The 57,671-nt window shown below is 28.1% G+C and carries 49 protein-coding genes and 1 pseudogene (1 of these 50 running past the window's edge); 39 read left to right on the top strand and 11 right to left on the bottom strand.

Annotated elements, in window-relative coordinates; genetic code table 11:
- The 10 genes from ACH5BF_RS13410 to ACH5BF_RS13365 form a co-directional block, all read left to right on the top strand.
- Positions 1-88, top strand: the 3' end of a protein-coding gene (locus ACH5BF_RS13410) for a hypothetical protein (protein ID WP_423274764.1). 404 nt of this gene lie to the left of the window's left edge; the window shows 88 of its 492 coding nt (coding positions 405-492); the start codon falls outside the window, past its left edge; the stop codon is at positions 86-88.
- An 18-nt stretch (positions 89-106) separates the two neighbouring features.
- Positions 107-1,663, top strand: coding sequence for a TolC family protein (locus ACH5BF_RS13405; protein ID WP_423274763.1), 1,557 nt, complete (start codon positions 107-109; stop codon positions 1,661-1,663).
- A complete protein-coding gene (locus ACH5BF_RS13400) occupies positions 1,664-2,467 on the top strand; it encodes an efflux RND transporter periplasmic adaptor subunit (protein WP_423274762.1) in 804 nt (267 codons plus the stop codon).
- 6 nt (positions 2,468-2,473) lie between these two features.
- Entirely contained in the window at positions 2,474-4,354 is a 1,881-nt protein-coding gene (locus ACH5BF_RS13395) for an efflux RND transporter periplasmic adaptor subunit (protein WP_423274761.1), read from the top strand.
- Between the two features lie 5 nt (positions 4,355-4,359).
- Positions 4,360-6,510, top strand: a complete 2,151-nt coding sequence (locus ACH5BF_RS13390; protein WP_423274760.1) for a site-2 protease family protein — start codon at positions 4,360-4,362, stop codon at positions 6,508-6,510.
- Positions 6,511-6,517: 7 nt separating this feature from the next.
- The gene (locus ACH5BF_RS13385) at positions 6,518-8,473 is read left to right on the top strand and encodes a preprotein translocase subunit SecA (RefSeq protein ID WP_423274759.1); all 1,956 of its coding nucleotides are present in this window, start codon (positions 6,518-6,520) and stop codon (positions 8,471-8,473) included.
- 110 nt (positions 8,474-8,583) lie between these two features.
- A complete protein-coding gene (locus tag ACH5BF_RS13380; RefSeq protein WP_423274758.1) occupies positions 8,584-9,951 on the top strand; it encodes an HD domain-containing phosphohydrolase in 1,368 nt (455 codons plus the stop codon).
- A 130-nt stretch (positions 9,952-10,081) separates the two neighbouring features.
- Complete coding sequence (locus ACH5BF_RS13375; RefSeq protein ID WP_423274757.1) at positions 10,082-10,816, top strand: endonuclease; 735 nt, start codon at positions 10,082-10,084, stop codon at positions 10,814-10,816.
- 82 nt (positions 10,817-10,898) lie between these two features.
- Positions 10,899-12,077, top strand: coding sequence for a class I SAM-dependent methyltransferase (locus ACH5BF_RS13370; RefSeq protein WP_423274756.1), 1,179 nt, complete (start codon positions 10,899-10,901; stop codon positions 12,075-12,077).
- Between the two features lie 15 nt (positions 12,078-12,092).
- Complete coding sequence (locus tag ACH5BF_RS13365) at positions 12,093-12,494, top strand: DUF695 domain-containing protein (protein WP_423274755.1); 402 nt, start codon at positions 12,093-12,095, stop codon at positions 12,492-12,494.
- A gap of 10 nt (positions 12,495-12,504) precedes the next feature.
- On the opposite strand, the gene selD is transcribed toward ACH5BF_RS13365, so the two are convergent.
- Positions 12,505-13,542: a selenide, water dikinase SelD gene (selD, locus tag ACH5BF_RS13360; protein ID WP_423274754.1), complete on the bottom strand. Its 1,038-nt coding sequence runs from the start codon at positions 13,540-13,542 to the stop codon at positions 12,505-12,507.
- A gap of 199 nt (positions 13,543-13,741) precedes the next feature.
- Between selD and ACH5BF_RS13355 the strand changes: the two genes are divergently transcribed.
- From ACH5BF_RS13355 to ACH5BF_RS13335, 5 genes are all read left to right on the top strand, one after another.
- Positions 13,742-19,033, top strand: coding sequence for a transporter substrate-binding domain-containing protein (locus ACH5BF_RS13355; protein ID WP_423274753.1), 5,292 nt, complete (start codon positions 13,742-13,744; stop codon positions 19,031-19,033).
- Positions 19,034-19,054: 21 nt separating this feature from the next.
- Entirely contained in the window at positions 19,055-20,551 is a 1,497-nt protein-coding gene (locus ACH5BF_RS13350; protein ID WP_423274752.1) for an HD domain-containing phosphohydrolase, read from the top strand.
- A 165-nt stretch (positions 20,552-20,716) separates the two neighbouring features.
- A complete protein-coding gene (locus tag ACH5BF_RS13345) occupies positions 20,717-21,562 on the top strand; it encodes a putative selenate ABC transporter substrate-binding protein (RefSeq protein ID WP_423274751.1) in 846 nt (281 codons plus the stop codon).
- Positions 21,562-22,221, top strand: coding sequence for an ATP-binding cassette domain-containing protein (locus tag ACH5BF_RS13340; protein ID WP_423274750.1), 660 nt, complete (start codon positions 21,562-21,564; stop codon positions 22,219-22,221). Before ACH5BF_RS13345 ends, ACH5BF_RS13340 begins: the two co-directional genes overlap by 1 nt.
- The gene (locus ACH5BF_RS13335; protein ID WP_423274749.1) at positions 22,208-23,704 is read left to right on the top strand and encodes a PhnE/PtxC family ABC transporter permease; all 1,497 of its coding nucleotides are present in this window, start codon (positions 22,208-22,210) and stop codon (positions 23,702-23,704) included. The genes ACH5BF_RS13340 and ACH5BF_RS13335 overlap by 14 nt, the downstream gene beginning before the upstream one ends.
- Here ACH5BF_RS13335 and ACH5BF_RS13330 read toward each other — a convergent pair.
- The 4 genes from ACH5BF_RS13330 to ACH5BF_RS13315 are packed head-to-tail and all read right to left on the bottom strand — an operon-like array spanning position 23,696 to position 27,774.
- Positions 23,696-24,379 carry a metallophosphoesterase gene (locus ACH5BF_RS13330; protein WP_423274748.1) on the bottom strand — a complete coding sequence of 228 codons (684 nt, stop codon included), beginning with the start codon at positions 24,377-24,379 and terminating at the stop codon, positions 23,696-23,698. The two genes, ACH5BF_RS13335 and ACH5BF_RS13330, sit on opposite strands and share 9 nt — an antisense overlap.
- Positions 24,379-25,041 (bottom strand): response regulator, encoded by a 663-nt coding sequence (locus ACH5BF_RS13325; RefSeq protein ID WP_423274747.1) that lies wholly within the window; start codon positions 25,039-25,041, stop codon positions 24,379-24,381. The genes ACH5BF_RS13330 and ACH5BF_RS13325 overlap by 1 nt, the downstream gene beginning before the upstream one ends.
- A complete protein-coding gene (locus ACH5BF_RS13320; RefSeq protein ID WP_423274745.1) occupies positions 25,034-26,632 on the bottom strand; it encodes a sensor histidine kinase in 1,599 nt (532 codons plus the stop codon). Before ACH5BF_RS13320 ends, ACH5BF_RS13325 begins: the two co-directional genes overlap by 8 nt.
- Positions 26,626-27,774 carry an ABC transporter substrate-binding protein gene (locus ACH5BF_RS13315; RefSeq protein ID WP_423274744.1) on the bottom strand — a complete coding sequence of 383 codons (1,149 nt, stop codon included), beginning with the start codon at positions 27,772-27,774 and terminating at the stop codon, positions 26,626-26,628. The genes ACH5BF_RS13320 and ACH5BF_RS13315 overlap by 7 nt, the downstream gene beginning before the upstream one ends.
- Positions 27,775-27,978: 204 nt before the next feature.
- Between ACH5BF_RS13315 and ACH5BF_RS13310 the strand changes: the two genes are divergently transcribed.
- From ACH5BF_RS13310 to ACH5BF_RS13215, 20 genes are all read left to right on the top strand, one after another.
- Complete coding sequence (locus ACH5BF_RS13310) at positions 27,979-29,676, top strand: 4Fe-4S binding protein (protein WP_423274743.1); 1,698 nt, start codon at positions 27,979-27,981, stop codon at positions 29,674-29,676.
- The gene (locus ACH5BF_RS13305; protein WP_423274742.1) at positions 29,666-30,439 is read left to right on the top strand and encodes a TorD/DmsD family molecular chaperone; all 774 of its coding nucleotides are present in this window, start codon (positions 29,666-29,668) and stop codon (positions 30,437-30,439) included. Before ACH5BF_RS13310 ends, ACH5BF_RS13305 begins: the two co-directional genes overlap by 11 nt.
- A 102-nt stretch (positions 30,440-30,541) precedes the next feature.
- Entirely contained in the window at positions 30,542-30,754 is a 213-nt protein-coding gene (locus tag ACH5BF_RS13300) for a Tat pathway signal protein (RefSeq protein ID WP_423274741.1), read from the top strand.
- A gap of 28 nt (positions 30,755-30,782) precedes the next feature.
- A complete protein-coding gene (locus tag ACH5BF_RS13295) occupies positions 30,783-33,614 on the top strand; it encodes a formate dehydrogenase subunit alpha (protein WP_423274740.1) in 2,832 nt (943 codons plus the stop codon).
- A gap of 11 nt (positions 33,615-33,625) precedes the next feature.
- Positions 33,626-34,240 (top strand): formate dehydrogenase FDH3 subunit beta, encoded by a 615-nt coding sequence (fdh3B, locus tag ACH5BF_RS13290; RefSeq protein ID WP_423274739.1) that lies wholly within the window; start codon positions 33,626-33,628, stop codon positions 34,238-34,240.
- Positions 34,230-35,189: a cytochrome b/b6 domain-containing protein gene (locus tag ACH5BF_RS13285; RefSeq protein WP_423274738.1), complete on the top strand. Its 960-nt coding sequence runs from the start codon at positions 34,230-34,232 to the stop codon at positions 35,187-35,189. The genes fdh3B and ACH5BF_RS13285 overlap by 11 nt, the downstream gene beginning before the upstream one ends.
- Positions 35,190-35,317: 128 nt before the next feature.
- The gene (gene fdhD, locus ACH5BF_RS13280; protein ID WP_423274737.1) at positions 35,318-36,106 is read left to right on the top strand and encodes a formate dehydrogenase accessory sulfurtransferase FdhD; all 789 of its coding nucleotides are present in this window, start codon (positions 35,318-35,320) and stop codon (positions 36,104-36,106) included.
- Positions 36,099-36,500: a ModE family transcriptional regulator gene (locus tag ACH5BF_RS13275; RefSeq protein WP_423274736.1), complete on the top strand. Its 402-nt coding sequence runs from the start codon at positions 36,099-36,101 to the stop codon at positions 36,498-36,500. The genes fdhD and ACH5BF_RS13275 overlap by 8 nt, the downstream gene beginning before the upstream one ends.
- Positions 36,484-36,867: a winged helix-turn-helix domain-containing protein gene (locus ACH5BF_RS13270; protein ID WP_423274735.1), complete on the top strand. Its 384-nt coding sequence runs from the start codon at positions 36,484-36,486 to the stop codon at positions 36,865-36,867. Before ACH5BF_RS13275 ends, ACH5BF_RS13270 begins: the two co-directional genes overlap by 17 nt.
- A complete protein-coding gene (locus tag ACH5BF_RS13265; protein ID WP_423274734.1) occupies positions 36,854-37,837 on the top strand; it encodes a cysteine desulfurase in 984 nt (327 codons plus the stop codon). Before ACH5BF_RS13270 ends, ACH5BF_RS13265 begins: the two co-directional genes overlap by 14 nt.
- Positions 37,827-39,074: a molybdopterin molybdotransferase MoeA gene (locus ACH5BF_RS13260; protein WP_423274732.1), complete on the top strand. Its 1,248-nt coding sequence runs from the start codon at positions 37,827-37,829 to the stop codon at positions 39,072-39,074. Before ACH5BF_RS13265 ends, ACH5BF_RS13260 begins: the two co-directional genes overlap by 11 nt.
- A 28-nt stretch (positions 39,075-39,102) precedes the next feature.
- Entirely contained in the window at positions 39,103-39,915 is an 813-nt protein-coding gene (locus tag ACH5BF_RS13255) for an ABC transporter substrate-binding protein (RefSeq protein WP_423274767.1), read from the top strand.
- Between the two features lie 30 nt (positions 39,916-39,945).
- Positions 39,946-40,641, top strand: a complete 696-nt coding sequence (locus tag ACH5BF_RS13250) for an ABC transporter permease (protein WP_423274731.1) — start codon at positions 39,946-39,948, stop codon at positions 40,639-40,641.
- Positions 40,638-41,654, top strand: coding sequence for an energy-coupling factor ABC transporter ATP-binding protein (locus ACH5BF_RS13245; protein ID WP_423274730.1), 1,017 nt, complete (start codon positions 40,638-40,640; stop codon positions 41,652-41,654). The genes ACH5BF_RS13250 and ACH5BF_RS13245 overlap by 4 nt, the downstream gene beginning before the upstream one ends.
- A gap of 92 nt (positions 41,655-41,746) precedes the next feature.
- A complete protein-coding gene (gene wtpA / locus ACH5BF_RS13240) occupies positions 41,747-42,703 on the top strand; it encodes a tungstate ABC transporter substrate-binding protein WtpA (protein ID WP_423274729.1) in 957 nt (318 codons plus the stop codon).
- A 39-nt stretch (positions 42,704-42,742) separates the two neighbouring features.
- A complete protein-coding gene (locus tag ACH5BF_RS13235) occupies positions 42,743-43,753 on the top strand; it encodes a FecCD family ABC transporter permease (RefSeq protein WP_423274728.1) in 1,011 nt (336 codons plus the stop codon).
- Complete coding sequence (locus tag ACH5BF_RS13230; protein WP_423274727.1) at positions 43,753-44,538, top strand: ABC transporter ATP-binding protein; 786 nt, start codon at positions 43,753-43,755, stop codon at positions 44,536-44,538. Before ACH5BF_RS13235 ends, ACH5BF_RS13230 begins: the two co-directional genes overlap by 1 nt.
- The gene (locus ACH5BF_RS13225) at positions 44,531-45,436 is read left to right on the top strand and encodes an ABC transporter substrate-binding protein (RefSeq protein ID WP_423274726.1); all 906 of its coding nucleotides are present in this window, start codon (positions 44,531-44,533) and stop codon (positions 45,434-45,436) included. Before ACH5BF_RS13230 ends, ACH5BF_RS13225 begins: the two co-directional genes overlap by 8 nt.
- The gene (locus tag ACH5BF_RS13220) at positions 45,436-46,170 is read left to right on the top strand and encodes a hypothetical protein (protein ID WP_423274725.1); all 735 of its coding nucleotides are present in this window, start codon (positions 45,436-45,438) and stop codon (positions 46,168-46,170) included. The genes ACH5BF_RS13225 and ACH5BF_RS13220 overlap by 1 nt, the downstream gene beginning before the upstream one ends.
- Position 46,171: 1 nt before the next feature.
- Positions 46,172-46,372 (top strand): molybdopterin biosynthesis protein MoeB, encoded by a 201-nt coding sequence (locus ACH5BF_RS13215; RefSeq protein ID WP_423274724.1) that lies wholly within the window; start codon positions 46,172-46,174, stop codon positions 46,370-46,372.
- Between the two features lie 6 nt (positions 46,373-46,378).
- Here ACH5BF_RS13215 and ACH5BF_RS13210 read toward each other — a convergent pair whose 3' ends face one another.
- The 3 genes and pseudogenes from ACH5BF_RS13210 to ACH5BF_RS13200 form a co-directional block, all read right to left on the bottom strand.
- On the bottom strand, positions 46,379-47,074 hold the full coding sequence (locus ACH5BF_RS13210; RefSeq protein WP_490372052.1) for a methyl-accepting chemotaxis protein: 696 nt from the start codon (positions 47,072-47,074) through the stop codon (positions 46,379-46,381).
- 1,236 nt (positions 47,075-48,310) lie between these two features.
- A pseudogene (locus ACH5BF_RS13205) lies at positions 48,311-48,691 on the bottom strand (MCP four helix bundle domain-containing protein); the annotation flags it as partial.
- A 192-nt stretch (positions 48,692-48,883) separates the two neighbouring features.
- Positions 48,884-50,839: a TonB-dependent receptor plug domain-containing protein gene (locus tag ACH5BF_RS13200; RefSeq protein ID WP_423274722.1), complete on the bottom strand. Its 1,956-nt coding sequence runs from the start codon at positions 50,837-50,839 to the stop codon at positions 48,884-48,886.
- A 289-nt stretch (positions 50,840-51,128) separates the two neighbouring features.
- Between ACH5BF_RS13200 and ACH5BF_RS13195 the strand changes: the two genes are divergently transcribed.
- On the top strand, positions 51,129-51,320 hold the full coding sequence (locus tag ACH5BF_RS13195) for an Rdx family protein (RefSeq protein ID WP_423274721.1): 192 nt from the start codon (positions 51,129-51,131) through the stop codon (positions 51,318-51,320).
- 2 nt (positions 51,321-51,322) lie between these two features.
- Here ACH5BF_RS13195 and pdxR read toward each other — a convergent pair whose 3' ends face one another.
- Positions 51,323-52,696, bottom strand: a complete 1,374-nt coding sequence (gene pdxR / locus ACH5BF_RS13190; RefSeq protein WP_423274720.1) for a MocR-like pyridoxine biosynthesis transcription factor PdxR — start codon at positions 52,694-52,696, stop codon at positions 51,323-51,325.
- Between the two features lie 91 nt (positions 52,697-52,787).
- Here pdxR and ACH5BF_RS13185 point away from each other — a divergent pair, with 91 nt between their 5' ends.
- Positions 52,788-53,384: a pyridoxamine 5'-phosphate oxidase family protein gene (locus tag ACH5BF_RS13185; RefSeq protein ID WP_423274719.1), complete on the top strand. Its 597-nt coding sequence runs from the start codon at positions 52,788-52,790 to the stop codon at positions 53,382-53,384.
- A gap of 39 nt (positions 53,385-53,423) precedes the next feature.
- Here the strand turns inward: ACH5BF_RS13185 and ACH5BF_RS13180 are convergent, their stop codons facing one another.
- Both ACH5BF_RS13180 and ACH5BF_RS13175 read right to left on the bottom strand, forming a co-directional pair.
- Entirely contained in the window at positions 53,424-53,642 is a 219-nt protein-coding gene (locus ACH5BF_RS13180) for a cold-shock protein (protein WP_423274718.1), read from the bottom strand.
- Positions 53,643-54,029: 387 nt separating this feature from the next.
- Entirely contained in the window at positions 54,030-54,998 is a 969-nt protein-coding gene (locus ACH5BF_RS13175; protein ID WP_423274717.1) for an aldolase catalytic domain-containing protein, read from the bottom strand.
- Positions 54,999-55,166: 168 nt separating this feature from the next.
- Between ACH5BF_RS13175 and ACH5BF_RS13170 the strand changes: the two genes are divergently transcribed.
- Complete coding sequence (locus ACH5BF_RS13170) at positions 55,167-56,336, top strand: ATP-binding protein (protein WP_423274716.1); 1,170 nt, start codon at positions 55,167-55,169, stop codon at positions 56,334-56,336.
- 72 nt (positions 56,337-56,408) lie between these two features.
- Positions 56,409-57,671: a serine hydroxymethyltransferase gene (locus ACH5BF_RS13165; protein ID WP_423273498.1), complete on the top strand. Its 1,263-nt coding sequence runs from the start codon at positions 56,409-56,411 to the stop codon at positions 57,669-57,671.

Raw genomic sequence — 57,671 nt, 5'->3', positions numbered from 1 at the left:
AAATGCAGGACAAAACTGTGTAAAAGTTAGCAAGCTAACAGATGGGAACTTTGACTCTTATTATAATTTATGTCAAAAATTTAATTAGGGTTTATTAAGGGGAGTGATGAAAAAAACTATAACAATATGTTGTCTAGGACTTTTATCTTCTGTTTGGGCTTCTAGTGAGCCTAAAACTATAGATGTAGATATAAAAAGTATGATTGTAGAGGTAGTAAAAAGAAATTCAAATATTATCTTTGATAGAATGCAAGACCAAATTATTCAATCTCAAATTAAACTAGAAGAGTCAGGTTTTGATCCTACTTTTTATGTAAATATTACTAAACAAAGAACAGATGTTCCAAATGGTGTTGATGAAAAATCAACAAGAGGTTATTTGAATGATTATGAAGAAAATCTTCAATCTCAAGAAATGGGAATAAAAGGAGTTACTTCTATTGGTTCACAATGGAGTCTATCTCTTACAAGTTCTGCAAAGCAAAGTAACTTAATCAATAAATACCAAAGTGATTATGATACAGAGTTTAGAAAAGGAATAAAATTAAGTGTTGTTCAACCATTACTAAAAGGTTTTGGAGAACATGGAGCTATGGGAAAAGTAAATTTAGCTAAGGCTGAAAGAAAAATTTATTCTAAAAAAGCAGAAAAAAACATCTCTGATATTATGGGTAGTACGATTCAAAGCTACTGGAAATACTATTCAGCAAAAGAGCTTAAAAAGAGTTATGAAAACTCACTAACTTTTAATAAAAAAATCATATCTTTATTAGAAAAAAAGTTTGAAGCAGGTGAGATTCCTTATTCGGAAGTATTAGAAGCTAGAAGTTCAGGACTTATTAGACAAGCTCAACTAAAAAAGATTGATAGTGAAATAAAAAAATACAAAAATGACTTTTTATCTTTATTAAATTTATCTTCATATAATAGTGAAGAAATTAATTTCAATTTACTTGAAAATCCAAGTGTAAGTGAAAATGAAAAAGTTTTAGATTTACAAACTTATTTTGAAAAAGCTTTAGAAATCTGGCCTGATTTTCAGATTGCTAAAAATAAGCTAGAAAAAGAGTTACTTCAAATCAAAATCACAGAAAACTATGTAAAACCACAGTTAGATTTAATAGCTAGTACTTCAAGTGGAACGCTAACAAATACTTTTAAAGATAGAGTTTATGATGATGAGCATATATCTTGGAGTGTAGGATTACAATACTCTGGTTCTTTATATGATAATCAAGCTGTAAATGCTTTACGAATTGCAAAGTTAAAGGCAAATCAAATCAAACTAGAAATCGAGACTTTAAAAAATGGATTATATAATGCAATTGATACAAAACTTGAATCATATAATAATTCAAAAGAAGAAGTTGAGTTTTATAAAAACAGTTTAGAAATCAAAAAAAGATTATTAGCTGATACAAAAAAAGCTTTTAGTTTTGGAGATAAAAGTATAAAAGATGTAATAGTTCAAGAAGACGATATGATTGAGTATCAAAATAAGTTTTTTAATAGATTAATTGATTTTAAACTATCAAAAGCATCACTAGATAAAGCTATTGGGGAACTATTTAATAAATATTTAACTTTAGATGATATTGAAAAAATAAAAGAGTTAAATGTAAGAAATGAATTAACAAAAGAAAATTTTGGAGTTATAAAGTAAATGAAAAAATTAATTTATATTGCTTGTATATGTACAACATTTTTACAAGCTCAGGAGTTACTAGCTCCCTTAACAGGAATTGTAAAGCCTATTTATGAAGGTAAAATAGGTATTTCAACAGAGGGAAAAGTAGATAAAGTATTTTTAAAAGAGGGTGATAGTGTAAAAAAAGGTCAAGTAATCTTATCTTTAGATAGTAACTTACAAAGATTAGAAACACAAAGAAGAAACCTTTTATTAAAAGATAAAACACAATTAGACTCTTTAAAAAAGAACTTAGTTGTTCTTGAAGATATTTTAAATAAAAAAGAAAAACTTTATAATGAAACAAAATCGATTAGTTTAAATGAACTAAATCAATTAAAAATGCAATATACAAATACAAAAGCTGAATTAAGTTCACTAATAATTAATGAGAAAAAAGAGTATATTGAGTATCAAATTTCTAAGAATGTATTAGATTATTATACTCTAAAATCACCTGTAAATGGTGTTATTACAAGAATTGAACCTAAGATTGGTGAGTGGGTTCAAGTTGGAAAAGAGATTGTTCAAATTATTGATATTGATACTTGTTTTGTTGAAGTTGATTTAACTACAAATGATTTACAACAGTTATCTGTAAATTCAAAAGTTGATGTGGAGATTTCAAATGGGAAAGAGACTTTTATAAAAGAGGGAACTGTATCTTTTATCTCTGCTATGGCTGATAGTTCAAGTGGATTAATTAGAGCAAAAATCGACTTTGATAATAAAGATAAAAAAGCTATTCCTGGATTAACTGCAAATGTTATTTTAAAGTAGAGTTTGATGGAAGTTAGCAAGAGTAGAAAAACAGATACAATTGAGATATTAAATAGTCTTACAAGTTTGAGAAACTCTTCTTTAGAAGAGGAAGAGTTTTGGTTTGAGTATTTAGAGTCAATTTCATTACTTACTAAAAGTAATTTAACTTTTATAGTAAAAAAAAATGATGAACTTACACTTTTTCAAGAATATGACGATGATTCAATAGATGAAAATAGTAAAGATAGTGTTTATAATAATATTAGTTCATTAGTTCAAAGATCATCACAAAATGCTTATGCTTATGAAAAATCAACTTTTCAAAGCAGATATATAGTAGCTGTTAAACTAGATAATATTGAAGATGAAAGTGAATATTTCTTATGTTTTTTAATTGAAAACAATAATAAAAATGAGTTTACAAATATAATTCTAAGAGCTATTTTATGTAAAGATGTTCCTTTTTCTTATTTTAGTAATAAAAATAAATCTAAAGCCGTTGAAGTATATCAAGCAAGTGATATGAATGAGATAGATGAAGATGAAGGAAATGATTTAACTTCTGTTGTTGAATTGATAAATTATATTGTAAGTGAAAATAAATTTAAACTTTCAATTATGAAACTTGTAGATGAACTTTGTAATAGATACAATGCAAATAGAGTTTCTATTGGTTGGGAATTTAATCAATATGTTACACCAAAAGCTATAAGTCATGTGGAAGATTTTTTAAAGTCAAGTTATAGTTCAAAAGCTTTAGAAGCTATTTATGAAGAAGCATATGAACAAGATAGCGAAATATTTTATCCAGAGGATAAAGATAGTGACTTAATTACAAATGCACATCAAATATATCTAAAAGATAATAAACTTTCAAATTTATATAGTTTTCCTATTAGATTAGAAGATGAAATAATAGGTGTAGTAAGTTTTGAGATGAAAGAATCAGAGTTGTCTTTTTCTAGTTTAGAAACTATAAGATTAGCTTTAAATTTAATTGCTCCAATTTTAAATAACATTTATACTCATGACCAAAATATTCTAAAGAAATCTTTAGTAAAAGTTGAAAAAACATCAAAGAATTTTTTTGGTCCACAAAAGAGTTTATTAAAACTATCAAGTGTTTTAGTATCAATCCTTCTTTTATGGATAATGTTTGGAAAACTTGAATACAAAGTAGAATCAGTTACAAATCTTCAAACAGATAATATCTCTTATATCTCAGCACCTTTTGATGGAATAGTTCAAGAAGTTTTTATAGATTCTGGTGATAGTGTTGAAACAGGTATGAAATTATTAGCTTTTGATGATAAAGAAATGATATTAAAAAAGCTAGAGATTAATGCTGATATTATTAGATATGATACCGAAGCAGAGAAAGCAAGATCTCAAAGAAAACTTGCAGATATGCAAATAGCTTTAGCAAAAAAAGAGCAATCAGAAGCGAACCTTAAAAAGCTTAATTACTTTTTAGAAAAAGCTGAATTAAAATCACCTTTTGATGGTATTATCATTGAAGGAGATAAGGAAAAATTACTTGGAAGTCCTTTTTCTAAAGGAGATATTTTAGTTCAAATTGCAAAGCCAACTGATTTATATGCAAAATTGAAAGTTCAAGAAGAGTATATAGATGAAATAAAGGTAGGTCAAATAGCTGAACTTAATCTTTTAAGTAGACCCCATGAGTATTTTAATGTAAAAATTGACAAAATCATTCCAATGGCAAATGTAGATGATGAAAATGGAAATGTTTTTACAATTAAAGTAGTATTTTTAGATGAAGTAAAACCTTGGATGAGACCTGGTATGAGTGGTATTGCAAAAATTAAAATTGAGCAAAGACCTGTATATTGGATATTAACTCATAAGATTTCAGACTTCTTACATATGCATGTTTGGTGGTAGAATAGATGCAAGGTAGTGTTTTTAGTGAACAGTGGTTTAAAGTTGCAAAATTAAATGTATCACTTAATAGTTCAAGCTATATAAAAAAACAGTTTTATCGAGGTCAGAAATGGTATGTAATTGAAGATAGTTTTAACAACCAGTTCTTTAGAGTAAGAGAAGAAGCTTATAGATTTTTAGCAAGGCTTGATTCATCTAAAACTGTTGAAGAGATTTGGGAAGAGTCTTTAAAAGATGACTCTTCTCATACTCCTACACAAGATGAAGTAATATCTTTACTTACAAGTTTGCACCATAAAAATCTTCTATATTTTAAAAATAAAGCAAATACTGAACAGCTTTTACATAGAGCCGAATTAAAACATAGTAAGAAAATGAAAAGTAAAGTTTTTTCATTTTTATACTTTAAAGTACCTTTATTTGACCCAGATAGATTTCTTGATAAGACTAGACCTTTTACAGAACTTGTTTTTTCAAAAGCAGGTGCTATTGTATGGTTTATAGTTATTGCACTAGGAATAAAGTTTTCAGTAGAAAACTTTTCATCTTTATATGACCAAACACAAGGGATGTTATCTCCTAATAAACTTTTCTTATTATATATTTCTATCATCATCTTAAAAACTTTGCATGAGTTTGGTCACTCAATGATGGTTAAGAAGTTTGGTGGAAAAGTAAATGAAATGGGTGTAATGATACTTGTATTTACACCAATACCATATATGGATGCAACGCAAAGTTGGCTGTTTAGATCAAAATATCAAAGAGCATTAGTTGGTGCTGCTGGTATGATAGTTGAACTTTTTATAGCAGCAATTGCAGCTATTGTTTGGGCAAATACAGGTGATGGGATAGTTAATAGTATTGCTTTTAATATGATGATTATAGGTTCTATTTCAAGTATATTTTTTAATGGTAATCCATTATTGAGATTTGACTCGTATTTTATTTTATCTGACCTTTTAGAGATACCAAATCTTTATGAGAACTCTAAAAAACAGTGGTACTACTTAGTAGAGAAATATATTTTTAAACTTGAATATGTAGTAAGCCCTAGCCAATCTTTAAGAGAAGCTTTTTGGTTATGTACTTATTCTGTTCTTAGTTTCTTTTATAGACTTTTTGTAGCCTTTTTAATTGCTCTTTTTGTAGCAGACCAATGGTTTTTTCTAGGAGTCTTAGTTGTACTTATATCTTTATATATGTGGATATTAAAACCTTGGTATGAGTTTTTTAAATACTTATTTACAAATAATAAGTTACAAAAAACAAGAATCAAAGCCATATCTATCTCAGCTTCAGTTATAGGTTTTATTTTTATTATAGTAGCTGTTATACCATTTCCTTTTTCATTAAAAGCAAATGGTATTGTAATGACTGATAATTACCAAAATATCTTTTTAAAAACAGATGGTTATTTAAATAAAATTCATGTAAAAGATGGAGAGTTTGTTAATAGGGGTGATGTTTTATTAAGCTTTGAAAATAAAGAGTTAGATTTTGAAATTCAAAGTGTATATGCTTCTATTAAAGAGACTAAGGCTTATATGGTAAAAGCAAGAACTAGTGCAAAAGCTGATATGAATGCAATTAATAATCAGATAAATCTATTAAATGATAAATTAAAATATTTAGAAGAAAAGAAAGACAAGCTTTTTATAAAAGCAGATAAATCAGGATATTTTATACATCAAGAGATTAAAAATAAAGAGAATACTTGGTTTCGAATGGGGCAGAGAATTGGTATGTTATTACCTGATAAACAAGCTCATTTCCAAGCAGTAATTCCCCAAGAAGAGTCTTTTAATATTTTTGCAAACCAAGTTTATAATGGTAGTTTAAAACTACATGGTTTAAATGAACATATAATTAGTGTTGATAATATTAGAGTTATTCCTTATCAAAAGCAAGAGTTGCCATCAGCTGCACTTGGATGGCTTGGTGGTGGAGATATTGCTGTATCTCAAAAAGATAATAGTGGTACAAAAACAAAAGAAAGTTTCTTTGAGGTAAAAGCAAATATTATTGATAAAAAAGAGTTTGTTTTACAACATGGACGTTCTGGTATTTTAAAGATACAATTAGAACCAAAAACTTTAGTTGAAAGAATGATTACTAATGTTAAACAGATTTTACAAAAGCATTATAAGATTTAAGTAGTTTATGAAAAAAGCCAGAAAAAATATAATTAAAATAAAAGAAAAAGAACTTCATGAAGGATTGGATTATTATTATAATCTAATCCTTGGAAAAATAAATAAGTTTAAATATAGACCTACAAACTTACAAAAAGATGCTCAGGTTGTGCATGATAACTCTTTAAAATTAACTCAAATAAGTCAAAATGAATTAGATGAAAAAATAGCTAATATTAAAAGAACTTTTAGATTAAATAAACAAAATGATGAAGAAGTTTTAGAGGCTTTTTCTTTATGTGTTGAGGCTTGTTTTAGAATTACAGGCAAAAGAGCTTATGTTGTACAAATTATGGGAGCAATAGCTTTATATAAGAAGTTTGTTATTGAAATGTCAACAGGTGAGGGGAAAACCCTAACAGCAGCAATCGCAGCAGGAGTTTTAGGCTGGGTTGGTAAACCAATACATGTTTTTACTTCAAATGATTATCTAGCAGCAAGGGATGCTCAACTTTTTGAAGAGTTTTATAATAGCATAGGTCTTACATGTTGTTCTATTACTTCATCTAATTCACCTGAAGAGAGAAAAAAACTTTATGAATCAAATATTGTATATACTACAGGGAAAGAAGTTTTAGCTGATTTTTTAAAAGATAGAATGAAAGAAGACTCTTCTTTTGATTTTAATAGATACCTAATAGATAAGGTAAGTGGAAAATTAAATGAAAATGATTATGTTTTAAGAGGTTTAGAAACAGCTATTATTGATGAAGCTGATAGTGTATTAGCAGATGATGCAGTTACTCCTTTGATAATCTCTGCTACAGCAGAAAATAAAGTATTACAAAAATCTGTTGTAGATGCCTATAAAATTGCAAAGTTACTAAAAAAAGATGAAGATTATAAAATTAGTGAAAAGTTTAATGATATTACACTTACAAAAAAGGGTATTAAACTTGTAGAAGATAATAGTTCATCTTTAAATGAAATTTGGAAAGTAAAACATAGAAGAGAGTATCTTGTAAAACAAGCTTTAACAGCAAGAGAGTTATATCTTTTAAATAAACACTATATTATAAAAGATGGTAAAGTTGTTATTGTAGATGAGAAAACTGGAAGAATTATGGAACATAGGTCATGGGGAAATGGCTTACATCAAGCAATTGAAGTAAAAGAAGGACTTGAAATAACAGACCCTACAACAACATTTGCTAAGATGAGTTTTCAAAGATTTTTTAGGCTTTATACACATTTGTGTGGAATGAGTGGAACTTTGAAAAATCTTGATAATGAACTTTGGCAAATCTATGAAACTTCTATTATTAAAATTCCAACAAGAGTACCTTCTCAAATGCTTATTAAAGAAGATGAATTTTTTATAGATGAAAATGAAAAAAATAAAAGAATTATTGAGTATGTAAGTTCTTTAAATAAAAAAGGAATACCTGTACTAATTGGTGTAACATCTATTAAAGATAGTGAAAATCTAGCTAGCAGACTTAAAGAAATAGGTTTAAAAAGTAAAACTTTAAATGCTTTACATGATGAAGAAGAAGCTCAAATTATCTCACAAGCAGGACAAAAAGGTTCTATTACAATTGCTACAAATATGGCTGGACGTGGAACAGATATTGATATAAGTGATGAAATAAATGCTCTAGGTGGACTTCATGTCGTTACTACGCAAAGAGATAAATCAAGAAGAATAGATTTACAGTTTTTTGGTAGATGTGCAAGACAAGGACAAAATGGTGTGGCAGTTGCATATTTAAGCTTGGATGATTTGATTATAAAACACTATTTGCCTTCTTGGTTAAGAGAATTCTTTATTAAAAATTTTAGTTCAAAGTTTACAAAAAAGATAGCTTGGCTATTTTATGTTTTTTATCAAAAAAAGATAGAAAAAGATATTTCAAATATTAGAAATAAAACACTTCTTCAAGAGTTTAACTTAAAAAACTCTATGTCTTACACTATGGATTAAATAATAAAAAACTAGCCTTTTACTTTTGATTATTTTTATAAAATAAAAAAGATACTTTTTTGATACTTTTTAATGTTAAAATCACGAGACTTAAAAAAGGCTAGCATTTTATGGAAAATAAAAAAATTCTTATTGTTACAAATGAAGAAGAACAAATAACTCTATTATCTAAATATTTTAAAGATACACTTTATGATTTTACTATTGCAAAAAGTGTTGGTATCGTACTTGATATGATAATTATTCAAAGGATATCTTTTGATTTGATACTAATAGATATAAACTTAGCTGAAAAAAATGATTTTGAACTTACTTCTTATTTAAAAAACTCAGAAAAAACAAAAAATATACCTATTATTTATATGTCTGAAAACAATGATAATGACATTATTACTAAAGCTTTTGAATCAGGTGGACAAGATTTAATTATTAAGCCTTTAAATAAAGTCGAACTATTAGCAAGAGTTTCAACTCATATAAAATTATCACATACACTAAATCAAAATATTATTTTGCTAGACCAATACAAAGCTGTAGTTGATGAAGGGGCTATTGTTTCTAAAACTGATAAAAGAGGTATTATTACTTATGTAAATAAGGCTTTTACTGAAATTAGTGGTTATAAAGAGAATGAACTTGTAGGAAAACCACATAATATAGTAAGAGATCCAAATATGCCTAAAGAAGCATTTAAGGACCTTTGGAAAACAGTTAAAAATAAAAAAGTTTGGAAGGGTGAAGTTTCAAATCTAAAGAAAAATGGTGAAGTTTATATAGTAAAAAGTACAGTGATGCCAATACTTGATGACAATGGTGAAGTAATAGAGTATATAAGTGTAAGGCATGATGTAAGTGATATATATAAACTGCAAAAAGAGATTGAAGAGACTCAAAAAGAGATTGTTTTTACAATGGGTGCAATTAGTGAAACAAGATCTAAGGAGACTGGAAATCATGTAAAAAGAGTTGCTGAATATTCAAGAGTTTTAGCAAAATATGTGGGATTAGAGCATAAACAAATACAGTTACTTGTAGATGCTTCACCTATGCATGATATAGGAAAAGTAGCCATTCCTGATAGTATTTTGAAAAAGCCTTCGAAACTTACAGATAAAGAGTTTGAAATTATGAGAACTCATGCAGAGTTAGGGTATAAAATGATGGCTCACTCAAATAGACCACTTTTAAAAACAGCTGCAATAATAGCTTTAGAACATCATGAAAGATGGGATGGAAAAGGTTATCCTAGACATTTAGCAAGAGATGAAATCTCAATTGAGGGAAGAATAACTGCTTTAGCAGATGTATTTGATGCCTTAGGCAGTAATAGATGTTACAAGGAAGCGTGGAGTGATGATAAAATCTTTGAGTTTTTAAAAGAGCAAAGAGCAAAGCAGTTTGATCCTCAATTAATAGATATCTTTTTTGAGCATTTAGATGAGTTTTTAGAAATTAGAGAACGATTAGAGGATGTTTGATAATTTGTTTTAATAAATAATTATATAAATATAAAACATATTAAAATATTATTTATTTCTAAACTTTCTATTTTTATAAATTTATAGAAATTATTTATACGATATACTTCTTCAAAAAATTGGAGAGTTTATGAAAATAATTTTTATGATATTTTTCTCATTTGCATTTATATATGCTAATAATACAATTGATTCTTTTACGAAATCAAAAAAACTTCTTAAGAAAATATATAAAGAACATCAGGTTACTTTTTATGCTTCTTGTAACTACAACTATAAAGATAAATCAAATATGATTGATAGAAATTCATGTGGATATACTCCTAGAAATGAATACACAAAAAAAGGTAAGTTGAATCAAAGAGCAAGAAGAATAGAGTGGGAGCATGTAATCCCTGCACAAAACTTTGGTAGACAATTTTCTTGTTGGTATGAAGGTGATTCACAGTGTGTAAAACAAAATGGAAAACCTTATAAAGGGAGAAAATGCTGTACGGCTGTAAATGAGAAATATAGATTTATGCAAGCAGATTTACACAATCTTGTACCTGCAATTGGGGAACTAAATGCAGATAGATCAAACTTTAGATTTTCTCAAATTGAAGGTGAGAGAAGATGGTATGGTGAGAATATAGATTTTGAAGTGGATTTTAAAAGAAGAGTAGTAGAGCCAAGAGATGAGATAAAAGGAAATATAGCAAGAACATATTTTTATTTTGAAAAGACATATGATATGAAAATTTCACCAAAAGATAAAAAGATATTAGAAGCTTGGGATAAGCTAGACCCAGTTGATAAGTGGGAAAGACAAAGAAACAAACTAATAGAAAAAATCCAAGGCAATAAAAACGAGTTCATTGATTAATATATAAATGAAGTCACTTTAGATATTATACGAAAAAATAGTCTTATTAATTAGCAGTAAATTCACAGGAGTTTAAAACAATATGCAAAGCATAACTCAATCAATACAAAATATAGTAGATGAAGAAACAATAACATACTCAGTTTTAAGTGGTATTCAAAAAAATGCCCAAAAAACTTTCAACAAAGTAACAATAAAAAAAGTAATCATTCAAAATGAAGAAAAATACCAATTTGAATACTTTTATGACAAAAATGTAGAACATAAAAACTTAAACAATGACGAAACAAAAGAAGAGTTATCTAAGCTTATTGAAACATATTTTAAACAAGCGCTTATTCATACAAGTTCTTGGGATTATCATATTTTAGTAAACAAAAAAGGTGAAGCTAAAATAAACAAAAAGCAAGCCACTAGAAAGTTTGAAGAAGTAAGTCATAATAGAAAGAAAAAGTATATTATAAACGAAGGTGAAAAATCAGCCTTTTTAATAGAACTTGGAATTATGACAAAAGAAGGAAAGGTTATCAAATCAAAATACGATAAGTTTAAACAAATAAATCGTTATTTAGAGTTGGTTTCTGATTGTATTCCTTATTTAGATAAAAACAAAACTATTAGAATTATTGATTTTGGTTGTGGAAAAGCATATCTAACTTTTGCTCTTTATGATTATTTAGTATTAAAGATGGGTTACAATGTAGAGATTGTAGGACTTGACTTAAAAGAAAATGTAATCAAGTTTTGTTCAAACCTAGCAAAAAAGTTAAACTATGATGATTTAAGATTTGAACAAGGTGATATAAAAGGTTTTAAGCAGTATGGTGAGATTGATATGGTTATTTCTCTTCATGCTTGTAATACTGCTACTGATGAAGCCTTAGCTCAAGCGGTAAGATGGGGTGCGAAGGTTATTTTAGCAGTTCCATGTTGTCAACATGAATTACTAAAGAAAATCAAAAATGAAAAAATGGCTCCTATTATGAAGTATGGAATCATCAAGGAAAAAGTAGCATCACTACTTACTGATGGTTTAAGAGCAAATGTTTTAGAGATTATGGGATATAGAACGCAAGTTTTAGAGTTTATAGATATGGAACATACTCCAAAAAACATAATGATTAGAGCTTTTTTTGAAGATACAAAAAATGTAAGTAAATTTGTAAATGAATACAAAGAGTTTAAAAACCAATGGCAAATCTCACCATATATAGAAAAAGCATTTGGTGAAAAGCTAATAAATAGACTAGAAAAACAATAAGTTTTAGGAGAGAGTATGGAAGAGCTTTGGCAACTTAAATTTACTGATAATATAAATCAAATGTTAAGAGTAAGAAATGATGTTGATATAAAAAATGAACTTAAAAATTTTACGCACCTAGTTACAATAAAGCATAAGTATCATGCAAGTGATGATATTATGTTTCCTGACCCTGCTTGTTTGGCTTTTTTTACTGCTTTTGAGCAAAATCATTTAAAAGCACTTGAAGAATCTAATAGTTTAAAATTAGTTGCTGTTGATATTCATGAAGGACTTATGCAGTATTTTCTTCTTTCAAATGATGCTATGAAAACTATAAATGATTCAATTTCATTTTTGAAATCAAACTCTTTATACTCTTGTGATTTTGAGATAGCTTTTGAGAAAAAAGATGAGCTTATAAGTAGTATGTATTAAGATATTATAGTTAATGAACTATAATATCTTTAACACCTTTAGGAATAACTTCCCCAATAATTGAAGCATAACCAAAGCTTAACTCTTCAAGCTCTTTTATATACTCAACTGCGTCTTCTTTTGGCATTGCTACAAGTAATCCACCTGATGTTTGTGCATCACAAAGTAGGGTTTTACAGTGTTGTGATAAACCACTCATATAAGATACCTTATCTTCTAAGTATTTCATATTTTTCTTTGTTCCACCTGGAACCACACCATCATTTGCTAAAGCTATAGCTTCTTCAACAACAGGCACACTAGAACACTCTATCATAAATGAAGTAGTTTCATTAACTGATTCTAAAGCATGACCTAATAATCCAAATCCAGTAATATCTGTACAAGAACTAACTCTATACTTTTTCATAATCTTTGAAGGAAGATAGTTAAGACTAGCCATAATATCTGCACACTTTCTAATAAGTGTTGGTTCTAATAAATCTCTTTTTATAGCAGTAGTTAAAATACCCATACCAATTGGTTTAGTAAGAACTAAAACATCACCAATTTTACCTGTATTATTTCTTGCTATTTCATTTGGATGTATCATTCCAGTAACTGAAAGTCCATAATACATCTCAGGAGATTCAATAGTATGTCCACCTAATAAAACTCCACCACACTCTTTTATTTTTTCATTTCCACCTCTAAGAATCTCTCCTAAAGCTTCGTATGATAGATTTGTTTTATCAAATCCTACAATATTTAATGCAGTTTTAACTTCTGCTCCCATTGCAAATACATCTGATAAAGAGTTAGCAGCAGCAATTTGTCCATAAATATATGGGTCATCAATTACAGGAGTAATAAAATCTAATGTTTGAACTATAGCTTGCTCATCATTTATTTGATAAACACTAGCATCTTCACTTGTATCAAAGCCAACTAAAATTCTGCTGTCATTTGGTTTTAAATTGCAAATTGTTTGTTTAAGATCCCCCGGACCCATCTTTGCAGCTCAACCAGCAGCTTTAACGAACTTAGTTAATTTATATTCATTGTTCATAAAACTCCTTTTTAAAACATATGATTTACACATTATTGTAATATAATATAAGTAAAATCTCGTATTTTACAGATTTTTGTTTTCAAAAGGACTTAAAAGGTAAAGCTAAATTTACTGTTTTGAAGATATTGATTAAACTATTTAAGTTTAAAGAATATAGAATAATTATATGTTTGTTTTTATATAACAAGGTAGAAAAATGAAAACACTTTTAAAACTAATAACTTTTATTATTTTATTCCAAGTTTTATTAACTGCACAAGAGAAAAAAGAGTTTAGTGTAGCCATAATCAAAGATTTAGTTCCTTATTCTTTTGTAAATAAAGATGGGAAACCAGATGGTATTTTCACTGATTATTGGAAGCTTTGGGCAAAAAAGCAAAATGTAAATATAAATTTTAAAGTCTATTCTTGGAGTGAGAGTTTAGAAGCTATTAAAAACAAAGAAGTAGATATTCACTCAGGACTTTTTCAAAATAAACAAAGAGAAGAGTATATCTCTTATCTTGATAAAATTTACCCATCTCAAGGTTATATTTATATCAAAAGAGACAAAAAGGAAGTTATTAAATCAATTGAAGATTTAAATAATCAAGAAATTAGTGTACTTAAATCTAGTTATTTTGAAGGCTACTTAAAAGAAAATAACCCTTTAATAAAATTAAATATCAATAAGAGTTTAGAACAACGATTTATAGATATAAAAAATTCAAAAGTTGACTATTTTATTGATGATGCTTTAGTTACTTGGTTTCAATTAGTAAGTTCTTTAGAACATAAAAACTTCATAACTTTAGAGAATTTCAAAATCAATAAATGGTTCTATAGTGGTATAAGAAAAGGTGATCAAACTTTAAAAGAGTTTGTTGAAAGTGGTATAAAAAAGATTTCATATGATGAGTTAGTTGAGCTTGAAAAAAAGTGGATTATTCAAGATGAATACAGATATTTTGAACAAAAAAAACAAATAGATTTACTTACTTTTGAAGAAAGACTTTGGCTTTTAAGAAATCAAGATATTAAATTTGCTGTTGTAAAAGATTGGGAGAACTACAGTATTTTAAATAAGTTTGGTGAAGTTGAAGGACTTCATATTGATTTACTTGATATCATAAATAAAAAGCTTAGAACAGATTTTAAATATAAAGCATATGATTCTTGGACAAGTGCATACAATAGTGTAAAAGAAGATAAAACTGAAGCTATTTTTGGTTTATCTTGGTCTAAAAGTAGGGAAGAGATTTTTAGTTTTTCTCCTTCCTATCATTATAGTCCATACTATATTGTAATTCATAAAGATGAAGATTCCATAAGAACTCTTGCTGATTTTAAAGATAAAAAAGTTGTTACATTAGAAAACTCAATTACAAATGAGATTATAAAAGAAGAAGTATCAAGTGTAAATATTGTAAATGCCCAATCGGTAGAAGATATTTTACAAAAATTGAGTAATAAAAAAGTTAAAGCTGCCATTCTTGAAAATGCGAAAGATTTAAACCTTAAAAAGTATGATTTAAAAATAGTAGCACCTGTTTATTCAAAATATGGAAAACTTCATATAGGAGTAAACAAAAGATATAGAATTTTAAATGCTATTTTAGAAAAAGCATTAAATTCAATCTCAACAACTCAACTACAAACTTTAAAAGATAAATGGCTTAAAAATGTAGTTGAATTTTCAAAAAAAGAGCAAGAATATATTCGAAATACTGATGTTTTAAAGGTTGGAGTTGAAAACTGGACTGCTATTAGTGAGTTTAAAAATGAGTATGAAATGCAAGGCATTGGTGCAAAGATTGTTCAAAAAGCTTTAGATGTTTCTGGTTTAAGATATGAACTAGTAAAGGGTGAGTGGAGTAATCTTTTAGAGAGTTTTAAAAAAGGTGAGATTGATATCCTTCCTACAAGTTTTTATACTGATGATAGGGCAACTTTTGGAGAGTTTTCAGATGGTTATATTTGGGTAAAAAACTTTTTATATGTAAGATATGATAATAGTGAGGTTAAATCATTTGAAGATTTAAAAGGAAAGAAGTTAGCTATTCAAAAGGGTTATGCAACTATAGATTTAGTAAAACAGAAGTTTCCAGAAATTCAAATAGTCGAAACTAAGAATTTAGAAGAATCAATAACTTTAGTATTAAATGGAACAGTTGATGCACTTTTTGAACTTCAAATCTCAGTTGAGAGTAAATTAAAAGAGTTTTTAGTTACAAACTTAAAACCTATCTCTCAAAATAGTATTAAAGCTCAGGAATTACATATTTTATCTATTTATGAAGATTATACTTTAGTTAATATCTTAAATAAATCATTAGCTTCTATAAGCCAAGATATAAAAAATGAGATAATCTCAAAATGGACAAAAAGTTTTGAAATAAAGAAAGATGTAAAAGTAGCTTTTGGTAAGGGAAGAGAACCTTATGTTATAAATAAAGGACAAGTTCAAGGTATAGAGTATGATTTAATAAGAGAGATTTTGTCTTTAAGTGATATTTCTATAAGTGAATCAAAAAATCTTTCTGTAGAAGAGTTAAATAAAGCTATGTCAAAAGATGATGAGTTTGATATTGCAGTAAATAGAAAACTAAAAGAGGATGATAATCTTTTCTATTCTGATTTATTTCTAAGTTTTGAAAATATAGTTGTATCTAAAAAGAGTAGATTTAAAGCTATAAGAAGTTTAGAAGAATTAAAAGATAAAAAAGTATTTGCTTTTCATACAGCACATAAATTTTTAGGTTCAAACTATAATAAAATACTACAACCTTCTACAAATAAAAACTACAAAGAAACTTCAAACCAACAAGAACAAGTAGAAGCATTACTTAACGATAAAGCAGACTTTATAATTTTAGATAAAAATATTTTTTCTTGGTATATAAATAAATTAGATAAAGCCCCTGAAGAGAAGTACAATATTGATTATGTTTTTCATAAAAAGAATCCTAGATATGTAGCTTTCAAAAATAAAGTATTAAGAGATATTTTTAATAAAAATTTAGAGATTGTTAAAAGTAATGGTACTTACGATAGTATTTTTCTAGATTATTCAAATGGTTTAATTAAAGCAAAAGTAAAAATAAACTCTTTAATAGCTGATATTGCTTCAAACTTTATATTTGTAGAGGAGTTAGATGGTTTAACAAAAGTTATGAATATTTTCTCTACTTTACCATATATTGAGAAAATAGAGGTTTTTGATAATTCTTCTAAACTTTTATACAAATCAAATAATAAACCTTTGGTAAAACATAGAGTTCAGAATAGTTATTATTATATAGTTAATGTACCTCAAAAAGTAGGGTTTATAAAAGTCTATTTTGATGATAATCTTTTAAAAGAGTATGAGAAAAAAGATGAGTTTATACCAAAGATATCATTATTTGAAAATCTTAAAACTATTGAGTATATTAAATCAATTTATAAAAAGTATAACTATTTAGACAAAGGTTTAAATCTAACAAAAGAAGAAAAAGATTTTATTAAAGAGAAAAAAACTATATATTTTTCTGAGATTGATTGGAGACCAATTACTTTAATTGAAGATAATAAATTTAGTGGTTTAACAAAAGATTATTTAGAAATTATTGAAAAAAATACAGGTTTAAATATAGAGTTTAAAAAATATAAAGATTGGGATGAGGTTGTAGAGGCATTTGAGAAAAGAGAAATTGATATTATTCCTGCTTTAGGAGATATTGCATTTTCTATTAAAAACTCATTTGTTACAAATAGTATGGCAGATTTTAAATACGCTATTGTTACAAATAAAGAGGGTAGATTTCTTGATGGTCTAAAAGATTTAAAAGGTAAAAAAGTAGCTCTTCCTAAAAACTTCAGTTCTTATGCTTTAATAAAAGATAGATACCCAAATGTAAAAATAATAGAAACAAAATCAATTGATGAGTCTTTAAGTTTAGTTTCAAAAGGTGAAGCTGATGCTTTTGTAGGACATAGTGCAGTTGTTGTTTACAAATTACAAAATAGTTTTCCAGATTTAAAAGTATCAGGTTTAAGTGAAGAGAGATTTAGCCACTATATTTTAGTTCAAGATAAATACCCTCAGTTATTAAGTATTTTAAATAAATCAATATTTCATATAACACCAAATCAAAAATATGAGATAAAAAACAAATGGATAAAATCAGACATTAAAACAGAAATAGATTATGAGCTTTTATATAAAGTAATTGCAGGCTTTTCTATAATTTTGATTATTGTATTGATTTTTACAAAAAAACTTTCAAATACAAAAAAAGAATTACTCGAAAAATCAAAAGATTTAGAAGAACAAAGAAATGTATTTAGGACTTTATTTAATGACTCAAGTGATGGTTTATCTCTAATAAAAGCAGGAAGATTTGTAGAGTGTAATGATGCTGTTTTAAGAATGTTGAATTATAAAACAAAAGATGAGTTTTTAAATTTAAAGCCTCATGAGTTATCACCACAATTCCAACCAGATGGTATGAAATCAGAAGATAAAGCTGTTCTTTTAATAGAAGAGTGTATTCAAAAAGGTAATATTAGATTTGAGTGGGTACATAAAAAATCTAATGGACAAAACTTTTGGGTTGAAGTACTTCTTACAAAACTTATATTAAATCATGAAGAGGTTATTCATGTTGTTTGGCGAGATATTGAAGATAAAAAGCTATTAGAAGAGCAAAACCTAAAAAGAACAATGGAGCTTGAAGACACAAATATTGAATTAGAACTATCAATTGAAAATTTAAAAAGAACTCAAACCCAATTAATAGAATCAGAAAAAATGGCAAGTTTAGGTGGTTTAGTTGCTGGTGTTGCTCATGAGATTAATACTCCTATTGGTGTTGCATATACAGGAAGTACACACTTTAAAGAGATTACTTTAAATCTTAAAAAGCTATATGAAGAAGAGAAAATGAGTGAAGAATCTTTTGAAGAGTATTTAAACACATCTATAGAGTTATCAACACTTATAAATACAAATATTAAAAGAGCAGCTAATTTAGTAAAAAGTTTTAAACAAGTTGCAGTTGACCAAACAAGTGAAGAAAGAAGAGTATTTAATATGCAGAAATATCTAGAAGAAATACTCTCTTCAATTCATAGTGTTACTAAAAAAACTAATCTGGATTTTAAAATAGTATGTGAAAATAATTTAGAGATTAATAGTTATCCAGGAGCTATTTCTCAGATAGTTACAAACTTAATAATGAATTCAATAATTCATGGTTATGAACCAAAACAAAAAGGTCTTGTTTCAATTGAAGTAAATAAAGAAGAAGATAGTATAAAGCTTATATATAAAGATGATGGAAAAGGTATTCCAAGTGAAAATCTACCTAAAATATTTGACCCTTTCTTTACAACAAATAGAGAAAAAGGTGGAAGTGGATTAGGCTTAAATATCATTTATAATATTGTTACAAGTAAATTAAATGGAAAGATAAATTGTCAAAATAATAAAAATGGAGTAGAGTTTATTATAGTTTTTAAAGTATAATAAATTCAATAGGATTTAAATATGGGAAAATTGAATTTTTATAAACCAAAAGATAAAGAGAATGAAGTTTTAGAAACATGGAAAATACTAATATCTGATGATGAATTAGATGTACATACTTTAACTAAAACAGTTTTAAAAAACTTTGTATATAAAAATAAAAAATTAGAGTTTATAAGTACTTTTAGTGGGGAAGAAACAATTGAAGTTGTAAAAAACAATGATGATATTGTTTTATTACTTCTTGATGTAATCATGGAGAGTGATGATGCAGGACTGCAAGTTGTAAAAACCATAAGAGAAGAATTAAATAACCATGATTTACAAATAGTTTTAAGAACAGGACAAGCAGGTTTAGTTCCTGAGAGTGAAGTTGTTATGGACTATGCTATTAATGACTATAAAGAAAAAACAGAACTTACTTCAAAAAAATTAATCACGACAATTATTACAGCTATTAGATCTTATGAAACAATTAAAGCTTTACATAAAAGTAATGAAGATGTTAAAAAACTAAACTATGATTTAAATGGAATATTAGAATCATTTGATAAATATGTAATTGCATCAAGAGCAGATAAAAATGGAAAAATCATATATGTAAGTGAAGCTTTTTGTAAATTAAGTGGCTATAGAAAAGATGAACTTTTAGGAAATAATCACAATATTTTAAAAGATATTTTTACACCAAAAGAGATTTATGATGACTTATGGGGCACAATAACTTCAAATAAAGTTTGGAAAGGTCAAATAAGAAATAAGAAGAAAAGTGGTGAGTATTATTGGCTTAAAACTGTAATAAGCCCAGAATATGATGTAAATGGAAACTTTGTATGTTATACAGCTATTTCTCAAAATATTACTGCTCAAAAAGAAGTTGAAAAAGCAAATGTTGAAATTGAACAGTTAAATGAAGACATAATTGAAACACAAAGAGAGGTTGTATTTAGATTAGGTGCAATTGCAGAAGCAAGAGATAAAGAGACAGGTATGCATGTAAAAAGAGTAGCAGAATACTCTAAACTTTTAGCTATATATTATGGACTTCCTGTAAGTGAAGCTGAAATAGTAAAAATGGCAAGTCCAATGCATGATATTGGTAAAGTTGCAATACCAGATGAAATTTTAAAGAAACCAGGAAGATATACTCCTGAAGAGTTTGAAATTATGAAAACCCATGCTCAAATTGGTTATGATATGTTAAAATCTTCAAATAAACCAATTTTAAAAGCAGCAGCTATTATTGCACATCAACATCAAGAAAAATATGATGGTTCAGGTTATCCACAAGGTTTAAGTGGTGAAGATATTCATATTTATGGAAGAATTACTGCTATTGCTGATGTATTTGATGCCCTTGGAAGTGATAGGGTTTATAAAAAAGCTTGGGATGATGAGAGAATTTTTAATCTTTTTAAAGAAGAAAGAGGTAAGCACTTTGATCCTATTTTAATAGATTTATTCTTTAAAAATTTAGATAACTTTTTGGCAATTAGGGACAAGTTTAAGGATGTATAGTAAAATGGTAAAGTTTTTTTTACTTTTTCTTAAGTTTTATTTTATACAAGATATTATAGTATTTCGACATAAATTAGCATACAGACCTAAGGTTTAGGTTGGACATAAAGTATAATTTACTATCTTTATTTCTTCATTAATGCTTCAACATATTGAGGTTTTTTTATGAAAAAAATTCTTTTTTCAGTTGCTGTTTTAGCAACAACACTATTTTCACAAACGTTTACGTTTACGGCAATTCCTGATCAGGATGAAACAAAGTTAAAAGAGAGATTCTCTAAATTAGCTACTTACTTATCAAAAGAGTTAAATGTTGATGTAAAGTTTGTTCCAGTTAAGTCTTATGCAGCATCTATTGCAGCTTTCAGAAATAATCAAGTTCAATTAGCTTGGTTTGGTGGTTTATCAGGTGTTAAAGCTAGACTTTTAGTTAAAGATTCACAAGCAATCGCACAAGGTGTTGAAGATCCAAACTTCCACTCTTACATTATTGCTCATACAAGTACTGGTTTAGACAAGTCTGATAACTTATCTAAAGATATTGCTGGTAAAACTTTTACTTTTGGTTCTAAAGGTTCTACTTCAGGTAGATTAATGCCAGAATATTTTATCAGACAAACTTTTGATAAGTCTCCAAATGAAGTATTTAAAAAAGTTGGATTCTCTGGAAATCACTCTAAAACTATTTCATTAGTTCAAAGTGGTGCTTATGAAGTTGGTGCTGTTAACTTCAAAGTATGGGATAGAGAGTTAAAAGCTGGAAATATTGATACTTCAAAAGTAAAAGTTATCTATAAAACTCCTGCATACCCAGACTACAACTTCACAATTAGAGCTGATGTTGATAAAAACTATGGTGAAGGATTTACTAAGAGAGTTCAAGATGCATTATTAAAATTAGAAGACAAAGCTATTTTAGATGCATTCCCAAGAGCTAAGTTTATCAAAGCTGAAAACAAAGACTTCCAACCTGTATTAGATACAGCAAGAAAAATTGGATTAGTTGACTAATGATTTTTAATTTAGAAAATGAAACAATCTCTTATGAGAATAAAAAAGTTTTAGATTCTATTAACTTATCAATAAAGAAGGGCGAAAAAATTGCTCTTCTTGGTAAGAGTGGAAGTGGTAAATCTACACTTTTAAAAAGATTGTATGAACTAAAAAGTGATGAGGTTTCATATTTACCTCAGGATTTAGGACTTGTAAATAACCTAAGTGCATATCATAATATCTACACAGCAAGATTAGAGCAAAAATCAACTATTTATAATTTAATCAATTTAATTAGACCTTTTAAACAAAATATGGATGAAATAACTAAGATTTTGAAAGAGCTTGAAACAGAAGATAAGCTTTTAATTAAGTCTTTAAATTTATCTGGTGGACAAAGACAAAGAGTTGCAATTGCAAAATCAATTTATTCTCAAAAGAAAGTTTTACTTGCAGATGAACCTATTTCTGCTTTAGATGAGTATATTTGTAAAAAATCAATTGCTTTACTACATAAGTCTTTTGAAACAATAGTTTGTGCTATTCATGATGTAAAAATTGCTATTGAATCTTTTGATAGAGTAATTGGTATAAAAAATGGTCAAATTGTTTTAGATAAACTATCAATTGATATTGATAGTGAAGATACGAAAAAACTATACTATGTTGCCCAATAAAATCTCAAAAGAGCTAAATGTAAGTTTAATCTTCTTTGGTATCTTTTTTATCTCACTATTTTTTGCTGATTTACAAATAAGTGCATATGAACCTTTCTTGGAGTTTTCAAAGTTTATTGTAGCTATTAAAGATATGAATTTTTCATCTTATGATTTACTTTTAGATGCTTCACTTCAAACTATATATATTGCCACTATTTCAATAGTTTTATCAGCAGTAATTGGTTTTATTTTAAGTTTTTATTTCAAGTTTTTAGCAGTAAGAGTTTTTCTATCATATATTAGAGCTATTCATGAAATTTTTTGGGCATTAATCTTCTTACAAATATTTGGATTAAATACTATTACAGCAATTTTAGCGATTGTTTTACCTTATAGTGCAATACTTGCAAAGGTTTATTTTGAGATACTTGAAGAGTATGATAGTTTTGATAATAGAACTATTTCAAGTAAAGTATCAAAGGTTTGTTTATTCTTTTATACAAAGCTTCCAAATGCTATGCCACATCTAATCTCATATACATTATATAGATTTGAGTGTGCTATGAAATCTTCGGCTATTTTAGGTTTTGTAGGTATTACAACACTAGGTTATTACTTAAGTTCTTCATTTAATCAAGGTTATTATAATGAAGTATGGCTAATGCTTATAATCTTCTATATTTTAATAGCAACAATCAAATTTTGGTTTAATAAATTTACTATAATTCCATTATTTATATTTTCACTTATAAAAATGCCAATGTCTGTATCTTCATTTTCTTATGATAATTTTATTAGGTTTTTTACAAGTGATATTATTCCAAGTCCTATTAAAAATGATTACACTTTTATGGAAGGAATAAATTGGTTTTATAAAATTTTAGTAAATGAAGTAGTTCCAGGGGTGTTTAATACTGTTGTTTTAACTCAAATATCTTTAGTAGCAACTGCTATACTAGCTTTAGTTTTATTCCCTTTGATTTCATATAAGTTTGTAGGAAAGACTGGAAGATTTTTCTCTCATATACTTTTAGTAGTTTTAAGGTCAACTCCTGAGTATATTTTGGCCTTCTTATTTTTATCAATATTTGGAGCTTCAATGTTACCAGCAGTACTAGCATTAATGCTTCATAATGGAGCAATTATTGCATTTATAATTGGTAAGCAATCAAATGAGATGGAATATGTATTAGATAAGTCAACACACTTAAATCTATATGCTTATGAAGTTTTACCAAAACTTTATAGTTCATTTTTAGCTTTTCTTTTTTACAGATGGGAAGTAATAATGAGAGAGTCAGCTATCCTTGGTATTTTAGGAATAGCTACTTTAGGTTTTTATATTGATTCTGCTATTGCTGATATTAGATTAGATAAAGTTGTAATACTTTTATTCTTTACAGCACTTTTAAATATCTCTATTGATTTAATTTCAAAGAAAGTAAGAGATTATTTAAGAGCAGATGAAAAACTAATAGGATGTGGCTGCGACTTAAAGTAGCACATCCTTTCTTATAAGTTCTTGTTGAACAACTTCTAGGGTTTGAAGATTTAAAGCTGTAAGTTTACCACCATAAACACAAGAAGTATCTATACAAATATAGTTGTGTTTTTTTACTATTTCTTTTGAAGATTCATGTCCATAAATATTTATATAATCATATGTCTTCCAGTTCTTTTCCCAGTCCCAATCCCATTCTTCTTTATCTGAAACTCTATTTGTCATCATGGCATGTCTTTTTGATTTATCGTCTTTTCTTTTGAAGTAGGGCATACAAAAAGCATGAGTGATAAAATATTTTTTGATGATTAAGTATTGAGGTAAAGTTTTAATCCATTTTAAATGCTCTTTAAGAAGGCTTAGATTCTCTTTATAGTTTTCAATAGTTTCAACCCCGCCCATATACTCTTTAGTATTCCATCTAACCTTAGCACCATTTAAACAAGCTTCAATATTATCTAAAAGATAGAAATCATGATTTCCTAAAATACAAGGATAGTTATTGCTCTTTACAAACTCAATTACCTCTTTTGAGTAAAGACCTCTATCACATAAGTCACCTAGGAAGATTAGTTTTGCATTTGAAGGAAGCTTTTTTAATAAAGCCATTAAGGTATGGTAACACCCATGTACATCTGAAATGACATAGGTATTTTGTAAATCACTGTTTAGCATTAGATATGCTCTAAAGCAGACTCATTAAATCTATATGTTTTATGTTGAACTTTAACTAAAATGTTCTTTTCTGCTAGCTCTTTAAAAAGTTTTATAAGTGTTGGTTTTGAGATTGAAATCTCTTCCATAATATCACTATATGAAGCTGTAAAGTGATTTTCATTGTCTAAATTGTTTATTATAAACTTTACAATATCAACTTGTTTACTATCTGTAATAGCTGAGATTGTTCTAATAACATTTGAGTTTTTTTGAATCTCTTTTTTTTGTACAATTGGAAGTAAAACATCATGTAAACTATTTAATAACTCTTTAATATTTATAGGTTTAACTATATAGTTTTCTACTTTTAACTTAATAGCTTCAAGTAGATATTTTGTATCTGTATGAGCAGTTGTAAGAATAGTTGGGATATTTATATTTTTTTGTTTAATATGTTTTAAAAAATCAATTCCATTTTCATCTTCTAGTAAAATATCAGAGATAATTACATCAACTTTTTTATTTAAAAGTATATCCATAGCTTCTTTTGAAGTTTTAACAGGATAGATATTATTAACAAAATCTTCTAAAACATCTTTTGTATGCTTTAGCAAATTTACATCATCTTCTAAATATAAAATATTAAATTGTTGCAATATATTTAAATCTCTATTATTCATTCATAGCCTCTTTATCTTTTGAAATTGGTATTTTTATTGTAAATAATGAACATTTATAGTTTTCATCACTATTTGGTTTTATCTTATGTACAATACTTTTATACGAAATAGACCCATTCATGTGTTTTTCAATAATCTGTTTTGACATATATAAACCAATACCAGTTCCTGCACTTTTGTATTTAGTTGTATAGTAAGGTTCAAAGATTTTAGGAATTATCTCTTCGTTAATTCCTCCACCATTATCTATAAGATTTACAACAACATTATGCTTATATTTATTTACAATTATTTTTATAATTCTATCATTTTTATCAACAGTACTACATAAAGCATCTTTTGAGTTAGAAATAATATTTAAAAATACATGTGAAAGTTCATTATAAAAAGTATTTAACTCTACATTTTGTTTGATTTCTAGTTTTATTTGAATACTTTGTTTTTCTAAAGAGTATTTTGAAAGTTCAATTGAATGTTCAATACAATCTTTAATTAAAAATTTACTTCTTTGTTTATTTGGACTAAAGAAGTTTTTGAAGTCATCTAAAGTTTGAGACATATTATTTGCTAAGAGCAAAGCATCATTTACTTTCTCATCAATAAATGTATCTGTTAGTTTTCCCATTAGCATTTTAGTTTGGAAACTTTGAATTATCATAGTAATAGAGCCTAAAGGTTGTCTCCATTGATGAGCAATATTATTAAGCATTTCTCCTAAACTTGCAAGTCTTGCTTGTTGGAACATGATAATATCTTTTTTTCTATTTTGTGCAACTTCTTTTGAAACTTTTACTTCTAAATAAGCATTTAATTCTTTTAACTCTTTTGTTTTTTCTTCAACTTTTTGTTCCAAAGAGTTATGAAGTATTTTAAAGTTATTTATAATATAAACTGACAAAATAATAGAGAATAAAAATACTAGAATAATTGAAATAATAGAGAAAAACATGATTATGTTAAAAATCTTTTGAGTGTTTCTTTTTTCATTTATAGCTAAAGATAAATCATAGTTAATTAAACTTGTAATATAAATAGAGATTGCATTAATCTCAAGATTTAAATCTGCATAATCATAATCGATTTTATTTTCAATCATATAGTTCAAATCATTTTTGATTTTAGACATCTTTTTATCAACATTTCTCATGATATTCTTTTTTAGAACTTCATTCTCAAAATAGTTCTCTTCATTTATAAAAAACTTTTTAATAAAAGAGATAATATAAAATCTATCACCTTTATTATCTAATTCTTCTTTGTATGACTGCCAGTTTTTATTTATAAGTTGTTGTGCTAAAAGTAGTACATCTTGAGCTTGATTTAAACTAAGCTCACCATTCTCCAAGTCTTTTATAGTTGCTTGAATATTTACATTATAGGTATCTTTGATATTTTCAAGTTTAATTAAACTTTTTGTTCTTTTATCAAAAAGTACATCAAAATCTTGCTTAATTGTAAAGGTAGATATTTGTGATAAAATTACAATACAAATCATTCCTCCAGCAATAATAAATACTAGAAAAGATGTTTTATACTTAAAACTAAGATTATCAAAATATGCAATAATTTTTTTTAGTCTTTTATCTACCATTTTATCTCTCTAAATTTTTCATCACTATATTCAAATAAATAAGTTTTATTAAATAGTTGAGAATTTCTATATTTTAAATGTAAACCTTTTAGTAAATCAGGTGGAGTAGTTTTTAAAGTATGAATTAGCTTCTCTCTTGTCACATCTCCTTTGATTCTTGAAATTGCATTTACTAAAATCTTTGATGCCATAAATGCTTCTAGTGAAATAAATCCTAACTCTTTATTTGGATAATATTTTTGCATAAGTGTTTGATACTCTTTTATTACAGGAATTTTATTATCTAAATAGTTAGGAACTACTTGAGAGAAAATAAGGTTTTTAGTACTTGTATTTAAAGTATCAAGTTTTTTTATCATTGCATTAGCATCACCAAAAGAGATATTACAAAAGATTGCATCTTTTAGATTCTCATTTTGTTTGGCTTTTTTAATAAATAAGGCATTTGTTTTATAAGCACCAACCATAACAATAGCTTGAGGATGTGCATCTTTGATTTCATTAAAAGCATGATTAATTGATAAGGTATTTCTTTTGTACGAGCCTTCTGCAACTAAAGGAAGTTTTCTTTTTTCTAAAGCTTGTAAAAGTGAGATATATCCTTCTTCTCCATAATCATCATTTTGGTAAAAAACAGCAATTCTATCAAACTTCTTTTCTTCATGTAAGTAACTTACAATTTTCTCTATTTCTTGTTTGTAAGAACTTCTAAAATTTACAAAATTTTCATCTTTTGTATCTCTTAAAAAAGAAGCACCTGTAAAGGCACCAAAAAAAGGTATATCTTCATCATGTATAATTGGTAAGATATTTTTAACTGTAGGCGTTCCAACAAAACCAAAAAGTGCATATACTTTTTCATTAAATATTAGTTTACTAACATTTTCTATAGTAAGTTCAGGTTCATATTTATCATCATAAATTAAAAGTTCGATTTTTTTATTTTTTAAAATATTGTTGTCATTTACATAATTAAAGTATGAGTTTACACCTTGACTTACAGACTCACCCCATGTTTTAATAATTCCTGTCTGAGGTACAGACATTCCAATTTTTATAGTGTTGCTTGGGAAAATCTCATCTTTAAAATAGATATAAATAATTATAAATATAAATAGTAAAATAGGTAATCTTTTTATCATATGTAAGTTTACAAAAATAAGAGGAAAATATAGCTTTAATAGGCTACAATATAAAACTTTTCTAGTTTTGCAAAAACTAGATAGTCCTTATAAGTAACACTGTCTAAAGTATAGGTAAAATATTTTTTAATATTTAAGCTATCTTTAAAAATATGCTAATAGAATTAGGTAAAATATTTTTTACCATTGATAAGGGCATAGGCTATGCAAGAATTTATTTATTACAACCCAAAGGGTTTAGATTTCCCTGTTAGTGAAGAGATACTAGTATCTACTAACCTAGATGAAATAAAAGAAAAAAGTTTTTTAATCTCAAATACATCAGAAGTAAATGCTGAAGTAAATGCAGACGAAATCGATTTTTATATCAAAAATACAAAAGATTCAATGGCAGCACAAATTGAAAATGTTTATAAATTATATGAAATTGCTGCTAATAAATATGATTTTGCTCAAGATATATCTTACTCACAAGAAGTTACAAATCAACTATTACTTGTTGCAAATACAAAAGAAGATTACGAAAAGTTCGTAGCCTGTATCAAGCCTGAAGATTTTGAACTATTTTTTATCCAAGAAAATATTATCAAATCTATTTCAGGCCATATTGGAAACTTAAGTGTAATTGTTGATGATGAAGGTAAAGACGTAACTTTAAATGTTTCTCAAATCGTTTGGTATGATGCAAAAGAAGAAGGAATCAAACAAAGTGGTTGTTTTGATCCAAGAGAATCAAGTGAAGAAGAAGTTGTATCTTTATTAAAAGAGAATATCAACTCATATTCATACAAAAAATTCACAACATATGATAAAACAATCTGTCAATATAATGAAAGAAGAGAAGTAATTTGTTCTAAATGTGAAGAAGTATGTCCAAGTGTAGCAATTACAAAAGATGATACTAAAAAAGTTTTATCATTCTCTCAAATAGATTGTCATGGATGTGGTGGTTGTATTTCAGTTTGTCCTAGTGGGGCATTGGATTATGCACCATCAAATAGAGAATCTTTATTTGAAATGAGTAAGTTCTTTGAAGAAACACACCCTTTAATTACTCCTCAAAAAATGAATATTAAAAATTTAGAAGTTGATTTAAAAGAGGGTGTTTTACCTTTTGCTATTGAGGGAGAGAAGTTTTTAGATGAATCTGCTTTCTTAACATTAGCACAAATATCTGGTTCTCAATTAGTGTTTTATACTGACTTTATTTCAAAAGGAAGTGGTGATGCTATTAGAATTGTAAATGATATTTATCAAAAGAAGTATGGTAAAGACGCAATTATCGTAGCAATGAATGAAGAAGAGTTAATTCAAGCTTTAGAAGAAGTTTCATTTATTGAAGGTTCATCATTTAACTTTAATCAAGAAGGACTTAAAAAAAGAGAGATTTTCTCACACAGACTTCAAAAATTAGTAGGTGAAGATGATTTAGGAGAAGTTAAAACAGGAGAACATATTCATTATGGACTTGTAAAAGTAAATGAAGATAAATGTACTTTATGTTTAGTTTGTGTTGGAGCTTGTAATGTAGATGCACTTCAAGCAGATGCAAGTGATAACACTCTTAGAATTAATCCATCTTTATGTACTTCATGTGGTTATTGTGAAGTTTCATGTCCTGAAAGTGATTGTTTAGAGATTGAAAGAGATGTAATTAAACTTCAACCAATGTGGTTTAAAGAGAATGTTTTAGCACAAGATGAACTTTTTGCATGTGTAGAGTGTGGAAAAGAGTTTGCAACTAAAAAATCAGTTGAAAAAATTGCAGCTATTATGGGACCAGTTTTTGCAAGTGACCCAGTAAAAGAAAGATCTTTATACTGTTGTGCAGAATGTAAACCTAAAATTATGATGCAAAACTATTTTGATCAAAAGAAAAAAGGAATGGAAAATGCAAGATAATCAAGCAATAAACAAAGCAAGAGCTCTATACTACAATCTTTTTGCGAACTTTTTTGTTCCGCCAGAAAATTTAGAAAACTATTTAGAGTTAGTTAAATTAGTTGATGTATTAAAAGCAAGTCCATTAGATGTAACATCAGGAAAAGCTTTAGAAGCTATTTCTTCATCTTTAGATAAATCATCTAATGTTGCATTACTTCAAGAGTTTGACGATATTTTTCATAACCCTATTAGTAAAAAAATAAGAACAACTGCTTCTTATTATGATGAGGGTGTTGAGTCTGGTAAAAAAAGAGTTGAGATGATTAACTTTGTTGCTAAAACAAAATTAAGAAGAGATGAAAAAAACTTTTACGAGTATGAAGATTCAGTAGGGTTTATTTTTACTTTAATGGCTCAACTAACTGACTTAATATCTCAGGGTGAAAAAGAGTATGAAAACACAGTTCATTGTATTTTTTCATCAATTTTAAATGATTTTATTGATGAATTTGCAAAAGAGTTATATGAGCATGAAAGTGCTTTTATTTATAAAGAATTAATGGTAGTTCTTCACTCTTACATTGAGTTTGAAAGACTATTCTTAGAAGTTTCAAAACCTGCACCAAAAGAGAAAATTAAAAAAGTTGAATCTTGTGATGTTGAAGAGATTTCTGAAGAAGAAAGAGAAAGAAGAGAAAGAAATAAAGCATTAAGAGCATTAGGTCCAAAAGAAGAAGTTAAACCTAGTGATATTGCTTATGATGTAGAGGAAGATATTTAGTAAAAGGTTAGCCTTTTACTAAAGAGATTTTATAAAGATAGCTAAGCTGTTTTTATAAAGTCTCTTGATTTTAGGGGCTTAATTTCTATAAGGAGGTCAGTCATGGAACAAAGCAGAAGAGAATTCGCTAAGAAAACTGCAATTGTTACAGCTGGAGTAGCAGTAGCTGCGGGAACTAGCGTATTGGCTGCTACTGGTGAATCATCTGTTCAAGATGATACAAATAATGGTGTTGTTAAGGGATCTTCTAGAAAAAAAGAGATTCTTTACAGAAAATCTGCGGCTTGGGAAGAGTACTACAAGAACGCAAAATAACAATAATTTAAAAGAGTAGGAGAGGCGTATGTCAGCAAATACATATGAATCTTTGAATGCAAAAGTAGGTAGAAGATCATTTATGAAAATGGCTGCTGTTGCTACTGCATTTGGAGTAACTTCATCTTTTGCTAGTACTACTGCTACAAGAAAAGCTACTGAGGAAGAGATTAAAAATCCATTCCCTGGTTCAAAAATGGTTAAATCTATTTGTACAGCTTGTTCTGTAGGTTGTGGTGTTATGGCAGAAGTGCAAAATGGTGTTTGGGTAAGACAAGAAGTTGCTACAGATCACCCTGTATCACTTGGAGGTCACTGTTGTAAAGGTGCCGATATGATTGATATGGTTAGATCTGAAGTTAGACTTAAGCACCCAATGGTAAAAAGAGGTGGAAAATGGCAAAGAATTTCTTGGGATGAAGCTTTAGATAATATTTCTAAAAAGCTTGAATCTTTAAGACAAACAGACGGGCCAGATTCAACAATGTTTTTAGGATCAGCGAAATTTAATACTGAGCAATCATATTACTTTAGAAAATTCGCTGCAATGTTTGGAACTAATAATATAGATCACCAAGCTAGAATTTGACATAGCTCAACAGTTGCCGGGGTGGCAAACACATGGGGTTATGGTGCTATGACAAATTCTTTAGGGGATATTCAAAACTCTAAGGCGATCATTATTTTTGGTGCGAATCCAGCGGTTAATCACCCAGTAGGATTCCAACATTTCTTAAAAGCGAAAGAAAGAAATAACGCAAAAATAATAGTTGTAGATCCAAGATATACAAAAACTGCTGCAAAAGCAGACTATTTTGCACAAATTAGACCAGGTACTGATATTCCATTTATGTATGGAATGTTAAATATTATCTTTGAAAATGGATGGGAAGATAAATCATTCATTAAAGATAGAGTATATGGTATGGAAGATATTAGAAAAGAGGCTAAAAACTGGCCAGTTGAAAGAGTTGCTGATGTAACAGGTGTAGACGCTGATTTAATTGTACAAATTACAAAGCACTATGCTCAAAATACACCAGGAACACTTGTATGGGCTATGGGATTAACTCAACATAATAATGGTTCTTCTAATACAAGAATTGCTCCAATCGTTCAATTAGCTCTTGGAAACATGGGTATTGAAGGTGGTGGAACAAACATCTTAAGAGGTCACGATAACGTTCAAGGTGCAACTGATATGTGTTGTTTATCACACACATTACCAGGATACTATGGATTAAGTGATGGTTCATGGAAATATTTCGCAAAAATGTGGAATGTTGATTATGAATGGTTAAAAGGTAGATTTAAATCTCCTGAGTGGATGAATAAAAATGGTTTCACACTTGCTAGATGGTGGGCTGGAGTTCTTGGAGGTAATCCAGGAGAAGATGCAATTCACAATGCAGGTACAAACTTAAAAGCTTTATTTGTAATGGCAAATGGTATTACATCTACAGCACAACAAAAGAAAGTAAAAGAAGCTTTAGATAATTTAGAGCTAGCTGTATTCGTTGATCCTTTCGTAAATGAGGGTGCAATTATTACAGATAAGCAAGATGATGTTTATATTTTACCAGGTGCAACTCAGTTTGAAACTAGTGGTTCTGTAACTGCTACAAACAGATCAGCACAATGGAGAGATAAGATTATTGAGCCTATGTATGAGTCTAAAACTGACCATGATATTATTTTTGAATTAGCTAAGAGACTTGGATTCTATAAAGAATTAACAGCAGGTATGTTAGTTAGAGAAAATAAAACAGAATTTAAATGGCCAGAAGATTGTACAGATGAAATTGCTAGAACAATTAAAACTATTGGTTTAACAGGTTGGACGGCAGAAAGACTTAAAAAACACCAAAAGAATTGGCATATGTTTGATGAAGTAACAATGAGAGGTTACGGTGAAATGGCTGGCGAGTATTATGGTTTACCATGGCCTTGTTGGACAGAAGATCATTGTGGGTCTCCATTATTATACAACATCAACAGAAGTGTTAAAGAAGGTGGTATGGGGTTCAGAAATAGATTTGGTTTAGAACATGATGGACATGATTTACTTGCAGGTAAAGGTTCAGCTCCAAAAGATTCAGCAAATCCAGATGGTTACCCAGAAATCACTAGAGATAATATTGAAAAAGTTCTAGGAATTAAGTTAACTGAAGAAGAGAAAAAGAAAATTGGTAAAAACTGGAAAGTTGATACTTCAAATATTATTGCTGAAAAATGTATGGAAAGAGGAATTGCTCCTTATGGAAATGCAAAAGCAAGAGCAAAAGTATGGACATTTGCAGACCCAATTCCTTTACATAGAGAGCCATTACACTCTCCAAGAACTGATTTAGTTAAGAAATATCCATCATTTGCTGATAAGAAGAATCACTATAGAGTTGACACTAGATATGTTTCTGAACAAACAGCACAAGATTGGGCAAAAGACTTCCCTGTAAACTTAGTTACTGGAAGACTTGTAAATATGAATGGTGCTGGTATTGAAAATAGAGCATCTAAATATCTAGCGAAATTAACTCCTGAAATGTTCTGTGATATTCATCCAGATTTAGCAGGAAGACATGGTATTAGAGACGGGGCTATGATGTGGATTCACTCACCTCAAGGAACTAAGATTAAAGTTAAAGCTAAATATTCATTTAGTGTATCTGAGGATAGAGTATTCTTACCATTCCACTTTGCTGGTGTAATGGAAGGTGTAGATTATACTCACAATTTCCCAGATGGTACAAAACCTTTTGCGTGGGGTGAAAGTGCAAATACTGTAACTAACTATGGTTACGATATTGTTACTCAAATTCCTGAAACAAAAGGTGGTTTATGTAGAATTGAAAGAGCGTAGGGAGAAGCAACATGAGTAGTAATAACGTAGATTTTTCAAGAATGAAGTTTTACTGTGATGAGAACAGATGTATCCATTGTGATGGTTGTTCTGTTGCTTGTGCTGAAGCTCACGAGTTACCAGTAGAGATTTCTAGAAGAAAAGTAATAACAGTAAACGAAGGTAAGCAAGGAGAGGAATTTTCTCTTTCTGTAGCTTGTATGCACTGTACAGATGCACCTTGTGAGCAAGTATGTCCAGTTGATTGTTTCTATATCAGAGAAGACGGAATTGTTTTACATGATAAAGATAAATGTATCGGTTGTTCATATTGTTTATATGCTTGTCCATTTGGAGCTCCTCAGTTCCCTAAAGACGGAGCATTTGGAACAAAAGGTGTTATGGATAAATGTACAATGTGTGCTGGTGGACCTGATGAGACTAATAGTGAACATGAAAGAGAACTATATGGTCAAAACAGAATATCAGAAGGAAAAGTTCCAGTATGTGCTGCGATGTGTTCTACTAAGGCCTTATTAGTGGGTGACTCTGAATCAGTAGCAAATATCTATAGAGAAAGAGTTATATCATTTGGTCATGGTGTTCAATCGATGCCTTACGGATGGGATAAAGCATATGGAAAATAAAAGTTTTCTTAGCGAGTATAAGGCCTATTTTATAATAGGTTTTATATTTGCCCTTTTAACTTATTGGTATTTTTGGTTAGCAACAATTGCTGACATTAATTATGTATATAAGTTTTTAGTACAAATGGCACAAGGTAATTTTACAGGACAAGTTGTTCCTTTTGAGTCTTTAACAAGACATGAACAAATGGAAGTTGCACTGTTTGGGCCAGATTATGATGCAATTGCTCCAGAGGTTATTAGAGCATTTGAAGAAAGACAACATTTACTGCCAATAGTTTTTACAGTTGAATTCTTCATTTTCTTAACTATGTTTATAGTTGCCAAAGGAAGAAAACAAGCACAAATTACAAGATATGATGACAAAGTACAAGTGTACTCTGTATTCCAAAGACTTGTGATTTTATTAAACATCATAATTATGATTTACTTATTTATCACTGGTTTTTCAATTACATTTGGAAACTGGACTGGTGGTGGAGAACTTGCAAGATTAATGAGAGCAACACATGAGATTGTTGGGCTTGGATGGATTCCTGTTTGGGCACTAATGACAGTAATTGCTTTTAAAGACCATAAATATTTTGTAAGACCAAGTATAAAAATATGGAATAAAATTTTCCTAAGAGGAAAATATAAACACATGGATAGAATCAACTACTATATGTATGTTGCTTTTGGATTTAAATTAGTACTAAGTGGATTTATCATTTGGTATTTATTCCCAGATGCTGCAAACCATGCAGAAACTATTCAATTTAAAAGGTTTATTCTGTTTATTCACTTTATGGGAAGTGCGATTATTTCGTTCTTTACATTTGAAACAGTTTATTCTTATTTTGTATCTGTAAAAGGATATATCCCTGGTGTAATTACTGGAAAATTACCGGTAGAGTATTTAGAGCAACTAAGACCAGATGTTCTAGAAGAAGAGGATTTAAGAAAATAGAATTGGCAATCATGTTTCCTTAGGGAAACTGATTTGCTTTTTCTATTTGACTAATAATATGCAAACTTTGCATATTAAAAATTTTAATATTATTAAATACAGATAATTTGCATATGAAAAGAAGAGATATGGATAACGCCAAATATTTAAAAACAGTAGTAATAGACAAACTTATAGAAAATGAAGCAACTGAATTTGAAGATGTGACAATAGATGAGTCACGATTAAATTTATATTTAAATGGAGAAAAAACTATATCAATGATGACAATCCCAAAAGATCAAGATGCACATGCTGTTGGTTTCTTGATGAGTGAGAATGTTATCTCTTCTATTGATGATATTAAAAATATAGAAGTTAGTGAAGATGGATTAAGAGTTGATGTTACTGCTACAATTAATGAATCTTCATTACAAAATCTTTATAAAGAAAAAACACTTACAAGTGGTTGTGGTGGGGGAGTTACAGGTACAGAAGCAACTGAGCTTGTAATTCCTTTTAACCAAACAGTATTTAAAGTTAAACCACAAACAATATCAGATGAAGTTAGAATATTTTACCGTGAAAGTGAATTATATAATTTAACTGGTTGTGTTCATAAGGCAATGGTATATTTACTTGATGGAACAACAGTTACAGCTGAAGATATTGGTAGACACAATGCAATTGATAAAGCAATTGGAAAATGTAAATTAAAAGGACTTGATACAACTAAATCTGTTTTATTTGTATCTGGAAGATTAAGTTCTGAGATGGTTACGAAAGCAGTAATGCACAGAATTCCAATTGTTGTGTCAAGAACAGCACCTACTTATTTAGGTGTTCAAACAGCTCATAAGCATGGAATTACGCTTATTGGTTTTGCAAGGGGTAAAAAAATGAATCTTTATACTCATCAAGGAAGAATTGATGTCTAGTTTAGATGAAATCCAAAAAGAGTTGCTTTTTACAAATTTAGATGAAGATGGAAAACTATCTTGTTTAAAAGCATTTAAAGTTGCAAGACTTATTGGAAAACATCCAAAAGAGATGGCAAAAATTACAAATGAGTTTGGTATTAAGATTACAAATTGTGAACTTGGTGTTTTTGGAAAATTAAGATTTGAGAATTCAAGTGATAAAGTTTACAACAGATTAAAAGAGAATTATATGGGGCATAAAAGATTAGAGTGTAAAGTTTTATGGGATGAAGCTCAAAAATCAACACTTAATACAGTTGGCTCAACAGTTAAAAATTCTGATATTCAAGTGACACATTGTCAATTAGGAATATTTAGAGAAAGAAGAGGAAACCATGGAAGTAAAAGTTAAAGTTTGGATTGATGACAATGATAATAACTTAGTTTTTGGTGGTGGTAAAACAGAGGTTTTAAAATTTATAGATCAAACAGGTTCTATTTCTAAAGCAGCTAAAATCGTAGGTATGAATTACAAGAAAGCTTGGACTCATATTAAGATACTTGAAGAGCATATTGAAGATGAATTAGTTCATACAAAAAAAGGTAGAGGAGAGGATAGTGGAAGTTCTCTTACACCAAAAGCAAGAGAGATTATTGATACTTATGAAATCTTGCAAGATGATATTAAAAAATATGCACAAAAGAGATTTGAAGAGCTGTTTTTGAAAGATAACAAAGAGATAATAAATGTTAAAGGTGAAACTTGTGATAAAGCTTAATTCTTTGCAGTATAAAAATATGCAAGATTTGCATATAAAAAGTGATTTGTCACTAAATGTTTTAAGTAATAATGAAGAGTTTGAGTCTTTAAAAAAAGAGTTTGTAAAAAAATATAACAAAAATTCTCTTACTACTTTTTCTTTTGACAAAGAGGGTTTTTTAGGACTTTTTTTACAACTAAATAAAAAAGGAAAAATTGCAGTTTCAAAAGGTGAATGTGAGGCTGTTTATGAAGCAGCAAAGCTTTTTGAATCATTAGGATTTGAACTTAGTTGGCTTGATTTAACAAAAGAAGGGAAGGTTGATATTAATTCACTTGAAGATATTGATTTTATATTTATCTCTTCATATGTAATGGATACTTTTGTAAAGACGGATTTAGAAAAAGTAAAAGAAATAAAAAATATCAAGATAATCTCAAATGCTAGTGCAAGTTTTAGTAGTTTAAGTGATGCTGTATATTTTGATTCTTACAAATTAACAGGTTTTAATACAGCAGGTGTATTACTTTTTGATGAAGAGCTGTTTGAGCAAAAAGCTATAGGTTTTACAAACTCTATTGCAGTTGCTACTATTTTTGAAGCATTAGAAAAACAAAACTTTACAACTGAAATAAAAGAAGAGTTTAAAAAGAGTCTAGAAGAGTCTTTTGGAGATGATATTTATTTCTTTGTTGATAATAAAGATACCTTAGATTTTACTTTACATTTTGCTTTAAAAAATATAAAAGCAAGAGAGATGATTAGAACTCTTAGTTTAGATGAAATTCATATTACAAATGGAGAGGGTTGTTCTTTAGGTTTATCTAAACCATCAAGAATTATCCAAGCTATGGGATATGATGAAACTACAAGTAGAAATGCACTATCTTTAACATTTAGTGAGAAATTAGATTTAGAAACAATTAAAAAAATTACAGAAAAATTTAGAAAAAAATATAGACAAATAAAGGTTTTAAATGAGCAATAAATTAACATACTTAGATTTTGAAGAAGCAGTTAAAAGAAGTTTAGATTTAGCAACTCCTACAAAATTTACAGAGATTATTCCCCTTGCAAATGCAATTGGAAGAGTTGTAAGTGAAGATATTATTTGTGTAAAAAATCTTCCAGCTTTTAATAACTCAGCAATGGATGGTTTTGCAATTAAAGCAAAAGATGCGGGTAAAACTCTAAACATAAATAAAGTAATTTATGCAGGAGATAAGGGTGAGGCTGTAAAAGAATCACTTTGGGATAATGAGTGTTATAAGATTATGACAGGTGCAAAAGTTCCAAATGATGTTGATGCAATAGTTCCTATTGAAAACTGTTTTGATGTTACTTCTAAAACAGTTAGAATCCCTGAAAATATAAAAGAGGGTGCAAACCTTAGATTAAAAGGAGAAGAGCAAAAAGAAGGAAATGTTTTATTTGAAAAAGGAGAGGTTATTACATCTTCTCATGTGACACTTTTAGCTTCACAAGGTCTTACTATGGTTAAGGTTTTCAAAAAAATCTCAATTGCTGTTGTATCAACTGGAAATGAGTTAAAAGAGCCATGGGAAAGTAGTGATGAAGAAGAGATTTACAACTGTAATTCTTATGCTTTAGTCTCATTACTTACTGAAAATGGATTTGATGCTACTTACAGTGGGGTAATACCTGATAGCTTAGAAGCTTCAAAAGAGTTTATTTCAAATATGAAAAACTATGATGTGATTATTACTACAGGTGGTATTTCTATGGGAGATGCTGATTTTGTAGGTCAAGCTTTTTTAGATAATGGTTTAGAAACAGCATTTCATGGTGTAAATGTAAAACCAGGTCGTCCTATTATGATGGGAAAAATGCAAAATACTATTGTGATGTGTTTACCTGGAAATCCACTAACTGCTATGGTAAATATGCACTTATTTGCAGTACCTGTTTTACATAAACTACAAGGAAGTAGTAGTTTTTATCATGATGTAAATTTTGCAATGAATCATGAAGATTTCAAAACAAAGCAAGGAAGAGTAAATGTGGTACTTGGATCTTGTGAAAATGGAGGTTTTAAGGTAACAAGAAAAAATAAATATGGTTCAGGAATGATAACAGCACTATACGAAAGTAATTCTATACTTGTAACTAGGGAAGAAACAGCAGGTATTGATGTAGGACAAGAGGTGTATATTATTAAGTTTAATAACAAACTAGTTAAAAATCAAACAAATATATTTAATTAAATTAAAACGAAAAGGAAGCGAAAAAATGATGAAAAGAACTTTAGTGACTTTAGGATTAAGTGCGGCATTAGTATCAGGATTAAATGCAAAAGATTTAATGATGGCTACAACAACAAGTACAGATAATACTGGACTATTAGACTACTTAGCTCCAAAATTTGAAAAAGAGACTGGTACTACTTTAAAGTGGGTTGCAACTGGAACTGGTAAAGCTTTAAAAATGGGTGGAAATTGTGATGTTGATATCTTATTTGTTCATGCACCTGGTGCAGAGAAAAAGTTTGTTGGAACTGGATATGGTGAAAAAAGAACTCAAGTTATGTACAATGATTTCGTAATTATTGGACCAAAAGCAGATCCTGCAATGGTTTCTGGAATGACTTCAGCTGCTGCACTTAAAAAAATCAATGATAAAGAAGCTAAATTCTTTTCAAGAGGTGATAACTCTGGAACAAATAAAAAAGAGATTAAACTTTGGAAAGAAGCTATGACTAATGCTCCTGAAAAAGCATCTTGGTATGTTCAAACTGGTCAAGGAATGTTAAGAACTATTAACATGGCTGCTGAAAAAGGTGGATATACAATGACAGATAGAGGAACTTGGATTAAATATCAAGACCAAAAAGGTGAAGCTAATACGATGAAAGTTGTAGTTGAAGGTGATAAAACATTATTTAACCAATACTCTGTTGTATCAATTAACAAAGATAAATGTCCAAATGTTAAACCAGAATTAGCAGCACAATTTACAAGCTGGATTATTAAACCTGAAACTCAACAAATAATTGCTGATTTCAGATTATTAGGTAAATCTCTATTTATTCCAAACGCTGGTAAATAGTTAAAATTTAAAGGCTAGGTTAATAATAGGATGAATCTTTTTACTGACGGTTTTAATGAAGCAATAGAGCTACTTGTATCTGGTAATGAGAGTGTTTACTCTGCAATAATTACGACAGTTACGGTATCATCTTGGTCTTTATTAATCAGTCTACTTATTGGATTACCTCTTGGTTTTGCTTTGGGATACTATAACTTCCCAGGCAAACCAGTAATTAGAACAATAGTAGATACACTTCTTGCTTTACCAACAGTAGTTATTGGTTTGGTAGCTTATACAATGTTATCAAGGGTAGGGCCTTTAGGTGATTATGATTTACTTTTCACACAAAAAGCAATAATTATTGGTCAGATAGTTCTAGGACTTCCTATTATTATAGCTTTAACAGCAACCCAAGTTGAAGCAGTTGATAAAAGATTATATATATCTTTAAAAGGTTTGGGTGCTACATCATTACAAATTTTAAAAGCAACACTAATTGAAGCTAGATTTGGAATTATGACAGCAGCAGTTACTGCTTATGGAAGAATTGTAACTGAAATTGGTATTTCAATGATGGTTGGTGGAAATATCAAGTATCATACAAGAACAGTAACAACAGCTATTGCTTTAGAGACAGGAAAAGGTGAATTTGTAACTGGAATTGCTTTAGGTTTAGTTCTTTTTGCAGTTGCCCTTATGGTAAATATTGCATTATCAATGCTTAAGAGGAAATGGACACAATGAGTTTATATACACTAAGTAATGTAGAACAACATTATGATGGAAGAAAAGTTTTAAGTATTGATTCTTTAACTTTAGATGAGAATCAAATTATTGGTTTTTTTGGTCCTAATGGTAGTGGAAAATCTACACTTTTTTCACTTTTATCTTTTATTGATAAACCAACAATAGGAAATGTATCTTTTAATGGTTTATGTAATACAAAACTTGATTTTGAAACAAGACAGAGTGTTGTTATGGTTCCTCAAAATCCATATCTTTTAAAAAGAACTGTTTTTGAAAATATTGCGTATGGTTTAAAACTTAGAAAAAGAAGTGAAAATATAAATGAAAAAGTGTTAGAAGCTTTGACTTTAGTAGGTCTTGACAATTCATTTGCCCAAAGAAAATGGAGTCAATTATCAGGTGGAGAAGCACAAAGGGTTGCTCTTGCTGCTAGGCTTATACTAAAACCAAAGGTTTTAATATTAGACGAACCAACAACAGGAGTTGATACAAACTCTGCTCAGTTGATAAAAGAAGCTATTTTAACAGCAAAGCAAAAATACAATACTACTATTTTAATCTCAAGTCATGACCACAACTGGTTAAATCATATTTGTGATAGAAAAATTGCTTTATTCAATGGTAGTTTAGTTGAAAGTGGAGGAGTAAATCTTCTATTTTCACCTTGGCAGAAAAATGAAGAGGGCAATTTAGTAAAACAGTTTATAGATGGACAAAGATTAGAGATTCAAAATAGTCAAAATAAAAAAAGAAATTCAGTTGTAATGATAAATTGTGACTCAATTGATATTTGTAGAGTTGATTGTGATAAAAAAGATGAAAATACTTTAATAGCAGAAGTTAGTTCAATCCAACAAATTCATGGTTTTGAAGATTTACTAATAGAGTTTAGTATAGGTGGTATTAGTTTTAATTGTAAGATTTCAAGAAAATTAATGCAAGAACAAACTTTCCTTCCAGGTGATAAAATCAATGTAAATATTGATACTACTAAGGTTTGTTGGATTTAATAAAGAAGTAAAGTTAAACCTTTACTTTTTTTATATTTACTAATGTGCAAAAATTGCATATTACTAAATATAAATATTTTACAAGGATAAAAATGAGAAAGATTTTATTATCTTCAACATTAATTGCATCTATGGCTGCAACAACAGTTTTAGCAAAGCAGACTATTACTGTATTTCATGCAGGTTCACTAAAGGTGCCATTTTCACAAATTGAGAAAGCTTTTGAAGCTAAATATCCTCAATATGATGTTGTAAGAGAAGGCTCTGGTTCTAGAGCAGCAGCAAAAAAAATCTATGCTGAAAAAAGAAGTGCAGATGTAATGGCAAGTGCTGACTATAAGGTTATTGATAATTTACTAATTCCAAATCATGCAAAATTTAATGCTAGATTTGCAACAAATGAAATGGCAATTGCATATACAAAAAATGCAAAGTTTGCAGATGAAATAAATAGTAAAAATTGGCCTGAGATTTTTTTAAGAGATGGTGTTAGAGTAGCACACTCAGACCCAAATCAGGATCCTTGTGGATATAGATCAATTTTAGTTACAAAATTAGCAGAAGATTATTATAAAGTTCCAAACTTTTATAATAAGCTATTTGGATATGGACAATCTTATACTAAAGATGAAGAGAATAAAGATAAGATTGTTGTAAGACCTAAAGAATCTCAGCTTTTAAAACTAATTGAAGAGAATAAGTATGATTATTTATATATCTATAAATCAGTTGCACAACAACATAATCTAAACTATATTACTTTACCTAAAGAAGTATCTTTAAAAGATAATGAAAATGCAAAATTTTATAAAACAGCTTCATTTGATATAGATGGTAAAAAAGAAGGTACTTTCATCACTAAAAAAGGTGATGCTATGGTATATGGAATAACAGTTGTTGAAAATGACAAGTCACCTGTAAATAAAGAGGGTGCAATAAAATTTGTAAACTTTGTTTTATCAAAAGAAGGTCAAGAAATAATGTTTAGAAATGGACAAGGAGTTATCTCTCCTGCAAAAATCACTGGTGATTCTTCTATCTTAAAGTAAAAAAGTAAGAGAGATTTTCTCTTACTTTTTAAGGCTAAAATGAAAAAAATTATAATCTTTTTAATAATCTTACTTTTATGTGTATTTATTTTTTCTTTGTTTTTAGGGAAATATCCTATTAGTATTGAAGAGTTTTACAACTATTTACTTTTTAAACTTTTTGATGTAGAAGTTTCAAATGAAGAAAAAATGCTAATGATAGATAATATAATCACAAATATTAGACTTCCAAGAATAATAGCAGCAGTTTTAATTGGTGCAGCATATGCAGTATCTGGTGCTTGCTTTCAAGCAATGTTTATAAATCCTTTGGTTTCACCAGGAATTTTAGGAGTTTTATCAGGGGCTGCTTTTGGAGCTGCTTTTGCTATTGCTTTTTTTGATAGTTGGTATTTAACTCAACTTTTCTCTTTTACTTTTGGAGTTTTTGCTGTAATCTTTGCAGTTTTAATTACTTATATTTATAAAGATAGAACAAACTCTACATTGCTTTTGATTTTAGGTGGAATTATTAGTGGTTCTTTTTTCTCTACTTTATTATCAATTGTTAAATATACAGCTGACCCATATGATAAGTTGCCTTCAATTGTTTATTGGTTAATGGGAAGTTTATCTTTTGTAGAACTAGATGAGATTATACTTTTTTTAATTCCCATGTCTTTAGGAATTATAGGTTTATTATTTATGTCTAAGTATTTAAATGTATTAAGTTTTGGAGACCAAGAAGCTCAAAGTTTAGGTGTAAATACGAAGCTAATTAGAATAGTAGTAATTTTACTTGCAACAATGATAAGTGCGTTAAGTGTTTCAATAGGAGGAATGATTGGATGGATAGGTTTGATTATTCCTCATTTTGCAAGATTGATTGTTGGACCTAATAATACAATTTTACTTCCTGTTACAGCTTTAATGGGAGCAATCTTTTTACTTGTTGTTGATAATAGTTCAAGGTTACTTTTTGATGTAGAAATACCAATTGGTATTTTAACTTCATTGATTGGTATACCAATCTTTATTTTAGCCCTAAAAAATTCAAAAAAGGCTCTTTAATGATAGAAGCTAAAAACATATCTTTTTTTTATGGAAAAGAGAAAATCTTAGATGATATTTCTCTTAAGATTAATAAAGGAGATATTATCTCTTTATTAGGACCTAATGGAACAGGGAAAAGTACTTTAATAAAAATACTTTTAGGACTTCTAAAAGCTAAAAATGGTGAAGTTTTACTTGAAAATAAAAATATATCTACATATAAAAAAAAGAGTTTAGCAAAAAAGATTGCTTATGTCCCTCAAAGTAGTTCAATCCCTTTTGCTTATGATGTATTAGATATTGTATTGATGGGAAGGATTGCATATCAAGGATTTTTTTCAAGGTATTCAAAACAGGATGAAGAAATAGCAATTAATAGTTTGAAGAAACTAGGAATCTTATATCTAAAAGATAAGTTATTTAGTAAGTTAAGTGGAGGTGAACAACAACTTGTGCTAATAGCAAGAGCATTAACTCAAGAGGCTTCATTTTTTATTATGGATGAACCGGTTACAGGTCTTGATTATGGAAATCAAATTAGACTTTTAGAGACTATAAAGTCTTTAGCTTCACAAGGTTTCACTTTTTTAAAAACTACACACTATCCTGACCATGCTTTTTTAGTTTCCAATGAAGTTATCTTAATGAAAAATGGAAAAATTATTGAGGCAGGAAATGTAGAAAAAGTGATAACACAAAAGAATTTAGAACATTTATATGGTATAGATGTAAATATAGATAAAACAAAATATGGTTTTAATATTTGCATACCAAATTTTAAACACAAGGAAGAGTATGTATAAAATATTAGCTTTAGTAGCTTTTTTATTTTTTGATTTATTAAGTGCAAATGATGAGCTTACTTTATGTAAGAATTATGAAGGAAAAAGTGAAAATGTAATAGGGCAAACAAGACCTATGAACCTTATGATAAAAACTCTTCAAGAGTATAGTTTCCCTGAGAAGATAAATAAAACAAATACGATGTTTTCTAAGATGCCAAGTATTGAAGTTCTTGCAAAAAATAGAGTTGACTTAGTTGTATTATGGAACTCTAAAGGAGACTTTTTAAATATCTCTAATAAACTAAAACAAGTTGGTATTAAAACATGTGCACTTGATTTAAATACTTTAGAAAACTATATAGAGTCTTATAAAATTTTAGGAAAGATTTTAAATAAAGAACATAGAGGAAATGAGTTATCTGCTTTTATTGAAAAAAAGGTTTTATTTATAAATAGTATAAGCAAGGAAATACCTTTAGAAAAAAAAGTGACAGTATATCATGCCAAGGGTGAAGATGGTTTACTTACAAATTGTAGAAACTCTCCACATAGCGAGTTAATCGAGTTTGTAGGAGCAATAAATCCAATAGAGTGTAACTCTTTAAAACAACAAAGAATAAAGCTGAACTTTGAAGAGTTAATGCTTAAAAATCCTGATGTAATAATCACTGATAATAAAGGTTTTTATAATAAAGTTTATAAAAGTAAAAAGTATAGTTTTTTAAAGGCAGTTAAAAATAAAAAAGTCTTTATGATTCCAAAAAAGCCAATAAACTGGATGGATAATCCACCTTCTTTTTTTAAGACAATAGGTTCATTATGGTTAGGAAATAAGCTTTATCCTGATTATTATAAATTAGATATGAAAAAAGAAAAAGAAGAGTTTTTTGAACTTTTCTTAAGTAGGAACAAGTAATGCAAAAACATAAAATCTATATTTGTATTGATGATACAGATGAGTTAGGTTACTATAAATCAACAGGTGAAATTTCAGAAGAAATAAAAGAGTTCATAGAAGAAAAGTTTAATATAGAGTGTTCTTTAGTTACTAGACATCAGCTTTTTATTCATGAAAGTATTCCTTATACATCACATAATAGTTCTATGTGTTTTACTACTTATTTAAGCCTTGAAGAGAAAGAAAAAGTGAAAGATTTTGTTATTGAATATATAAAAGAAGTAAGTGCTGTAAGTTCTGCTCCTGGTGTATGTTTTGCTTTCGAAAAAGATATAGTAGATGTAAATGAACTAATAAAATATGGATTAGATGCAAAAACAAAAGTATTAACAAAAGATGAGGCTTATTCTCAAGCAAAAAGACAGAATATTGATTTAAGTGAACATAAAAATAATGGAGATGGAATAATTGGTGCTTTAGCTGGTGTTGCACTTCGTTTATACGGAAGTGATGGAAGAGTGAAAGGGAAGTTAAAACCTAAAAAAGTTAAAAGTCTTGTATCTGAACTATTAGAGTATGAAGAAATAGATGAGGTTAGATTTGAAGATGGTAATTTAGCTTCTTTGGATTTGGAAGTTGAAACTAAAACAGACTTAAAAATGGTTTATCTAAAAAATAAATATGTGCTTCTTATAGAAAATAAAAATGACATTATACAAGTGATCTCAAAAGAGAATTTAAAAAGGTATTAATATGTTTGAAGTAAAAGATGGTTTAAAGTATTTTATACATGGAAAAGAGTCTTATAAAAAAGCTGTAGAACAAGCTAGTTCTTGCAAGGAATTTATTTTGGATAAAGATGAAGACGAGTTAGTAACATCAGTGCAAAAGAACTCATGCTATAACTGTCTTTTTAGAAGATGGACAAGTCAAAGTTTTACTTGTATGAAATAAGAGAGTTTAAAAACTCTCCCATTCATCATTGTCCGGTGTTGCTTCTATTTTTTTTATTTCATTACTAGTTTTAGGATGAACCTCTTTTTTATATGTTGGCTCAACTTTTTTAATTTGAGGTTCACTTGTTTTAGTTCTTTGTTTTTCTAACTCTTGTTTACCTATAAAATCACTACTACTTGCATCTTCTACAATAGTTTTAGAAATCTCATCTGTTCTTTCTGCCACATCTTTAGTTTGTGTAGCAATATTTGCATTTTCTTGTGTCTGTTTATCTAAAGAGTTAATAGCATCATTAATCTGAACTATTCCAGTTTGTTGTTCTTTACTTGCAGTTTCCACATCTTTGATAAGTTCAATAGTTTTGCTAATACTATTGTTTAAGCCATTGTAACCTTTAATCATTTCATCAGCAATATGTTTTCCATCATTAGCTTTTGTTGTAGCATTTTCAACAAGGTCCTTAATCTCTTTAGCAGCTTCAGCACTTCTTGAAGCAAGGTTTCTTACTTCTTGTGCAACAACAGCAAATCCTTTCCCAGCTTCACCAGCAGTAGCAGCTTCAACAGCAGCATTTAATGAAAGAATATTTGTTTGGAAAGCAATTTGATCAATAATTGTGATTGCTTCTGCAATTGATGTAACTTCTTCATTTATATCATCCATCGCTTTTGTAGTATCATTTGCAAGTTTTTCTCCCATTTCACTGGCATTTACAACTTCTTTTGCATGATTAGCCATTTGGATAATATTTTGAGTAGTTGATGAAACATTACTTGTAACTTCTTCAAGAGCGGCTGCTGTTTGTTCAAGTGCTGCTGCTGCTTCTGTTGAGTTTTTATTTAATAAGTCAACATTAGTAAGTAAAGTATCACTACTGTTATCTAAAATAATTCCATTTTTCATATTTTCACTAAGCATATTATTGATAATGTCAATAAGTTCATTTATTTTATAGGCAAATTCGCCTTTGTCATCAATTTTTGAAGTGAAGTTTTTATTTGAACACTCTTCTAGTATAGCTGTAACTTTTGTTAAATCTGTAGCAACTTTTTCTCTTAATGTAACTAACATATTATTAAAGATATTTTTTAACTCATTTAATGAAGGGTTAGTAGTTGATTTATGAATACTATTGCTTAGATTACCTGCTTCAACTTCATTTACTATTTGTTTTACTTCTTCTATTAAGATTTCATCTTGTTTTATTGATTGTTCGATACTTGAGATGTTTCCATTTATCATTGAAGCAATTTTCCCAAATTCATCATTTGATTTTAAGTCTATTTCTTCTACATGTTTAGTTTTTCTATTTAAGAAGTTGAAGAAACTCTCTAAACCAGTTGATACTTTATCTAAAGATGATATCACTCCTTTTGGAATAATAAATGCTAAAGCTAAAGCTAATAAGATAACAATAGATGAAATTATAGTTGTGATTAATACTGAAGTATCATTTGAACTTTGTACTTCAGGACCAATAGTATCTTGTGCTTTTTTCAGGTCAAGTTTTACTTCTTCTGTCAAGTTAGCAACTTGTGGACCAATTACATCCATCTTATTTTTAATGATGTCATTTCTAGTTTTAATAATCTTTGATACATCTTTAAATGCTGTTTTATAAATAGCTAGATCTTTTATAATTGTATTTAAAAAATCAACTCTAATAGGGTTTTGTAACTCTTCTTTTAATATAGTTAATTTCTTATCTAAATTTGAAAACTCTAAATTAACTCTGTTTTCATCATCTTGACTATTTGTTTCTAAATATTTAACAGCATAAAGTCTTGCTAATAGTAGGTTTCTTAAGGCTAATCCAGCTTCATGTGAAGCCACTACATCTTTATCATCGTAAGCTGAGTTCATAAGTTTTGTAAATATAACTTCTAACTCTTTTCCAATTACATTCATTTTTTTCTTAACAATATCATTTCTTTGATTCATAAGAGTTTGAATCTCTTTAAAACTATTGTTATACTCATTTAATTTTGAATCAACTTCTAATACAATTCTTGCTCTACTTGGTTTATTTATCTCTTTTTTGGCAGTAGATATAAAACCAGATACTTTATTGAAATAGTCGTTAAATTCATTTATGTCTTTTTGAGAACCACTTATAAAGTAGTCTTTTGCATTCATTCTTACCATAAGCATATTTGCTTGAACTCTTGACATTAAAATACCATCTCTTGCCATTTCTCTATATTCTTTGAATCCGCTTGAGGCTGTTTTTAATGAGAACCATCCTACACTTCCTAAAATTATGATCATTATAATTATAGTTGTAAATCCAAGGTAAAGTTTATTTTTAACACTCATAATATTTCCTTTTTTAATAAATGTTATAGCTAATGTTATATAGTATATATTAAATTAAATTAATTTAAAAAAAATTATCTGTATAAAAAGTAGACAAATGAATAATTTTTGTAAGTTTTTAGTATAGGGTGTTATTTAAATATACACTAAAATAATAATTAAAAATAAAAGAGGATATAACCTCTTTTATTTTTAGAAAGTGTATTTAGCTTTTAAGTAGATTTCTCTACCCATTTCAGGATAACCTAAATCATATTCATAATTTCTATCAAATAAATTATCAACACCTAAATTGAAACTCATATTTTTAGAGTAGATATATTTAGTATTTAAATTTACAAGTTTAATTGTATTTAATCTTGTATATTCACTAGAAATACCATTTTGTGCAATAATTCCATATTTATGTGTATAATTTGCTGATAATTGGAAACTATTTGTAAGTGCATAGTTTGCATAAATATAAACTTGATGTTTAGGTATTTCAGTAACTTTTTCTTCATCATCTTTATTACTATTTAAATATGTATAGTTAAACCCAGTGTCTAGTCTATTAAGTTTATAGTTTAATGTAAACTCTAAACCTTTGTATCTTTCTTCACCAGTATTTTGTTCTTGTCCCTTGCTTCCACTAACATTAGGAACTATTGTGATAGGATCAGTTATCTTAGTATAGAAAACAGCTGTATCAAAAGATAAATTCTCTTTTTTAATATTATGTCCTACTTCATAATGCATTACTGTTTCTGGATCTAAATAAGGATTTGTAAGAGCTTTTCCTCTTTTATCTGAAAATCTTTGTTTCATTGTAGGAAGATTTGTTTTTCTTGAGATAGTAAATCTAGTTGTACTATCTTTATTTATATCATAAAATAAACCTATTTGTGGATTAATAGCATTATTTGAGTCTTTATGTATTTGTGTATCTGATGTAATTGCTGTTTTTGGTTTAGCATAGTCATAACTTGCACTTGTTACAATCATTAGTTTATCATTTACATAATAACTATCTTCAGCATATATTGAGTAGATTTCATCTACATATTTATCATTATTAAACTCTTCACTTCCATTGTTTTTTACTTTTTTCTCTTCACCTTTATGTGAATCTTTTTTATAGTTTATACCTGCTTTTAAAATATGATCATCAAAAATAGAATGATTTGTATACTCTAAATTTGCACCAAGTGTATAATCTTCATAATCAAAATGTCCAGGATTTCCTGTAAATGTTGCATCTTTGAATGAAAGTACTTTGTTGTCATAGCTATCTTTATAGATTTTAAATTTTATATCACCTGAAGATAGTTTATTATTTGAGATAAAATAGATTGTATCTTTATTCCATTTAGGCCATTCCCAAAACTTTTCATTATTTAAACTACTATTGGTTACTATAGGTTGCTCTTTTTGAGAGTCTAAATAAGAGTATCCAAATACATATTCACTCTCATCTGTAGGAGTTAATCCAACTTTTAGATTGATAGATTTTTGTTTAGCTGAACTATTTTGTCTTTCACCTTTTGATTGGCTACTTGTTGAGATAAAATCATTTGATACATTATAGTGGTCTCTATCTTCGATAGTTCCACTTAATTGAATATAATACTTATCTTGTTTAGTTCCTAAGTCAATACTATTTATAGTACTTGATTTAGTATTGCTATTATCTAAATTTATTTGAGAAGAGATTGAACCTTCAAACTCTTTTTGTGGTTTTTTACTTACTAAGTTTATAACTCCTGCACTTGTATTAACCCCATAAGAAGATGAGCTAAAACCTTTTGCAACTTGTACGCTTGATAATTGTGTTGTTAAAATTCTAGAGTAATCAAACTGTCCATCAAATGGAACATAAATAGGAATACCATCCAAAAATACACCCGTTCTACTTGAGTGTGAACCTCTTATGCTAATTGCTTTTTCTCCTCTTCCTCCTCTTGAGATAAGAGTTAAACCTGTTTGCTCATCAAGAATAGAAGCTATATCTTTTTTAGATGTATCTTCAAGTTTTTCAAGTTCTATTTTATTAGTTTCTAAAACCTTGTTTTTTGTATCACTAACTAAAATCTCACCTAGTGTAAATGTATTTTCTGCCATTAAAATATTTGCACAAATACAAGAAATAGCAATAATGCTTTTTTTCATTCTCTCTCCTACTTAAATATCGTAAAATAAATTTTACTTTTTATAATATAAATATTATCTATTTCAATAAACTACCATATAAACTTAATATGCAAAATTTGCATATTTAAATATGTAGTAAAATAAAGTTGACCATTTTAATGATTTAATTATATATTTAAGCTTAAGATTATGACTTAATTTTATTATTAATAGTTTCTGATAGAATTGAATTATTAAAAATAAATATTTATTTAAAAAGGATAGATAAATGAAAGTTGAAATTTTTTATTGCACAGCTTGAAACTATTTGCCAAGAGCTTCTAGGGTAGAAGAAGAAATTATAGAGAGTTTTCCTCATGCAAATATTGAGTTAAAGAAAAGTTCAGGTGGTGATTTTAGAGTTTTACTAAACGAAAAAACTATTTATGATAAGTTGAATATTACACAGACTTTTCCAAAAATAGGAGAAATCACACAACTTATAAAACAAGAGCTTTAGTACTATTTAAAGCATTTAAACCATACATTAGAAAAAGCATTTATTGCTTTTTCTAATTCTTCTTCTTTTATGCTTCCAAACCCCATCATAAAACCTTCTAATGCACCACCACTTCTCATTTTTGAGTTGTAAATTTTTATACCATTTATTTTTGCAAGTTTTTCTGCTTTTTCATAATCAAACTCTTTTGTTGCTTGAATTAATATTGATAAACCAGCTCCTTGACTTATTATTTTCATACTATTTTTTAGTTTTTTTTCTAGTAACTCTTTCATTAGATTATGTTTCTTTTTATTTAAAGTTCGGATTTTTCTTAAGTGTTTATCCCAGTATCCTTGAGCTAAAAACTCTTCTAATGTTTTTTGCGTTATTAAACATACTCCTGAATCATAGTAAAAAAACTCTTTTTTATATATTTGAAGTAATGGTTCAGGTAAAACAATATAACTTACTCTTAGAGCAGGAGATAAAGCCTTTGAAAAAGTGCCAACATAAATCACTTTTTGATTATTATCTAATCCTTGTAAGCTTGGAATAGGTCTATTTATATAACTTAATTCACTATCATAATCATCTTCTATAATATATGAGTCATTATTTTTTGACCACTCTAAAAGTTTTAATCTATTTGTTATTGGTATAGCAACACCAGTTGGATATTGATGAGAAGGTGTTATATATAGAAGTTTTGCTTTACTGTTTTCTAGTTTATTTATATCTATTCCATTTGAATTAACATCAATTTTATCTATTTTGAAATTGTGATTTTCAAAAACTTTATTTGCTATGTAGTATCCAGGGTTTTCAATAGCTAATAATTTATGATTTTTTAGAATCATACAAAGTAAACTCATCGAAGAAATGAATCCATTTGAAACTATTATTTGTTCTGTGTTACAGTTTACAGCTCTTGATTCTTTAAGATATTTAGATATCTCTTCTCTTAATTTATATTCCCCTTGTTTATGTGGGTAATTACCTAAATCTAAAGACTCATTAATGTTTTTATTAAAAAGTCTTTTCCATAGTTTTAAAGGAAAATTTTCTTTTTGTAAACAAGCAGGATAAAAGTCGTATAAAATATGATTTTCTACTTCTTTTTCATCGTTTTTATATGAAATATTCTCACTAATATTAATATAGTGATTTTCTATTACCTTAAAACCACTTTTAGGAATACTTTCAATATAACCTTCAACTACAAGTTGAGAATAGGCATTTTCAACAGTATTTTTACTAAGATTATAAGCAGTAGATATTTTTCTTATTGAAGGCAATTTATCATTAACTTTATAGTTTTCAGTTATATCTTTTTTAATCTCTTCATATAGTTGAATATGCAATGGTTTTTTATTTTTTTGTTCGATTTTGTACATAACTGTCCCTAATAAAATTAAAAAAATTGGCACTTGTTATAAGGTTAGATTTTTGATATATTACCGAAAAAGAAAGAAAAAGAGAAGTATAATGAAAAAAGTTTTTGAAATAAATGATAAAGAATTAGTAAATGAAATCATTGATAATACGGAGTTTGGAACACTAGCTATTTGTAAAGATAATAAGCCATATTCAGTTCCTGTTAATTATGTAGCTATAAACAATGAGATTTATATTCATGGAAAAAAGAAAGGTAAAAAGATAGAGATTATGCAAGAAAATTCAAATGCAAGTTTTTCTATAGTGGAGTCTTATTCTATATTACCTTCATATTTTAGTACAGATGACAAAAGAGCAAACCCAGCAACGCATATGTATAAGTCTATTATAATTGATGGGCATATAGAGTTTATTGATGATTATAATGAAAAAGCAAATGCCTTAGAGTTTTTAATGCAGAAATATCAAAAAGAGGGAGGGTATATTCCTTTAAATGATGATATTTATAAGAAGATTATAAATGCTACATGTATTTACAAATTAGTTCCTAGTGAAGTAAGTGCTAAATTTCATTTAGGACAAGACCATAGTGAACAAAGATTTCAAAGGATAAGTGAACATCTAAAAAATAGGGGAACTAAAAAAGATTTATTAACGTTAAAATTAATAGAGAAGTTTAGAGGATAAATAGAAGAGTGTAATCTCTTCTATTGAATAAAGGCTGAATTATAAAACTGTAACATTTACAGCTTGGATTCCTTTATCTGTTTCTTCTGTTTCAAAAGAAACTTTTTGACCTTCTTCTAAAGAAACTCTACCATATCCAGTTCTGTTTACTTGTCTGTAGTGTACAAATGCGTCTTTGCTTCCATCTTCAGGTTGAATAAAACCAAAACCTTTTTCGTCATTGAACCATTTAATAGTTCCATTTTTTAAATTTGCCATTTTGCAAATACCTTATGTGTTAATATTCTTGAAAATATAAAGTGAGTGTTCTTTAGAGTAGTTCTACTGTAGTTTGTGTATCAATAAATCTTAGCCAAAGATGAAACTCTTAAATCATCTTTCAATTACAACATCATAACGAAAATTAACTTTAATTATGTCTTAAAGAATGAAAAAATTTTAAGAATTTTTAAATCTATTTTGACACTTTTTTAATACTTTGTTTATATATAATGAATTTATGAGTGAAGATACAATTTTTTTAATTATTTGTTTGGTGTTATACCCATGTTTATGTTTTAGTTATTTCATAGGATTTTTTCTATTTTAGAGTAACTTTAGAGAGATAAAAAAGGGCTAATAATTTATGCCCTTTTTTTTAAACTACTACTCTTTTAATAAGTCTCTATAGAATTCTCTATACTCAGTATTTTTTTCATCTCTTGCTTTCATAGCAGGTCTTGGATGTTCGTTTAATTGTCCTGTTAACATATAAGGAATTGAGTAACCCCAATCTAATTCTTTTTCTAATGGCACAATAAACTCTTCTATAAACTTAAGAATAGGCATTAATTTATATTTTGGATTTTTTAAGAAACCAATTAATAATTCCATTGGACAATTTCCTGCACCTCTACCTAATCCTGATACTGTTACATCTAAGAAACTAGCACCATAAGTCATAGCTTCAATAGTATTTGCATATGCTAATTGTAAATTATTATGTGCGTGAATACCTATTTTTTTACCACTTGCTTCTGCAATTTTTAAATATTTTTCTGTAAGTTTTACAATTTGTTCTGGATAGAATGAACCAAAACTATCTGCAATATAAATTACGTCAACAGGTGTTTTAGCTAATTCATTTAAAACTTCTGTTAATTCATCATCAAATGATTTAGATACTGCCATAACATTTACAGTTGTTTCATATCCTTTTGCATGAGCATCTTCAATTAACTCAATTGCAGCAGGTAGTTGGTGAATATATGTAGCAATTCTAATCATATCTACAACTGATTCTTCTTTTGGTCTTAACTCTTCTTTTAAAGACCTACCAATATCAGACATAACAGCAATTTTCATATCTGTATTGTTTTCACCAACAATTCTTCTAATATCTTCTTCTTTACAGAAGTTCCATGGTCCATACTCATCTTCACTCATAATAGTTGGAGATACATTTTTACCAATTTCCATATAATCAACACCAGCAGCTACACAAGCTTCATAGTGTGCTTTTACAAATTCATCTGAAAATTGGTAATTATTTACAAGACCACCATCTCTGATAGTACAATCAAAAACTTTAATATCTTCTCTTACTGAAAGTATAGAACCTTTTCTTTCTAACATAATACTCTTCCTAATTCTTCTTTTTTGAAATTGCTTGTATCTTATCTTAAAATGAGTCAAAGTATTATTAATAAAATAGTATTGTTTTGTATTTTATTAAAAAACTATGATTAATTGCATATTTTTAGTATAATAGTTTAATAAAAAGAGCAAAAATAAGAGTTTATAATGAAAGCTAAAACACTAGAAGATATCTTAATACTATATGTTGAAGATGATGAATTTATTAGAGAAGAGTTAGTTTATTTTTTAGAAAAAAAGTTCAATAATATAAAAATTGCTTCAAACGGTGAAGAAGGCTTGGAACTTTTTAATGAATATTCTCCTGATATTGTAATTACTGATATTAAAATGCCAAAAATGAGTGGACTTGAATTAAGTAAAAAAATTAGAGAAAAGTGTAAAGAAACTATAATAATAGTAAGCTCAGCTCATTCAGAAACAAATCTTTTAGATGAAGCAATAGAGTTTGGTATAGATACTTTTTTAATTAAACCTATTAGTTTACCTCAATTATATTGTACAGTTCAAATTGCAATTGAGAAAATTTTGCTAAAAAAGATTAATGCAAATACAAATGAACAATTAGATGAAACAAAAAGACTTTTAGTTGAAGCAGATAAAATGGCAAATTTAGGAAATCTAGTAGCCGGTGCAACACATGAAATAAGCTCTCCTTTAGGTGTGGGAATTACAAGTATTAGCCATTTAATGGATATTTCAAATAAACTTAAAAATGATTATGAAAATGATGTTATGACTCAAGAGCATTTTGAATCTTTTTTGAACTCTTGTATTGATTTATCAAAAATGACTTATCTAAATTTAGAAAAAGCAAGTGATTTAATTAAAAGTTTTAAAACAATTGCTGTTGATCAAGCATTAGATGATAAAAAAGAGTTTGATTTAGAAAAATATTTAAAAGAAGTTGTTTTTAGTTTAAATTATGTACTAAAAAAATTAAAAGTTCAAGTAACTATAAACTGTCTTGAGCAAATAAAACTAAACTCTTATGCGGGAGTTTTCTCTCAAATATTTACAAATCTAATAAATAATTCTGTAAAACACGGCTTTGATAATCTTGATAGTGGAAATATCACTATTACTTTAAAGAAAGAGAATGATGGTGTTACTATCATTTATAATGATAATGGTAAAGGTATTCCAAAAGATAAATTACCTATTATTTTTGATAAGTTTTATACAACAAAGAAAGGACAGGGTGGCACAGGTCTTGGTCTTAGTATTATAAAAGAGCTTGTTGAAAATAGGTTAAATGGTTCTATAAAATGTGAAAGTGTAGAAAATAGTGGTACAACTTTTACAATAAAAATTTAAATTAGCAATATTTGGATTGTTTGATTCCAAAGTTTTTGTTATACTTTCAAAAATCAATTAAAAAGGTAGAAAATGAGCTACATATCAAGCGCATCATTAAAAGAGGCAGATAAAGAGATATTTGATATCGTTGAGCAAGAGTTAGAAAGACAAACAACACATTTAGAAATGATTGCATCAGAGAACTTTACTTCTCCAGCAGTTATGGAAACAATGGGTTCTGTTTTTACAAACAAATATGCAGAAGGTTACCCTTATAAAAGATATTATGGTGGATGTGAATTTGCTGATGCTGCTGAGCAATTAGCAATTGACAGAGCTTGTGAAATCTTTGGATGTAACTATGCTAACGTTCAACCTCACTCAGGTTCTCAAGCAAATGGTGCAGTTTATGCTGCATTATTAAAAGCTGGTGATAAAATCTTAGGTATGGATTTATCTCATGGTGGTCACTTAACTCACGGTTCTAAACCATCATTCTCAGGTAAAAACTACCAAGCATTCTACTACGGTGTTGAATTAGATGGTAGAATTAACTATGATAAAGTAATGGAAATTGCTAAAATTACTCAACCAAAAATCATTGTATGTGGAGCTTCAGCTTACGCAAGAGAGATTGATTTTTCTAAATTCAGAGAAATTGCAGATGCAGTAGGAGCAATTTTATTTGCAGATATCGCACACATTGCAGGATTAGTTGCTGCAGGTGAGCACCAATCTCCATTCCCATATGCAGACGTAGTTACTACTACAACTCACAAGACTTTAAGAGGTCCAAGAGGTGGTATGATTATGACTAATGATGAAGAGATTGCAAAGAAAATTAATTCAGCAATTTTCCCAGGATTACAAGGTGGACCATTAGTACATGTAATGGCTGCAAAAGCAGTAGCATTTAAAGAGATTTTAGCTCCTGAGTGGAAAGACTATGCTAAGCAAGTAAAAGCAAATGCAGCAAAATTAGGTGAAGTATTAGTTTCAAGAGGATATGACATAGTATCAGGTGGAACAGATAACCACTTAGTATTAGTATCTTTCTTAAACAAAGATTTCTCAGGTAAAGATGCAGATGCAGCATTACAAAATGCAGGTATCACAGTAAATAAAAACACAGTACCAGGTGAAACAAGATCACCATTTGTAACATCAGGTGTTAGAATTGGATCACCAGCATTAACAGCAAGAGGAATGAAAGAGAAAGAGTTTGAATTCATTGCAAACAAAATTGCTGATGTATTAGATGATATTGAAAACACTGAATTACAAGCAAGTGTTAAAGCTGAACTTAAAGACTTAGCTTCTAACTTTGTTATTTACAATCAGTCTACTTACTAA

Origin of the sequence: Arcobacter pernae (genome assembly GCF_049472135.1) — a bacterium.
Lineage (GTDB): Bacteria > Campylobacterota > Campylobacteria > Campylobacterales > Arcobacteraceae > Arcobacter_B.
The sequence above is the reverse complement of the archived record's forward strand: the minus strand, read 5'-3'. Positions and strand labels throughout refer to the sequence as shown.

What these genes read in the sequence shown, in the direction of transcription:
- ACH5BF_RS13405 (WP_423274763.1), top strand. Translation starts at nt 107, where the DNA reads ATGAAAAAAACTATAACAATATGTTGTCTAGGACTTTTATCTTCTGTT.
- ACH5BF_RS13400 (WP_423274762.1), top strand. Translation starts at nt 1,664, where the DNA reads ATGAAAAAATTAATTTATATTGCTTGTATATGTACAACATTTTTACAA.
- ACH5BF_RS13395 (WP_423274761.1), top strand. Translation starts at nt 2,474, where the DNA reads ATGGAAGTTAGCAAGAGTAGAAAAACAGATACAATTGAGATATTAAAT.
- ACH5BF_RS13390 (WP_423274760.1), top strand. Translation starts at nt 4,360, where the DNA reads ATGCAAGGTAGTGTTTTTAGTGAACAGTGGTTTAAAGTTGCAAAATTA.
- ACH5BF_RS13385 (WP_423274759.1), top strand. Translation starts at nt 6,518, where the DNA reads ATGAAAAAAGCCAGAAAAAATATAATTAAAATAAAAGAAAAAGAACTT.
- ACH5BF_RS13380 (WP_423274758.1), top strand. Translation starts at nt 8,584, where the DNA reads ATGGAAAATAAAAAAATTCTTATTGTTACAAATGAAGAAGAACAAATA.
- ACH5BF_RS13375 (WP_423274757.1), top strand. Translation starts at nt 10,082, where the DNA reads ATGAAAATAATTTTTATGATATTTTTCTCATTTGCATTTATATATGCT.
- ACH5BF_RS13370 (WP_423274756.1), top strand. Translation starts at nt 10,899, where the DNA reads ATGCAAAGCATAACTCAATCAATACAAAATATAGTAGATGAAGAAACA.
- ACH5BF_RS13365 (WP_423274755.1), top strand. Translation starts at nt 12,093, where the DNA reads ATGGAAGAGCTTTGGCAACTTAAATTTACTGATAATATAAATCAAATG.
- ACH5BF_RS13355 (WP_423274753.1), top strand. Translation starts at nt 13,742, where the DNA reads ATGAAAACACTTTTAAAACTAATAACTTTTATTATTTTATTCCAAGTT.
- ACH5BF_RS13350 (WP_423274752.1), top strand. Translation starts at nt 19,055, where the DNA reads ATGGGAAAATTGAATTTTTATAAACCAAAAGATAAAGAGAATGAAGTT.
- ACH5BF_RS13345 (WP_423274751.1), top strand. Translation starts at nt 20,717, where the DNA reads ATGAAAAAAATTCTTTTTTCAGTTGCTGTTTTAGCAACAACACTATTT.
- ACH5BF_RS13340 (WP_423274750.1), top strand. Translation starts at nt 21,562, where the DNA reads ATGATTTTTAATTTAGAAAATGAAACAATCTCTTATGAGAATAAAAAA.
- ACH5BF_RS13335 (WP_423274749.1), top strand. Translation starts at nt 22,208, where the DNA reads ATGTTGCCCAATAAAATCTCAAAAGAGCTAAATGTAAGTTTAATCTTC.
- ACH5BF_RS13330 (WP_423274748.1), bottom strand. Translation starts at nt 24,379, where the DNA reads ATGCTAAACAGTGATTTACAAAATACCTATGTCATTTCAGATGTACAT.
- ACH5BF_RS13325 (WP_423274747.1), bottom strand. Translation starts at nt 25,041, where the DNA reads ATGAATAATAGAGATTTAAATATATTGCAACAATTTAATATTTTATAT.
- ACH5BF_RS13320 (WP_423274745.1), bottom strand. Translation starts at nt 26,632, where the DNA reads ATGGTAGATAAAAGACTAAAAAAAATTATTGCATATTTTGATAATCTT.
- ACH5BF_RS13315 (WP_423274744.1), bottom strand. Translation starts at nt 27,774, where the DNA reads ATGATAAAAAGATTACCTATTTTACTATTTATATTTATAATTATTTAT.
- ACH5BF_RS13310 (WP_423274743.1), top strand. Translation starts at nt 27,979, where the DNA reads ATGCAAGAATTTATTTATTACAACCCAAAGGGTTTAGATTTCCCTGTT.
- ACH5BF_RS13305 (WP_423274742.1), top strand. Translation starts at nt 29,666, where the DNA reads ATGCAAGATAATCAAGCAATAAACAAAGCAAGAGCTCTATACTACAAT.
- ACH5BF_RS13300 (WP_423274741.1), top strand. Translation starts at nt 30,542, where the DNA reads ATGGAACAAAGCAGAAGAGAATTCGCTAAGAAAACTGCAATTGTTACA.
- fdh3B (WP_423274739.1), top strand. Translation starts at nt 33,626, where the DNA reads ATGAGTAGTAATAACGTAGATTTTTCAAGAATGAAGTTTTACTGTGAT.
- ACH5BF_RS13285 (WP_423274738.1), top strand. Translation starts at nt 34,230, where the DNA reads ATGGAAAATAAAAGTTTTCTTAGCGAGTATAAGGCCTATTTTATAATA.
- fdhD (WP_423274737.1), top strand. Translation starts at nt 35,318, where the DNA reads ATGGATAACGCCAAATATTTAAAAACAGTAGTAATAGACAAACTTATA.
- ACH5BF_RS13275 (WP_423274736.1), top strand. Translation starts at nt 36,099, where the DNA reads ATGTCTAGTTTAGATGAAATCCAAAAAGAGTTGCTTTTTACAAATTTA.
- ACH5BF_RS13270 (WP_423274735.1), top strand. Translation starts at nt 36,484, where the DNA reads ATGGAAGTAAAAGTTAAAGTTTGGATTGATGACAATGATAATAACTTA.
- ACH5BF_RS13260 (WP_423274732.1), top strand. Translation starts at nt 37,827, where the DNA reads ATGAGCAATAAATTAACATACTTAGATTTTGAAGAAGCAGTTAAAAGA.
- ACH5BF_RS13255 (WP_423274767.1), top strand. Translation starts at nt 39,103, where the DNA reads ATGAAAAGAACTTTAGTGACTTTAGGATTAAGTGCGGCATTAGTATCA.
- ACH5BF_RS13250 (WP_423274731.1), top strand. Translation starts at nt 39,946, where the DNA reads ATGAATCTTTTTACTGACGGTTTTAATGAAGCAATAGAGCTACTTGTA.
- ACH5BF_RS13245 (WP_423274730.1), top strand. Translation starts at nt 40,638, where the DNA reads ATGAGTTTATATACACTAAGTAATGTAGAACAACATTATGATGGAAGA.
- wtpA (WP_423274729.1), top strand. Translation starts at nt 41,747, where the DNA reads ATGAGAAAGATTTTATTATCTTCAACATTAATTGCATCTATGGCTGCA.
- ACH5BF_RS13235 (WP_423274728.1), top strand. Translation starts at nt 42,743, where the DNA reads ATGAAAAAAATTATAATCTTTTTAATAATCTTACTTTTATGTGTATTT.
- ACH5BF_RS13230 (WP_423274727.1), top strand. Translation starts at nt 43,753, where the DNA reads ATGATAGAAGCTAAAAACATATCTTTTTTTTATGGAAAAGAGAAAATC.
- ACH5BF_RS13225 (WP_423274726.1), top strand. Translation starts at nt 44,531, where the DNA reads ATGTATAAAATATTAGCTTTAGTAGCTTTTTTATTTTTTGATTTATTA.
- ACH5BF_RS13220 (WP_423274725.1), top strand. Translation starts at nt 45,436, where the DNA reads ATGCAAAAACATAAAATCTATATTTGTATTGATGATACAGATGAGTTA.
- ACH5BF_RS13215 (WP_423274724.1), top strand. Translation starts at nt 46,172, where the DNA reads ATGTTTGAAGTAAAAGATGGTTTAAAGTATTTTATACATGGAAAAGAG.
- ACH5BF_RS13210 (WP_490372052.1), bottom strand. Translation starts at nt 47,074, where the DNA reads ATGGGAGAAAAACTTGCAAATGATACTACAAAAGCGATGGATGATATA.
- ACH5BF_RS13200 (WP_423274722.1), bottom strand. Translation starts at nt 50,839, where the DNA reads ATGAAAAAAAGCATTATTGCTATTTCTTGTATTTGTGCAAATATTTTA.
- pdxR (WP_423274720.1), bottom strand. Translation starts at nt 52,696, where the DNA reads ATGTACAAAATCGAACAAAAAAATAAAAAACCATTGCATATTCAACTA.
- ACH5BF_RS13185 (WP_423274719.1), top strand. Translation starts at nt 52,788, where the DNA reads ATGAAAAAAGTTTTTGAAATAAATGATAAAGAATTAGTAAATGAAATC.
- ACH5BF_RS13180 (WP_423274718.1), bottom strand. Translation starts at nt 53,642, where the DNA reads ATGGCAAATTTAAAAAATGGAACTATTAAATGGTTCAATGACGAAAAA.
- ACH5BF_RS13175 (WP_423274717.1), bottom strand. Translation starts at nt 54,998, where the DNA reads ATGTTAGAAAGAAAAGGTTCTATACTTTCAGTAAGAGAAGATATTAAA.
- ACH5BF_RS13170 (WP_423274716.1), top strand. Translation starts at nt 55,167, where the DNA reads ATGAAAGCTAAAACACTAGAAGATATCTTAATACTATATGTTGAAGAT.
- ACH5BF_RS13165 (WP_423273498.1), top strand. Translation starts at nt 56,409, where the DNA reads ATGAGCTACATATCAAGCGCATCATTAAAAGAGGCAGATAAAGAGATA.